Origin of the sequence: Methylobacterium sp. FF17 (genome assembly GCF_025813715.1) — a bacterium.
Classification (GTDB): Bacteria; Pseudomonadota; Alphaproteobacteria; order Rhizobiales; family Beijerinckiaceae; genus Methylobacterium; species Methylobacterium flocculans.
Map to the genome: position 1 here is coordinate 5,036,162 of NZ_CP107532.1, position 56,228 is coordinate 5,092,389.

The 56,228-nt window shown below is 68.6% G+C and carries 52 protein-coding genes, 1 tRNA gene and 1 other RNA gene; 19 read left to right on the forward strand and 35 right to left on the reverse strand.

The window, feature by feature from the left end; all coding sequences use genetic code 11:
• Positions 1–232 precede the first annotated feature (232 nt).
• Positions 233–309 (reverse strand) — tRNA-Arg (locus OF380_RS24110).
• A gap of 440 nt (positions 310–749) precedes the next feature.
• On the opposite strand from OF380_RS24110, the gene OF380_RS24115 reads away from it, so the two are divergent.
• Together OF380_RS24115 and OF380_RS24120 are read left to right on the forward strand one after the other, a co-directional pair.
• Entirely contained in the window at positions 750–1,136 is a 387-nt protein-coding gene (locus OF380_RS24115; protein ID WP_264048174.1) for a hypothetical protein, read from the forward strand.
• A gap of 41 nt (positions 1,137–1,177) precedes the next feature.
• Positions 1,178–1,852, forward strand: coding sequence for a hypothetical protein (locus OF380_RS24120; protein WP_264048175.1), 675 nt, complete (start codon positions 1,178–1,180; stop codon positions 1,850–1,852).
• A 301-nt stretch (positions 1,853–2,153) separates the two neighbouring features.
• Here the strand turns inward: OF380_RS24120 and ssrA are convergent.
• The 4 genes from ssrA to OF380_RS24140 all read right to left on the reverse strand — a co-directional run bounded on the left by ssrA (position 2,154) and on the right by OF380_RS24140 (position 4,364).
• Positions 2,154–2,521, reverse strand: a transfer-messenger RNA (tmRNA) gene (ssrA, locus tag OF380_RS24125).
• Between the two features lie 5 nt (positions 2,522–2,526).
• Positions 2,527–2,877, reverse strand: coding sequence for a hypothetical protein (locus OF380_RS24130; protein ID WP_264048176.1), 351 nt, complete (start codon positions 2,875–2,877; stop codon positions 2,527–2,529).
• On the reverse strand, positions 2,858–3,049 hold the full coding sequence (locus tag OF380_RS24135) for a hypothetical protein (protein ID WP_264048177.1): 192 nt from the start codon (positions 3,047–3,049) through the stop codon (positions 2,858–2,860). The genes OF380_RS24130 and OF380_RS24135 overlap by 20 nt, the downstream gene beginning before the upstream one ends.
• Before the next feature lie 142 nt (positions 3,050–3,191).
• Entirely contained in the window at positions 3,192–4,364 is a 1,173-nt protein-coding gene (locus OF380_RS24140) for a zinc-dependent alcohol dehydrogenase (RefSeq protein ID WP_264048178.1), read from the reverse strand.
• Positions 4,365–4,657: 293 nt separating this feature from the next.
• Between OF380_RS24140 and OF380_RS24145 the strand changes: the two genes are divergently transcribed.
• The 6 genes from OF380_RS24145 (at position 4,658) to parE (ending at position 14,822) form a co-directional block, all read left to right on the forward strand.
• On the forward strand, positions 4,658–4,864 hold the full coding sequence (locus OF380_RS24145) for a hypothetical protein (RefSeq protein ID WP_264048179.1): 207 nt from the start codon (positions 4,658–4,660) through the stop codon (positions 4,862–4,864).
• 190 nt (positions 4,865–5,054) lie between these two features.
• On the forward strand, positions 5,055–5,438 hold the full coding sequence (locus OF380_RS24150) for a response regulator (protein WP_264048180.1): 384 nt from the start codon (positions 5,055–5,057) through the stop codon (positions 5,436–5,438).
• Between the two features lie 97 nt (positions 5,439–5,535).
• Positions 5,536–7,443 (forward strand): AI-2E family transporter, encoded by a 1,908-nt coding sequence (locus tag OF380_RS24155; RefSeq protein WP_264048181.1) that lies wholly within the window; start codon positions 5,536–5,538, stop codon positions 7,441–7,443.
• 160 nt (positions 7,444–7,603) lie between these two features.
• Positions 7,604–10,408, forward strand: coding sequence for a type I DNA topoisomerase (gene topA, locus OF380_RS24160; RefSeq protein WP_264048182.1), 2,805 nt, complete (start codon positions 7,604–7,606; stop codon positions 10,406–10,408).
• A gap of 93 nt (positions 10,409–10,501) precedes the next feature.
• Positions 10,502–12,475 (forward strand): PhoX family protein, encoded by a 1,974-nt coding sequence (locus OF380_RS24165; RefSeq protein WP_264048183.1) that lies wholly within the window; start codon positions 10,502–10,504, stop codon positions 12,473–12,475.
• A gap of 295 nt (positions 12,476–12,770) precedes the next feature.
• Complete coding sequence (gene parE, locus OF380_RS24170; protein WP_264048184.1) at positions 12,771–14,822, forward strand: DNA topoisomerase IV subunit B; 2,052 nt, start codon at positions 12,771–12,773, stop codon at positions 14,820–14,822.
• Positions 14,823–15,069: 247 nt separating this feature from the next.
• On the opposite strand, the gene OF380_RS24175 is transcribed toward parE, so the two are convergent.
• Positions 15,070–15,939, reverse strand: coding sequence for an outer membrane protein (locus OF380_RS24175; protein WP_264048185.1), 870 nt, complete (start codon positions 15,937–15,939; stop codon positions 15,070–15,072).
• 565 nt (positions 15,940–16,504) lie between these two features.
• Between OF380_RS24175 and OF380_RS24180 the strand changes: the two genes are divergently transcribed.
• The gene (locus OF380_RS24180) at positions 16,505–16,717 is read left to right on the forward strand and encodes a hypothetical protein (RefSeq protein WP_264048186.1); all 213 of its coding nucleotides are present in this window, start codon (positions 16,505–16,507) and stop codon (positions 16,715–16,717) included.
• A 42-nt stretch (positions 16,718–16,759) separates the two neighbouring features.
• On the opposite strand, the gene OF380_RS24185 is transcribed toward OF380_RS24180, so the two are convergent.
• The 4 genes from OF380_RS24185 to OF380_RS24200 form a co-directional block, all read right to left on the reverse strand.
• Positions 16,760–17,485: a di-trans,poly-cis-decaprenylcistransferase gene (locus OF380_RS24185; protein WP_264048187.1), complete on the reverse strand. Its 726-nt coding sequence runs from the start codon at positions 17,483–17,485 to the stop codon at positions 16,760–16,762.
• Between the two features lie 57 nt (positions 17,486–17,542).
• On the reverse strand, positions 17,543–17,929 hold the full coding sequence (locus OF380_RS24190; RefSeq protein WP_264048188.1) for a transcriptional regulator: 387 nt from the start codon (positions 17,927–17,929) through the stop codon (positions 17,543–17,545).
• Positions 17,916–18,533 (reverse strand): hypothetical protein, encoded by a 618-nt coding sequence (locus tag OF380_RS24195; RefSeq protein WP_264048190.1) that lies wholly within the window; start codon positions 18,531–18,533, stop codon positions 17,916–17,918. The genes OF380_RS24190 and OF380_RS24195 overlap by 14 nt, the downstream gene beginning before the upstream one ends.
• A 113-nt stretch (positions 18,534–18,646) precedes the next feature.
• Positions 18,647–19,372 carry an aspartate/glutamate racemase family protein gene (locus tag OF380_RS24200; RefSeq protein WP_264048191.1) on the reverse strand — a complete coding sequence of 242 codons (726 nt, stop codon included), beginning with the start codon at positions 19,370–19,372 and terminating at the stop codon, positions 18,647–18,649.
• A 270-nt stretch (positions 19,373–19,642) separates the two neighbouring features.
• On the opposite strand from OF380_RS24200, the gene OF380_RS24205 reads away from it, so the two are divergent.
• Together OF380_RS24205 and OF380_RS24210 are read left to right on the forward strand one after the other, a co-directional pair.
• Positions 19,643–21,283, forward strand: coding sequence for a DEAD/DEAH box helicase (locus OF380_RS24205; protein ID WP_264048192.1), 1,641 nt, complete (start codon positions 19,643–19,645; stop codon positions 21,281–21,283).
• Positions 21,284–21,416: 133 nt separating this feature from the next.
• Positions 21,417–22,469: a GGDEF domain-containing protein gene (locus OF380_RS24210; protein ID WP_264048193.1), complete on the forward strand. Its 1,053-nt coding sequence runs from the start codon at positions 21,417–21,419 to the stop codon at positions 22,467–22,469.
• A gap of 32 nt (positions 22,470–22,501) precedes the next feature.
• On the opposite strand, the gene OF380_RS24215 is transcribed toward OF380_RS24210, so the two are convergent.
• The 7 genes from OF380_RS24215 to OF380_RS24245 form a co-directional block, all read right to left on the reverse strand.
• The gene (locus OF380_RS24215) at positions 22,502–22,879 is read right to left on the reverse strand and encodes a HesB/IscA family protein (protein ID WP_264048194.1); all 378 of its coding nucleotides are present in this window, start codon (positions 22,877–22,879) and stop codon (positions 22,502–22,504) included.
• A gap of 172 nt (positions 22,880–23,051) precedes the next feature.
• Positions 23,052–23,432: an SUF system Fe-S cluster assembly protein gene (locus tag OF380_RS24220; RefSeq protein ID WP_238277884.1), complete on the reverse strand. Its 381-nt coding sequence runs from the start codon at positions 23,430–23,432 to the stop codon at positions 23,052–23,054.
• Positions 23,433–23,479: 47 nt separating this feature from the next.
• A complete protein-coding gene (locus OF380_RS24225) occupies positions 23,480–24,724 on the reverse strand; it encodes a cysteine desulfurase (protein ID WP_264048195.1) in 1,245 nt (414 codons plus the stop codon).
• 71 nt (positions 24,725–24,795) lie between these two features.
• On the reverse strand, positions 24,796–26,118 hold the full coding sequence (gene sufD, locus OF380_RS24230) for a Fe-S cluster assembly protein SufD (protein WP_264048196.1): 1,323 nt from the start codon (positions 26,116–26,118) through the stop codon (positions 24,796–24,798).
• A gap of 2 nt (positions 26,119–26,120) precedes the next feature.
• Positions 26,121–26,873: a Fe-S cluster assembly ATPase SufC gene (sufC, locus tag OF380_RS24235; RefSeq protein WP_091974976.1), complete on the reverse strand. Its 753-nt coding sequence runs from the start codon at positions 26,871–26,873 to the stop codon at positions 26,121–26,123.
• 192 nt (positions 26,874–27,065) lie between these two features.
• A complete protein-coding gene (sufB, locus tag OF380_RS24240) occupies positions 27,066–28,535 on the reverse strand; it encodes a Fe-S cluster assembly protein SufB (RefSeq protein ID WP_264048198.1) in 1,470 nt (489 codons plus the stop codon).
• Between the two features lie 67 nt (positions 28,536–28,602).
• Positions 28,603–29,763 (reverse strand): cysteine desulfurase family protein, encoded by a 1,161-nt coding sequence (locus tag OF380_RS24245; RefSeq protein WP_264048199.1) that lies wholly within the window; start codon positions 29,761–29,763, stop codon positions 28,603–28,605.
• 324 nt (positions 29,764–30,087) lie between these two features.
• Between OF380_RS24245 and OF380_RS24250 the strand changes: the two genes are divergently transcribed.
• Positions 30,088–30,747 (forward strand): alpha/beta hydrolase, encoded by a 660-nt coding sequence (locus OF380_RS24250; protein ID WP_264048200.1) that lies wholly within the window; start codon positions 30,088–30,090, stop codon positions 30,745–30,747.
• A gap of 334 nt (positions 30,748–31,081) precedes the next feature.
• Here the strand turns inward: OF380_RS24250 and OF380_RS24255 are convergent, their stop codons facing one another.
• The 4 genes from OF380_RS24255 to OF380_RS24270 form a co-directional block, all read right to left on the reverse strand.
• On the reverse strand, positions 31,082–32,029 hold the full coding sequence (locus OF380_RS24255; RefSeq protein WP_264048201.1) for a PDR/VanB family oxidoreductase: 948 nt from the start codon (positions 32,027–32,029) through the stop codon (positions 31,082–31,084).
• Positions 32,030–32,032: 3 nt separating this feature from the next.
• A complete protein-coding gene (locus OF380_RS24260) occupies positions 32,033–32,602 on the reverse strand; it encodes an MOSC domain-containing protein (RefSeq protein ID WP_264048202.1) in 570 nt (189 codons plus the stop codon).
• Positions 32,599–32,997, reverse strand: coding sequence for a RidA family protein (locus OF380_RS24265; RefSeq protein ID WP_264048203.1), 399 nt, complete (start codon positions 32,995–32,997; stop codon positions 32,599–32,601). The genes OF380_RS24260 and OF380_RS24265 overlap by 4 nt, the downstream gene beginning before the upstream one ends.
• A gap of 122 nt (positions 32,998–33,119) precedes the next feature.
• On the reverse strand, positions 33,120–34,448 hold the full coding sequence (locus tag OF380_RS24270) for an MFS transporter (RefSeq protein WP_264048204.1): 1,329 nt from the start codon (positions 34,446–34,448) through the stop codon (positions 33,120–33,122).
• A 251-nt stretch (positions 34,449–34,699) separates the two neighbouring features.
• Between OF380_RS24270 and OF380_RS24275 the strand changes: the two genes are divergently transcribed.
• On the forward strand, positions 34,700–35,308 hold the full coding sequence (locus OF380_RS24275) for a helix-turn-helix domain-containing protein (protein WP_264048205.1): 609 nt from the start codon (positions 34,700–34,702) through the stop codon (positions 35,306–35,308).
• Between the two features lie 69 nt (positions 35,309–35,377).
• Here OF380_RS24275 and OF380_RS24280 read toward each other — a convergent pair whose 3' ends face one another.
• Both OF380_RS24280 and OF380_RS24285 read right to left on the reverse strand, forming a co-directional pair.
• Positions 35,378–36,544 carry a sensor histidine kinase gene (locus OF380_RS24280; RefSeq protein WP_264051473.1) on the reverse strand — a complete coding sequence of 389 codons (1,167 nt, stop codon included), beginning with the start codon at positions 36,542–36,544 and terminating at the stop codon, positions 35,378–35,380.
• Positions 36,545–36,676: 132 nt separating this feature from the next.
• Positions 36,677–37,549, reverse strand: a complete 873-nt coding sequence (locus OF380_RS24285) for a type 1 glutamine amidotransferase (RefSeq protein ID WP_264048206.1) — start codon at positions 37,547–37,549, stop codon at positions 36,677–36,679.
• Positions 37,550–37,870: 321 nt separating this feature from the next.
• Between OF380_RS24285 and OF380_RS24290 the strand changes: the two genes are divergently transcribed.
• From OF380_RS24290 to OF380_RS24305, 4 genes are all read left to right on the forward strand, one after another.
• On the forward strand, positions 37,871–38,848 hold the full coding sequence (locus OF380_RS24290; protein ID WP_264048207.1) for a sensor histidine kinase: 978 nt from the start codon (positions 37,871–37,873) through the stop codon (positions 38,846–38,848).
• A 58-nt stretch (positions 38,849–38,906) separates the two neighbouring features.
• Positions 38,907–39,542, forward strand: coding sequence for an NAD(P)-dependent oxidoreductase (locus OF380_RS24295; protein WP_264048208.1), 636 nt, complete (start codon positions 38,907–38,909; stop codon positions 39,540–39,542).
• A gap of 134 nt (positions 39,543–39,676) precedes the next feature.
• Positions 39,677–40,087, forward strand: a complete 411-nt coding sequence (locus OF380_RS24300; RefSeq protein WP_264048209.1) for a response regulator — start codon at positions 39,677–39,679, stop codon at positions 40,085–40,087.
• 313 nt (positions 40,088–40,400) lie between these two features.
• On the forward strand, positions 40,401–43,136 hold the full coding sequence (locus tag OF380_RS24305) for a PAS domain-containing protein (RefSeq protein ID WP_264048211.1): 2,736 nt from the start codon (positions 40,401–40,403) through the stop codon (positions 43,134–43,136).
• 114 nt (positions 43,137–43,250) lie between these two features.
• Here the strand turns inward: OF380_RS24305 and OF380_RS24310 are convergent, their stop codons facing one another.
• From OF380_RS24310 to OF380_RS24360, 11 genes are all read right to left on the reverse strand, one after another.
• A complete protein-coding gene (locus OF380_RS24310) occupies positions 43,251–43,451 on the reverse strand; it encodes a hypothetical protein (protein WP_264048212.1) in 201 nt (66 codons plus the stop codon).
• Between the two features lie 662 nt (positions 43,452–44,113).
• Positions 44,114–44,947, reverse strand: coding sequence for a dioxygenase family protein (locus OF380_RS24315; RefSeq protein WP_264048213.1), 834 nt, complete (start codon positions 44,945–44,947; stop codon positions 44,114–44,116).
• A gap of 480 nt (positions 44,948–45,427) precedes the next feature.
• Positions 45,428–46,141, reverse strand: a complete 714-nt coding sequence (locus tag OF380_RS24320) for a type 1 glutamine amidotransferase domain-containing protein (protein ID WP_264048214.1) — start codon at positions 46,139–46,141, stop codon at positions 45,428–45,430.
• A 109-nt stretch (positions 46,142–46,250) separates the two neighbouring features.
• Complete coding sequence (locus tag OF380_RS24325) at positions 46,251–46,853, reverse strand: TetR/AcrR family transcriptional regulator (protein WP_264048215.1); 603 nt, start codon at positions 46,851–46,853, stop codon at positions 46,251–46,253.
• A gap of 299 nt (positions 46,854–47,152) precedes the next feature.
• On the reverse strand, positions 47,153–47,437 hold the full coding sequence (locus tag OF380_RS24330) for a helix-turn-helix transcriptional regulator (protein ID WP_264048216.1): 285 nt from the start codon (positions 47,435–47,437) through the stop codon (positions 47,153–47,155).
• Between the two features lie 109 nt (positions 47,438–47,546).
• Positions 47,547–48,611 (reverse strand): NAD(P)H-dependent flavin oxidoreductase, encoded by a 1,065-nt coding sequence (locus OF380_RS24335; protein WP_318784302.1) that lies wholly within the window; start codon positions 48,609–48,611, stop codon positions 47,547–47,549.
• A 14-nt stretch (positions 48,612–48,625) separates the two neighbouring features.
• Positions 48,626–48,874, reverse strand: coding sequence for a hypothetical protein (locus OF380_RS24340; protein ID WP_264048217.1), 249 nt, complete (start codon positions 48,872–48,874; stop codon positions 48,626–48,628).
• 185 nt (positions 48,875–49,059) lie between these two features.
• A complete protein-coding gene (gene actP / locus OF380_RS24345; RefSeq protein WP_264048218.1) occupies positions 49,060–50,682 on the reverse strand; it encodes a cation/acetate symporter ActP in 1,623 nt (540 codons plus the stop codon).
• A gap of 5 nt (positions 50,683–50,687) precedes the next feature.
• Positions 50,688–50,957 carry a DUF485 domain-containing protein gene (locus OF380_RS24350; RefSeq protein WP_264048219.1) on the reverse strand — a complete coding sequence of 90 codons (270 nt, stop codon included), beginning with the start codon at positions 50,955–50,957 and terminating at the stop codon, positions 50,688–50,690.
• Positions 50,958–51,106: 149 nt separating this feature from the next.
• Entirely contained in the window at positions 51,107–51,496 is a 390-nt protein-coding gene (locus OF380_RS24355; protein WP_264048220.1) for a tautomerase family protein, read from the reverse strand.
• Between the two features lie 144 nt (positions 51,497–51,640).
• Positions 51,641–52,624: an NAD(P)H-dependent flavin oxidoreductase gene (locus OF380_RS24360; protein ID WP_264048221.1), complete on the reverse strand. Its 984-nt coding sequence runs from the start codon at positions 52,622–52,624 to the stop codon at positions 51,641–51,643.
• A 95-nt stretch (positions 52,625–52,719) separates the two neighbouring features.
• Between OF380_RS24360 and OF380_RS24365 the strand changes: the two genes are divergently transcribed.
• On the forward strand, positions 52,720–53,688 hold the full coding sequence (locus OF380_RS24365; protein ID WP_264048222.1) for a LysR family transcriptional regulator: 969 nt from the start codon (positions 52,720–52,722) through the stop codon (positions 53,686–53,688).
• Here the strand turns inward: OF380_RS24365 and OF380_RS24370 are convergent.
• A complete protein-coding gene (locus tag OF380_RS24370; protein ID WP_264048223.1) occupies positions 53,654–54,583 on the reverse strand; it encodes a LysR family transcriptional regulator in 930 nt (309 codons plus the stop codon). The two genes, OF380_RS24365 and OF380_RS24370, sit on opposite strands and share 35 nt — an antisense overlap.
• Before the next feature lie 118 nt (positions 54,584–54,701).
• Here OF380_RS24370 and OF380_RS24375 point away from each other — a divergent pair, with 118 nt between their 5' ends.
• Positions 54,702–56,207: a CoA-acylating methylmalonate-semialdehyde dehydrogenase gene (locus OF380_RS24375; RefSeq protein ID WP_264048224.1), complete on the forward strand. Its 1,506-nt coding sequence runs from the start codon at positions 54,702–54,704 to the stop codon at positions 56,205–56,207.
• Positions 56,208–56,228 lie beyond the last annotated feature (21 nt).

A 56,228-nucleotide genomic window follows, 5' to 3' on the forward strand; every position in this document is an offset into this window, starting at 1 on the left:
CTCTGGTCCCGACGCGTCCGCCGAAGGCTTCGGGGCCGATCACGTCAGGTCGGGGCCCTCGTGCTGCGCACGAACCCTCGGCCGCGCTCTCACGCGCGAGAGGCGGCGGGCGGAGCCTGCGATGTTCCGATGGGGAAGTGTTATCGCGAACAGGGCCTACGCTCGGAGCGCAAGCCAACCCATCCAAGCCGAAGGCACGGTGTGATGGGTTCGTATCGTTAAGTTAGTATGATGGCGCGCCCGAAAGGATTCGAACCTCTGACCCCCAGATTCGTAGTCTGGTGCTCTATCCAGCTGAGCTACGGGCGCCTGCGACCGGGTGGCTCGTCGTTGCCGCCCCGGTGTGAGCGGGTGTTTAGAGGCTCCTTTTTCCGCTGGCAACCCTGGCCGGACAAGTTTTTCGCTCGGGATGTCCGGGACGCCGGCGGACGCGCGGGCGGAAGCATCCGGGCAAAGCCGCCGGCCGGGGCTGCGCATGCGGCTCGGCGGGTAGGCATCGAGGAACGGTAGCCCGGAACACCGAGAGGGGAATCTCCTGCTTCATCATTGCGCCTGAAGGGATTCAAATAGTTTCCTAGGTAAAAGACCGGGAAGCTTGGCTCTGCCTCCTGATCTGTCGGGAGCAATCTTGGCTCTACGGGCGATGGTCTTCTGCGGACGGTGTTGGCATGACCCGTCCGGGAACGCTTTGCAGGGTCGCGGAATTGAGATGGACTTCCGTTCGTCTCAGATTGCCCAAGGAGAATGCCGTGAAACGGTCCCTGACCACCCTCGCCCTCCTGTCGCTCCTCGGCGCGAGCCCGGCCTTGGCCCAGACCACCGTGACCGGCACCCCCGCCCCCGACGCGAAATCCAGCGCCACGTCCGGTGGCCAGGAGGCGGTCACCCGCCCCAACACGGACAAGCCCGATGCCACACAGCCGGGCACGACCCGGGCCGCCGCGAATGCGAAGCTCGAAGAGGGCGCCAACAGCTTCACCGAGGCCCAAACCCATCACCGGCTGACGGAGGCCGGCTACAAGGACGTCAAGGGTCTGACCAAGGACGACAAGGGCATCTGGCGCGGTGACGCGGTGCTCGATGGCAAGCCGGTCAAGGTCGGCGTCGATTTCAAGGGCAACGTCGCCGCGCAGTAACGGCGCCGGCACACGAACCGTCCCAGCAACAGGAGGTTTCCATGGCACAGCAGACCATCACCGCCCTCTACGACGATTACGATGCCGCGAGCACGGCCGTCACGCAACTCGAGGCCGCGGGTATCCCGCATGCCAACATCAGCATCGTGAGCAGCAACGAGGGCGACCGGCACTCTGGTCGTCTGCAGACCACCAACGAGGTCGGTGGTACGGACCACGGTGAGACCGCCGAGAAGGCGTCCGGCGGCGCGGGAACAGGGGCCACTCTCGGGACCGTCCTGGGCGGTGCCGCCGGTCTCCTCACGGGCCTCGGCCTCCTTGCCATCCCGGGCGTCGGTCCGGTGGTGGCGGCGGGATGGCTCGTCACGACCCTGACGGGGGCCGGGATCGGCGCCGCCGCCGGCGGGCTCGCCGGTGGCTTGACCGGTGCGGGCTTGAGCGAGGCCGACGCCCACACCTACAGCGAGGGCGTGCGGCGCGGTGGTACCTTGGTGACGGTGCGGGCCGAGCAGGCTCAGGCGCCGCGCGTCATGGATATCCTGGAGGAGCACGGCTCGATCGACGTCGACGAGCGGGCTCAGAACTGGCGTGCCGAGGGTTGGACGGCTCCGCAGGCCGCCGCCGCCACCTCGCCGGACGCGATCCCGGGCAACGCCCTCGGCGGCGGCGTCGAGGGTCGCAACCGCGTGCGCGCCTACCCGAACACCCCCGTCTGATCCGTACGACGCCCGACGGGCGCGGATAAGGGGCAAGACCCCGGGGCTCGCTGGGCCCCGGGGTTTCGTGGTGCCCGTAGACGGCGGATGGAGCCTTCGCCGCGCGGGGAAAGAGGTTGGTTCGCGGGCTCGATAATTCCGAGGCACGTGCACGAACGATCCCAGCTCTCCCTGAAGCCTTCCAGGCCCCAGGCCGGGCGTTCACTGTCTCGTGTTCCGGGATGGGTCGTGCGAGCCCGCGACGGCCTGCCTCCGGAGGATGAACCTTCGACGGAGGAGAAAAGGTGGGTCCCGGAGCCGAAGCTCCGGGTTCTGTTTCGACGGTTACCCTACCGCAAGATGCTTACGCCGCGAGGCGGGCATCCATGACAACGTTATCGTTGGCATTTAGAGTTTTGGCCAAATGCTCGAAACAGGGGTTGCCTGCGTCGAACCGGTCGAGTCCTTACCGACAGCCGCATCGTCCCGCACCGAAGTGCGCGCGAACTCGCGATCCCTTTACCGCCCAGTCGATCCTATTTCGCCCCCATCAGAAGACCGCCCGCGCATGCGCCGATGGGCTTTTGGTGGAGGCGCCGGAGTACTGCCCTCCGGGTCCTGAAACGTTATTACGAACCGGTCATCAACCGCAGGACTGATATAGGCGATACCGGGGCTCGGGTCCAGCAGGCGCGTTATCCCGCCGCATCGCCTTGCGCTACATACCAGTCGGCATAAGCGGTGTTGCGGGCCATGTGCCGGTTGAGGTCGGGGGCGCCGTCTTCCCACCAGACGGGTCCGCGTTCGCCGAGCCCGTGCTTGGCGGCATCGACGGCGGCGCGGGCCTCGCGCAGCGCGACGGCATCGTCTGCGGCCTTGGCGGTCTTCACCGCGCGGCGCGCGTCCATCAGGGCGGCGACGAGAGCCTCGCGCCGGGCGGGAGCGAGATCGGGGCGGGTCCGGCGCCAGAGCCGTCCGCGTACCACGATGTAGCGGCCATCCGGCGTCGCCAGGGGCGGAGGGCGGCTATCCGACCGCGCGGCCACGACGATGGGCCTGCTCCTCGATCAGGGCTTCCACCGCCGCGATCGTGTTCTCGAGGTCGGCGACGCGCCTGAGCATGCTGTCCGGCGGAAGCATGTCGATCTTCGCCGCCTCGATGATGAGGGTGCGCTGGGCATCCTTGAGGCGTTCGAGGAGGGATTCCAAGTCTGACATGCCATGGGCTTTAGCGGATGCCCGCCCCGGCCCGCAATGCGCGCCGGGGCGTTGCCGTCAAGATATCATCCGATGCCGTCGATCGTGATCACGAAGCCGCTCGCGCGGACCCGGCACGGGAACGGGTTTTCGAGGCCCCGGCTCAGTTGGGATGAAACACCACCTTCACGCAGCCGTCCTTCTTGTCGCGGAAGGTCTTGTAGAGGTCGGGTCCGTCCGCGAGGTCGGCGGAGCGGTGGGTGATCAGCGAGGTCATGTCGAACTTGCCCGCCTGGATCAGCTTCGTCAGCGTCTCGAGGTAGCGCTTCACGTGGGTCTGGCCGCTCTTCATCGTCAGGCCCTTCTGTACGATCGAGCCCATGTTGATCGGCAGCGGGCCGCCATAGACGCCCGGAACCGAGACGATGCCGCAGGGGCGTACCGCCTTGATCGCCTCCGCAAGTACGTAGGGGCGCTCGGTCGAGGTCAGCTTCTCCTGCAGGGTGCTGAGAACCCCGGCGATGCCGTGGCCGGCGGTGGCCTCCATGCCGACGCAGTCGATGACGCCGTCGGCGCCCTCCCCCTTGCTGATCTCCTTGATGCGCTCGAACACGTCCTCCTTCATGAAGTCGATGACGTCGGTGGCACCGTATTTCCAGGCCAGCGCGATGCGCTCGGGCACCGTCTCGATGGCGATGATGCGCTCCGCACCCATGATCTTGGCCGACTGGATCGCGAACAGGCCGACGGGCCCGGCGCCCCAGACCGCGATGATCTCGCCGCCCTTGATCTCGCAATGCTCGGCGGCCTGCCAGCCGGTGGGCAGGATGTCGGTGAGGAACAGGACCGATTCGTCGTCCATGCCGTCCGGCACCTTCATCGGGGCGACGTCGGCCATCGGCACGCGTACGTACTCCGCCTGGCCGCCGGCATAGCCGCCGGTGAGGTGCGAGTAGCCGAACAGGCCGGCCGTGGTGTAGCCGAACTGGGCGGCCGCCATCGCGGCGTTGCGGTTTGAGCGCTGGCAGACCGACCAGTTGCCGAGCCGGCACTGGCGGCATTCACCGCAATTGATGTTGAAGGGTACGACGATCCGGTCGCCCTTCTTGAACTTGGTGAAGCCCGCGCCGACCTCGACGACCTCGCCCATGAACTCGTGGCCGAGCACGTCGCCGCTCTCCATGGTGGGCATCTGCCCGTCCATGAGGTGGAGGTCCGAGCCGCAGATCGCGCAGGACGTCACCTTGATGATCACGTCGCGCGCATCCTCGATCCGCGGATCGGGAACCGTGTCGCAGCGGATGTCGCCCTTGCCGTGCCAGCACAATGCTTTCATCGCGGATCTCCAACCGGCCGGCGCCGGTTCGCGGCGCGCGGGACTCGGAACGTGTGTGGGGAGGGAGGACGCCGGAACGTCGGAGGCGATGCGGGGCCTCCGGGCGGGCGTAGCGGGAACGGGCGTTGCGGGCCTCGGGAATGGCCCCTCGCCGAGAAGGTCGCCGATCCTCGACATGTTCCCTGTCGAATTCCCTGGCGAACGAGGCGCTCCGGCGAACCGGGCCCCGGAACGCCCGCCGCGTCGCGCCCGTTGGCCCTGCGATCCCCGGATGGGGGAGACGGATTCGCCGCATGCTTCTCTTCGCCCTCGCCGTCACGCTCCTGGCTACCCTCGGGTTGATCGCCGTGCGGCGGCGGCATGTGGGGCGCCTGACCTCCTTCGCGACCCTGGTGGCCGCGATCATGCTGATGATCTGGCTGCAGGATTCCGGCCTGCTTCCCGGCATGCAGGGGCCGTTGAGCGGCGAACGCGCCCGCACGAGCCTCGATGCGCCGTAACGGCCGCTGGCGTCACAGCGTCTCGCGGCTGTCGCTGCGTCGCGTCGAATGCCATGGACCGTTCCGGCGCATCGTGCGTTCACAGCACGGCCCGGGCTCGTGTCTTGCTCGGGTGCCAGCACCGCTCCCGCCCGTCCGATGATGCGACGGGCGGGAGCGGTGCTGGCGACGAGCGAGGGGTTCAGGGGTCATGGCGAAAATCCTGCTGGTGGAAGATCACGAGGAGATCTGGGACTTCCTGTCCCGCCGGCTGAAGCGGCGCGGCTACGACGTCATCCTGGCCCATGACGGCGAGTCGGGCGTACAGCAGGCGCGCACCAGCCGCCCCGACGTCATCCTCCTCGACATGAACCTGCCGATCCTAGACGGCTGGTCGGCGGCGCGCGTGCTGAAATCCGGCAGCGACACGCAGGGCATTCCGATCATCGCGCTCACCGCCCATGCCATGTCGGGCGACCGCGACAAGGCGATCCAGGCGGGCTGCGACGACTACCACCCCAAGCCCGTGGATTTCTCCAAGCTGCTGACCCAGATCAGTGCGGCGGTCGGCCCGCAGGCGCCCGCGACCGCCTGAGCGCCCCGCTCCCGCCACGACGAATCCGTCCCTGTCCGCCCGATGCGTGATCGTCGGGCGTCCGCGTCGCTCACCCTGACGAGACCCGAACAGACCGATGAGCGCCGATCCCATCACCGCCCGTCTGCTGCGGCAGGCGATGCCGGTCTTCACGACCCTGGCATCCTGCCTCCTCGTCATCACCATCGCGGCGGCGCTCTATCTCGGGCGCGACATCCTCGTGCCGGTGACGCTGGCGATCCTCCTGAGCTTCGTGCTCGTGCCGGGGGTGCGCCTCCTGCGCCGCATCCGGGTGCCGCGGGCGCTCGCCGTCCTCGTCGTGGTGCTGACGGCCTTCGGGGCGCTGACGGGGGTCGCGCTGCTGATCGCCAATGAGACGGCCCAACTCGCTTCGGACCTGCCACGCTACCAAGTGACGATGCGCGAGAAGATCGCGGCGCTCAAGGAGACGACCGCCGGCAGCGGAACCCTGTCCCGCATGGTCGACATGGTGCAGGATCTCAGCGCCGAACTGCAGCCGGAACTGAAGGCGACGCCGCCCGATGGAGCCGCCGGCACAGCCACCCATCCGCTCCACGTCCAGATCGCGGCGGCCAAGGCCGGGCTGTTCGGCACGCTCGGCACCCTCGTGGGGCCGATCCTGCATCCGCTCGCCACCACCGGCCTCATCCTCATCTTCACGATCTTCATCCTGCTCCAGCGCGAGGACCTGCGGAACCGGGCGATCCGGCTCGCCGGCACGGGCGACCTGCGGCGGACGACGGCGGCCATCGACGATGCGGTCGGGCGCCTCAGCCGGTTCTTCCTGGCGCAGCTCGGCCTCAACATCGCCTACGGCGTGGTGATTGGCCTCGGCCTGTGGTGGATCGGCGTGCCGAACCCCATCCTGTTCGGCGTGCTCGCCACGGTCTTCCGCTTCGTGCCCTACGTGGGCGCCGTGATCAGCACCGTGCTCCCGCTCATCGTGGCCGCGGCCGTGGACCCGGGCTGGACCATGGCGATCGCCGTCGCCATCCTGTTCCTCGTGGTGGAGCCCATCGCGGGCCACGTGATCGAGCCGCTGCTCTACGGCCATTCCACCGGCCTCTCGCCCATCGCGGTGATCCTGGCGGCCACCCTCTGGGCCTTCCTGTGGGGGCCGATCGGCCTCGTGCTCGCGACCCCGATCACGGTCTGCCTCGTGGTGCTGGGGCGCCACATCGAGCGGCTCTGGTACCTCGACGTCATCCTGGGCGACCGGCCGGCCCTGTCGCCGCCCGAGATCTTCTACCAGCGCATGCTGGCGAACGACCCCGCCGAGGCCATCGATCAGGGCCGCATGTTCCTCAAGGCCCGCGCCCTCGTCACCTACTACGACGAGGTGGTGCTGGCCGGCCTGCTGATGGCGCAGGAGGATCTCTCGCGGGGCACCCTCGACCGGACCCGGCAGGACGCGGTCGGCACCGCCCTGCGCACCGTCGTGTCGCGTCTCGGCGCCTTCCCGGTGCGGCGCAAGCTCGGCTCCGGCAGCGCGACGGCGGGGAATTCAGAGACGTCGGCCGCCTTCGACGCCATCGGTCCCGACCGCCAGGTCGCCGCCGTGGTGATGCGTCCGGCCGATCTCGCGCCACGCTGGCAGGCCGCCCGGCCCGTGCTCTGCGTGTCGAGCCGGGGCCCGTTCGATGAGGCGGCGACGCTGATGCTCGCCCAGATCCTCGGCCGCCACGGCCTCGCGGCGGACGTGATGTCGATGGCGGACCTGCGCCGGGGCGAGCGGCCGGCGGACCTCTCCGGCATCGCGCTGGTGTGCTTCTCCTACCTCGAGCCCGTGAGCCTCTCGCAGATCCGGCTCAACGTGCGCCAGGCGCGCCAGGCCATCCCGGGCGTCCGGGTGCTGGTCGGGTTCTGGCGCGAGCGCGACCCCGCCTCCATCGACCGCCTGCGTCGGACGCTCTCGGCCGACGTGCTCGTGACCACCTTGAACGGCGCCCTCGACGCAGCTCTGACCTTCGCCAAACGGGGGTGAGGCCGTGTCGGCGCGGGCCGGTCATTTGACATCCCTCCGGGCTTGACCCACTTCTCCCCGGCGCCGACCCCCTCTCCGGACGGGTGGCGACGCCCCCCCGCACAATCTGCGATCGGTCGTTGCTGCGGGTCAGGCTCTGACGAGAGGCTAGAATCCGCACATGAAAGTCGTCGTCGTCGAGTCGCCGGCCAAGGCCAAGACGATCAACAAGTATCTCGGCCGCGACTACGAGGTTCTCGCCTCGTTCGGCCATATCCGCGACCTGCCCGCCAAGGACGGCTCCGTCGATCCGGAGGCGGACTTCCACATGCTGTGGGAGCTCGACGACCGGGGTTCGAAGCGCGTCTCCGACATCGTCAAGGCGCTCAAGGGCGCCGACGGCCTGATCCTGGCGACCGATCCGGATCGCGAGGGCGAGGCGATCTCCTGGCACGTGGTGGAGGCGCTGACCGCGCGCCGCGCCCTCAAGGGCATGCCGGTGGAGCGCGTGACCTTCAACGCCATCACCAAGGCGGCGGTCGAGACCGCCATGCGCCAGCCCCGGCAGATCGACCAGGCCCTGGTCGACGCCTACCTCGCGCGCCGGGCGCTGGACTACCTCGTCGGCTTCAACCTCTCGCCGGTGCTGTGGCGCAAGCTTCCCGGCGCCCGCTCGGCGGGCCGCGTGCAGTCGGTGGCGCTCCGCCTCGTCTGCGAGCGCGAGCGCGAGATCGAGGTCTTCAAGCCCCGCGAGTACTGGTCCCTGGTGGCGACCCTCACGACGGAGGCCGGCGCCACCTTCGAGGCCCGGCTCACGGGCGCCGACGGCAAGCGCATCCAGCGCCTCGACGTCGGCTCCGGCGACGAGGCGGCGGCCTTCGCGCGCGACCTCGAACTCGCGACCTTCCAGGTCGGCAGCGTCGAGGCCAAGCCCGCCAAGCGCCACCCCGCACCCCCTTTCACGACCTCCACCCTGCAGCAGGAAGCATCGCGAAAACTCGGCATGGCGCCGGCCCAGACCATGCGGGCGGCCCAGAAGCTCTACGAGGGCGTCGAGATCGACGGCGAGACGGTCGGCCTCATCACCTACATGCGGACCGACGGCGTCGACATGGCGCCGGAGGCCATCGAGGATGTCCGTCGGGTCGTTGCGAAGGAGTACGGCGAGCGCTACCTGCCGGGTGCACCGCGGAAATACAGCGTCAAGGCCAAGAACGCGCAGGAGGCGCACGAGGCCGTGCGCCCCACCGACATGAGCCGGCTGCCGAAGACCGTGGCCCGCACCGTCGATGCCGAGCAGGCCAAGCTCTACGAGCTGATCTGGACGCGCACCGTGGCGAGCCAGATGGAATCGGCCGAGCTGGAGCGCACGACGGTCGACGTCGTCGCGCAGGTCGGCCCGCGCAAACTCGACCTCCGGGCGACCGGTCAGGTCGTGAAGTTCGACGGCTTCCTCACCCTCTATCAGGAGGGCAAGGACGACGAGGAGGACGAGGACGGCAAGCGCCTGCCTCCGATGACGGCCGGCGACCCGTTGAAGCGCGAGCGCATCGCCTCGACCCAGCACTTCACCGAGCCGCCGCCGCGCTATTCCGAGGCCAGCCTCGTCAAGCGCATGGAGGAGCTCGGCATCGGCCGGCCCTCCACTTACGCCGCCGTGCTGCAGACTCTGCGCGACCGCGAATACGTGCGCATCGACAAGAAGCGACTGGTGGCCGAGGACAAGGGCCGCCTCGTCACCGGCTTCCTCGAGAGCTTCTTCAAGCGCTACGTCGAATACGATTTCACCGCCGAACTCGAGACGCAGCTCGACCGGGTCTCGAATGCCGAGATCGACTGGCGCGAGGTGCTGCGCGATTTCTGGCGCGACTTCTCCGCCGCGATCTCCGGCACCAAGGAGCTGCGCGTCACCGAGGTGCTCGACGCACTCAACGACCTGCTCGGTGCCCACATCTTCCCCGAGAAGGCGGATGGATCGAATCCCCGCACCTGCCCCACCTGCGGCGCCGGTCAGCTCTCGCTCAAGCTCGGCAAGTTCGGCGCCTTCGTGGGCTGCTCGAACTATCCCGAGTGCAAGTATACCCGCCAGCTCGCGGCGACCGGCGTGGACGGCGACGGCGAGGGCTCGTCCGAGAATGGCGGACAGCCCGGCACCCGCGTGCTCGGCAACGATCCCGTTTCCGGCCTGCCCGTGACGGTGCGCGACGGTCGCTTCGGCCCCTTCGTCCAGCTTGGCGAGGCCTCCACTGAGAAGGAGGCTCCGAAGCCCAAGCGCTCGTCGATCCCGAAGGGCACCAGCCCGTCCTCGGTCGACCTGGAAATGGCGCTGAAGCTGCTCTCGCTCCCGCGCGAGGTGGCCCGTCACCCCGAGACCGGCGAGCCGATCCTGGCCAATCTCGGCCGCTTCGGGCCTTACGTGCAGCACGGCAAGATGTACGCGAATCTCGGCCGCGACGACGACGTGCTGGAGATCGGCGCCAACCGGGCCATCGACCTCATCGTGGCCAAGGAACAGGGCGGGGGCCGGCGCGGGCCGGCGGCCGATCCGGGCCGTCCCCTCGGCGAGCATCCGGAGACCGGCAAGCCCATCGTGGTGAAGTCGGGCAAGTACGGCCCCTACGTCACCGACGGCACCACCAACGCGACGCTGCCCAAGACCATGGCGGCCGAGGCGGTCGACCTCCCGCAGGCGCTCGAACTGATCGCCGCCCGCGAGGCGGCGGGCGGTGGCAAGAAGAAGGCTCCGGCGCGCAAGGCGGCGGGCGCGAAGGCGTCGCCGAAGAAGGCGGCGGCCAAGACGCCCGGCAAAGCTGCCAAGGCCGAAGCTGGGGAGGACGGGGCTGACGGCACGCCCGTGCCTAAGAAGGCTCCCCCCAAGAAGACCCCAGCGAAGAAGACCCCTGCGAAGAAGGCCTCCGCCAAGGCGGCGGCCGATGGCACCGCCGGTGCGGAGCCGGCCGCCGCCACGACGCGCAAGAAGGCGTAGCCCGGAGGGCGTCGGGGCGGGAGCCCCGTCACACCGGTGCCATGCGGGACGGGTAGCGGGTTGGGTTCGCCAACCTGCTACCGGATCCGACCCATGACCGAACCGACGCGAACCCGCTCGCAGGCGGCGGAAGCCGCCGAGGATGCCGGCTCGAACGCCAGTGCCAACCCGACCTTCGGCGACGTGGTGGCGGCGCGCTTCGACCGGCGCGACCTCCTGCGCGGGCTGCTCGGCGTCGGGGCCATCGCAGCGGTGGTGACGCCGCGCGCGCTTGCCGCCGGCTCGGCGCAGGCTGCGCAAGGCCCGGGAACCCGCTTCCCCTTCGAGGAGATCGAGGCGGGCTCGGACGCGCACCACCACGTCGCCGCCGGGCACGATGCCGACATCCTGATCCGCTGGGGCGACCCGGTCCTGCCGGGTGCCCCGGCTTTCGACCCGCGCAACCAGTCGGCGGCCGCGCAAGGCCAGCAGTTCGGCTACAACAACGACTTCGTGGGCTATTTCCCGATGCCGGGGGCAGCCGACCCGGCCTCTCACGGGCTGCTCGTGGTCAACCATGAATACACCAACGAGGAACTGATGTTCCCGGGGCTCGGCCGCCAGGACACCAAGGCGGTCTTCCAGGGCATGACCCGCGACCTCGTGGACATCGAGATGGCGGCCCATGGCGGCTCGGTCATCGAGATCCGCCGCCAGGACGGCAAGTGGGCCGTGGTGCCGGATTCGCGTTATGCCCGGCGCATCACCGCCCAGACGCCGATGACGCTGACCGGCCCGGCCGCCGGCACCGACCGGGTGAAGACCTCCGCCGATTCCACGGGCCGCGCGGCGCTCGGCATGATCAATAACTGCGCCGGTGGCACCACGCCCTGGGGGACGTGGCTGACCTGCGAGGAGAACATCAACTACTACTTCTCCGGCGCCTTGGCGAAGGACTCTCCGGAAGCCACGAACCACAAGCGCTTCAACCTGCCGGCCACCGCCTATGCCTGGGGCCGCTTCCACGAACGCTTCGACCTCGCGCGCGAGCCCAACGAGCCCAACCGCTTCGGCTGGGTGGTGGAGATCGACCCGTTCGACCCCACGAGCGTTCCCAAGAAGCGCACGGCCCTCGGCCGCTTCAAGCACGAGGGCGCCGCGGGCATCGTCGCCAAGGGCGGGCAGTACGTGATCTACCAGGGCGACGACGAGCGCTTCGACTACGTCTACAAGTTCGTCACCGCCGGCCGCGCCGACAGCGGCGACCGCGACCTCCTCGATTCCGGCACCCTGCACGTGGCCCGCTTCGACGCGGACGGGCGCGGCACCTGGATGCCGCTGGTGTTCGGGACGGCGCCCCTGACCTCCGAGAACGGCTTCCACAGCCAAGCCGACGTGGTGATCGGCGCGCGGCTGGCCGCGGATCGGCTCGGGGCCACCAAGATGGACCGGCCCGAGGATGTCGAGGCCAACGCCAAGACCGGCAAGGTCTACGTGATGCTGACCAACAACGGGAAGCGCAAGGCCGACCAGACCGACCCCGCCAACCCGCGCGCCGACAACCGCTTCGGGCACATCGTCGAACTCACCCCAGACGATGGCGACCACGCCGCCACGGGCTTCGCCTGGGAGATCCTGGTCCGCTGCGGCGATCCGGGCATCGCGGCGGTCGGCGCCACCTTCTCGTCGGCCACCACGAAGGATGGCTGGTTCGGCATGCCGGACAACTGCTCCGTCGACGGGCTCGGCCGGCTCTGGGTCGCCACGGACGGCAACGCGCCCTCGCGCACCGGGCGCAACGATGGCATCTGGGCCATGGAGACCGAAGGGGCCGGGCGCGGCACGGGCAAGCACTTCTTCCGCGTGCCCCACGGCGCCGAGATGTGCGGTCCCTACTTCACGCCCGACGACACCACCTTCTTCGTCGCCGTGCAGCACCCGGGCGAAGCCGACGAGGAGGACCCGAAGGCGGTGCCCGCCACCTTCGAGGCTCCCGCCACCCGCTGGCCGGATTTCGATCCGACGCTGCCGCCGCGCCCGGCCGTGGTGGCGATCACGAAGCGCGGGGGCGGACGCGTCGGTACCTGAGACCGCGCATCCTCGCCCGAGGAAAAGGCGAACTCCGGTCCCTTAGGCCTTCTTAACCAACCCTGTCCCATGTCATGGGGTCTGTTGCCTCGCGAGACACGGGTCTCTCGAGGTATCGGTTGGCCCGCCCTGTGCGGCACGGGGGCATGCCCCCGTGCCACGGGGTGGCGAACCCCTTTCTGTTTCCGGTTTGTTCCGGTATGGTCAGAGGATGAAGGCGAATGCTGCACGATCTCCCTCTGCGGTCCGGTCCACGAAGCCCGCGGCCGTCCCAGCCTCCGCGCGGAGCGCTCCGGTGAGCGACCCCGCGCGCGACCTCTTCGCAGGCGGCAAGGCGCCGCTCCCGAAACCGGCCGAGCGGCGCAAGCTCGACGCCGCGGTGGCGCCGCTCGCTCCTGTCCCGTCGGCGGAGGCCGGCTACGACGCGTCCGCCATCGAGGTGCTGGAGGGGCTGGAGCCGGTGCGCCGCCGCCCCGGCATGTATATCGGTGGCACCGACGAGCGCGCCCTGCACCACCTCTTCGCCGAGGTGATCGACAATTCCATGGACGAGGCGGTGGCGGGACATGCCAGCTTCATCGAGGTGGAGCTGGAGGAGAGCGGCCACCTCGTCGTCACCGATAACGGCCGCGGCATCCCCGTGGACCCGCACCCGAAATACCCGAACAAGTCGGCGCTGGAGGTCATCATGACCATCCTGCACGCGGGCGGTAAGTTCGACTCGAAGGTCTACGAGACGTCCGGAGGCCTGCACGGCGTCGGCATCTCGGTGGTCAACGCCCTCTCGGACGAACTCGAGGTCGAGGTCGCTCGGAGCCAGACGCTCTATCGCCAGACCTTTTCGCGCGGCCATGTGCAGGGCCCCCTCGAGACGGTGGGCCGGGTGCAGAACCGGCGCGGCACCCGTGTGCGCTTCCACCCCGATGCCGAGATCTTCGGGGCGCTGAAGTTCGACCCCCGCCGCCTGTTCAAGATGGCGCGTTCGAAAGCTTACCTGTTCGGCGGCGTCGAGATCCGCTGGCGCTGCGCCTCTGCCCTCCTGGAAGGCCTGGACGACGTGCCGGCCGAGACCGTGCACCGCTTCCCCGGGGGCCTGCGCGACTATCTCGCCCGCGATCTCGAGGGCAAGGAACTCGTCACCGACGCGATCTTCTCCGGCAAGATCACCAAGCCCGGCGGACATGGCTCCCTCGAATGGGCCGTGGCCTGGATGGTCACCGACGACGGCGTCTCGGCCTCCTACTGCAACACGATCCCGACCCATGAGGGCGGCACCCACGAGAGTGGCCTGCGCGTCGCCCTGCTGCGGGCCCTGCGCGAACACGCCGAGCGCGTGAACCAGGCCAAGCGCATGACGGCGGTGACCACCGACGACGTCATGGCGACCTGCGCCTCGATGCTCTCGGTGTTCATCCGCGAGCCCGAGTTCCAGGGCCAGACCAAGGACAAGCTCGCCACGGTGGAGGCCTCGCGCATCGTCGAGACGGCGATCCGCGACGCCTTCGACCATTGGCTCGCCGCCTCCCCGGCCCAGGCCAACAAGCTCCTCGACTGGGTGATCGACCGGGCCGAGGAGCGCCTGCGCCGGCGCCAGGAGAAGGAGGTCGCGCGCAAATCCGCCACCCGCAAGCTACGCCTGCCGGGCAAGCTCGCCGATTGCTCCAAGGCGGGCATGGCCGGCTCCGAGATCTTCATCGTCGAGGGCGACTCGGCCGGCGGCTCGGCGAAGCAGGCCCGCGACCGCGCCACCCAGGCCATCCTCCCCCTGCGCGGCAAGATCCTGAACGTGGCCTCGGCGAGCCGGGACAAGCTCGGTGCCAACCAGCTGATTTCGGACCTGACCCAGGCGCTCGGCTGCGGCACCGGCAACGCGTTCCGCCTGGAGGACCTTCGCTACGAGAAGGTCATCATCATGACCGACGCCGATGTCGACGGCGCCCACATCGCCTCGCTGCTGATCACGTTCTTCTACCGGCAGATGCCCAAGCTCATCGACCGGGGGCATCTCTACCTCGCGATTCCCCCACTCTATCGCCTGACCCAGGGCGCCAAGACGGCCTATGCCCGCGACGACGCCGACAAGGAGCGGGTCATCAAGACCGTGTTCAAGGGCGCCAAGGTCGAGATCGGCCGCTTCAAGGGCCTCGGCGAGATGATGCCCGCGCAGCTGAAGGAGACCACGATGGACCCGAAGAAGCGCACGCTCCTGCGGGTCGAGGTCCTGGACGAAGCTCGCGCCTCCACCGGGGATGCGGTCGAGCGGCTGATGGGCAACAAGCCGGAGGCCCGCTTCACCTTCATCTCCGAGCGCGCCGCCTTCGCGGATGGGGCGGAACTCGACATCTGATCCGGCGTCCGCTCGATCGAAGCGGACGCCGGATCAGATCAGCCCACCGTAGGGCTCAGCCGGAGTTGGTATCAGGGCCGAACGGGTCCACGCTTCCGAAACCCCGGAGGCGTGGACCCGCGCATCCGTCGATCGGTCCACGCCTGATCATAATAAGAAAAAGCCCGGCTGCGAGGCCGGGCTTTTTCAGGGTCGAGCAGGCCCTCGCGCGACCCGATGGATCGCGCGAAGTGCCGGAGCGGTCGGCTTAGTACGAGCCGAACTTGTAGTTCAGGCCGGCGCGGACGACGACGAACTCGTCGGAGCGACGGTTGTTGTAGCCCGTGGCGACGACGCCGGCGGTGTTGACGTTGAAGGTCGAGCCGGTGGCGGCCGAGTAGGCGAACACGCCGTTGTTGGCGTTGTCGCGGTCGAGGTTCACGTACAGGCCTTCGACCTTCAGGGTAACGGCCGAGGACTTGAAGAAGTTCAGGAACGAGTCGGTCGGCAGGGCGTACTCGATGCCGCCGCCGGCGGTCCAGCCGGTGCGGAAGTCGTTGCGGCTGCTGTTGGGCAGGCCGAAATCGTTGCCGCCGCCGCCGCCGTAAGCGAAGCCGCCGGTGCCGTACACGAGGGTGCGGTCGAAGGCGTAGCCGAGGCGACCACGGACGGTGCCGAAGTAGTCGAGGCCCGACAGGCCGTTCGGGTTCACGAAGGTGAGGTTGTTGACGTTGGCAGCGCCGATGAGCACGGCGTTGTTACGCTGCGAACCGAAGTCGACGTACTGGGCGTCGGCCTCGACACCGATCACGACACCGGAGCCCGGGGTGAACTGGTAGTTGTAGCCGATCTGACCACCGCCGACGAAGCCTTCGTTGCTGTCGCGGTTGTTGAAGGCGACGGCGCCGACGGCGCCGGGCGCGAACACGGGGGACGTGGCCAGCACCGTGGTGGTGCGGTTGTTGTCGCTGCCCGTGCCGAAGCCGTAGCCGGCGTTGATACCGGCGTAGAAGCCCGTCCAGGTGAAGACCGGCACCGGCACGAAGACCGGGGGAGCTGCGCGGCGCGGAAGGTCGGCGGCCGAAGCGACAGCGGTGAGGCCGGCGAGCACGGTGGAAGCGAGAATCAGTCTTTTCATTTTTACCTGGTCCTGGTTGGCGAGAGCCGGCGCGCTTGTAGTCCCTGGCCGCCGCGAGGTCTGTCGCTTTCCTGCAACAAGGCCACCTGTTAGGCCGTCAGGTCTCAAGGAAGGGTAAAGGTTAGCGGGCGGTCATCCTCGTCCTGGTGCGTCGGTGCCATCACGCACATTGACGTAAGCCTGAAGATCAGGTCGCATTTGTCTCGGGGTGAACGATTTCAAGACCTCAACGAAGGTTTTTCAGCACCTCGCCGAGCCTGCAAGATTGTACCGCGACGAGCGCGATGCGGATTTTTAATGCCTTGCCGAACCCGGGTGAACGGGTGAACGGCCGGAGGGGAAACGCGGCCTTAACTCTGATGCCGGAGGATGCGATGCGTGGTCCGCCCGGGATCGCCGCACGATGATCGCCATGCTTCCTCCCAGCCGCTTCGCCGACAGTCTCCGGGGCGTTGATCCCAAGTCCGGGGATCCCGTGTCCGGGGATCCAATGTCTGGGGATCCTCGGTTCCTTGACGGGGCTTCCGGGGCGATGCGCGACGAGCCCGCACCGCGATCGCCAGCGATGCTGCTGCCCTGGACGATCAAGATCTGCCTGACGCTCGGTCTCATCGCGGTGGGAGCGACGCATTATGTGTCCCGCGCCGTGGATGTCGGGGCGTTGCGCCAGCGGATGGCGCGCGCCGCGCCGGTCGATCCCGAGACCACGGGTTCCATCGGCGGGGCCGCCGCCCGCGTCACCCTCGATCCCTGCACGGTCTCCGGGTTCAGGCGCTGACGCGGTCCGCCCTGCGGATATCCGCGCGGTGTGCCGCGCGGCTCAGGCGGCTTCGGCCGGCGCCGTGAGGCCGCCGAAGCGGCGCTCCCGCCCCGCGAAGGCCCGGAGCGCGCCGGCGAGGTCGTCCGCATCGAAATCCGGCCAGTGCCGCTGCGTGAAGTGCAGTTCGGCATAGGCGCTCTCCCAGAGCAGGAAATCCGAGAGACGCTGCTCGCCGCTGGTGCGGATGACGAGGTCGACATCCGGGACCGCGCGGCCGCCCGGCCCGAAGCCGCCGCTGACGCGCTGCCCGAATTCGGCGGCCGAGGGGGTGCCCGGGCCCGCCAGCCCGACGGCGGCGGCCAGGATCGCGGCGCGGCCGGAGTAGTCGATGGCAACGCGCAGGTGCAGGGCGGTGGCGTCCGCCGTCAGGGCCTCGGCCCGCTCGATGGCCTCGGCGATGCCCTCGGGAAGTCGGTCGCGGCGGCCGATCACGGTGAGGCGCACCCCGGCCCGGGCGAGGCGCCCCGCCTCCTCCCGCAGGTAGGCGCGCAGCAATCCCATCAGGGCCGTGACCTCGTCCGGCGGCCGCCGCCAGTTGTCGCTGGAGAAGGCGTAGAGCGTCAGCGTGCCGACGCCCTGGCCGGGGGCCGCATCCACGACCCGCCGGATCGCCGCGATACCGGCCTTGTGGCCCAGAGGCCGGGGCAGGCCGCGCGCCGTGGCCCAGCGCCCGTTCCCATCCATGATGATACCGACGTGAATCGAATTCGGCAAAGGACTTTGCATCGTAGAGTTTCCTGGCAAATGAATGTCGGCCTTCGTGCGTCGTGCCCGAGTCGGACGTCACGCCGGCCGGGGCCGGCCGACGGGCCTTGCGTCGTCCGCATGCCCGGCCGCCTCGGCCGCGTCGCGCACCACGCCCTCCAGCACGGCGAGATAGTCGAGGAAGCGTCGACGCCCGGCCGCGGTGAGGACACAGGTGGTCTGGGGCCGGTTGCCCTCGTAGCCCTTGCGGATCTCCACGAGGCCGGCCTCCTGCAGCACCTGGAGATGCCGGCTGAGGTTGCCGTCCGTGAGGCCGCAGAGTTGTTTCAGATCGGCGAAGGCGAGCCCCTTCGGATGGGCGATCAGCGAGGTGAGAAGGCCGAGGCGGGCCTTCTCATGGATGACCCGGTCGAGCCCCTCATACGCGAAGGGCGCAGGCGTGACGGTCGCCTCAGCCTTCGGCATGGTCGGCCTCCGGCGCTGCGCGGATCACCAGGGCCATCAGGCCCTGGCCGATGGCGAAGGGCAGGCCCATCGACCAGGGCGAGAGGCTGCGGGCCTCGCTGGTAACGACCAGCACCGTCAGGCCGGCGAGGAGGTACCAGGCGCCGACCAGCGCGACTCCACGCGGCATGACACGGATACCGGCGAAGATACCGAGGCTGACCAGCACCTGCCACAGGCCGGGCAGCAGCCAGAGGCTCTCGGGGGCGACCCGCGCCAGCACCAGGGCGAGGAGCGCCCCGGAGGCCCCCGCCGGCAGGAACTGCTCCACGGCGTCGTGGATCATCGCATTGCCGAGGCCGCCCGTGTGGCGGCGGGCGCGGGCCCGCATCTCGGCGCCGATCAGGCCGACCGCGCCGCAGGCCGCGACGATCCAGCCTCCGAAGAAGGCCAGCGGCTGCGCGTCGGGCTCGGCGAGCAAGAGCGTCTGCGCCGTGGCGGTGGCGAGCGCCAGTCCGGCGGTGGCTGCGAAGGCCGCCGGCCCGTAGCCGCTGAAGGCCGTGCCGCGCGTCAGTTGCGAGCGGATGGCGACGATGTCGGCAAGCGCCCTGTCGAGATCGGTCACATCGCACCTCCCTGGCTCTGTGATGCAAAGCATACGGACTCGCAAAGTGGATGCAAGCGGTTTCTTTGCGGTGCAAAGTGGATGCGTCCGCGGCGAAGGTGCAGGATCCGGGGTCAGCCGCCCGCCAGGAGAGCCGCGAGCGCCGGGGAGAGGCCGGTGCTCTCCAGGGTGGGTGCCGCATCCACCGGCCTCCCCTCCCCGGCCGCCGCGAGCACCGCACGGGTGCCGGCTTCCACCGAGCACAGGACCGGGACGGGTACGGCGGGCTGGATGCGGTGTGCGAGTCCGGCCAGCGCTGCACCTCCGAGGATCACGACCTTCGCCCCATCCGCCTCGGCGCAGGTGCGGCAGGCGGCCGCGAGCCCCGCGAGGGCGGCGTCGGGGTCGGCGGCGATCTCACCGCCCGTCGGCGCCACCGTGCGGACGCCGGACAGGTGGGCCCCGAGGCCGAGGCCGGCAACGAACTCCGTCAGCATCGGCCCCCACAAGGCGCCGCCGGTGACGATGGCGAAGCGCCGGCCTCCGGCGGAGGCCGCACGGCAGGCGGCCTCCGCCATGCCGACGACGGGCACCGGGGAGACCTCGCGCAGGGCGGCGAGGCCTGGATCGCCGAAGCAGGCGAGATAGACCGCGTCACAGCCCGCCACGTGCCCGGCCAGGGCGTCGAGGGCCGCGTGCCCCGCGATGGCCGCGGCAGCGCGGCTGGCGATGTAGCGGGCGCCGAACCGTCCGGTCACGGGTACGAGGGTGTTTCCAGGCCCCGCGAGCGCCCGGACGTGCCCCGCCACCAGGTCGGTGACGGCCGGGGTGGTGTTCGGGTTGATGAGCAGGATGCGCAAGGCGGCTGGACCCTCGTTGCCGGACGGAGGCCCCTTCTCCCACGCAAGCTCCTCGCCAAGGCACGAACGCTTCGCCGGGCAGCGGCCTGCGGATAAGGGGCTTCGAACGGGATTCCCGCGATTGACACGGCAGCGCAAGGGCCTAAGTGTCCCCGCAACGCGTGTGCGCGGCGGGTCGTGTGTCGAAACCGCCCCTGATTCCAGCCGTCGCCGTGTCGATGTCCTCCGCGCCGGTCGGTCCATTCCCGCGCGCAACGGTTCTCATTGCATATGTCTTTTGCCGACCTCGGATTGAGCGACAAGGTCCTCCAGGCCGTCACGGCGGCCGGCTATTCCGAACCCACGCCGATCCAGGCCCAGGCCATCCCCCACGTCCTGGCACGCCGCGACGTTCTCGGCATCGCCCAGACCGGCACCGGCAAGACGGCGGCCTTCACGCTGCCGATGCTGACGCTGCTGGAGAACGGCCGCGCCCGCGCCCGCATGCCGCGCACGCTGATCCTGGAGCCGACCCGCGAACTCGCCGCGCAGGTGGTGGAGAATTTCGACCGCTACGGCATCAACCACAAGCTCAACGTCGCGCTGATCATCGGCGGCGTCTCCTTTGCCGAGCAGGACGCCAAGCTGATGCGCGGCACGGACGTGCTGATCGCGACGCCGGGTCGGCTCCTCGACCATTTCGAGCGCGGCAAGCTGCTGCTCACGGGCGTCGAACTCCTCGTCATCGACGAGGCCGACCGCATGCTCGACATGGGGTTCATCCCCGACATCGAACGCATCGTGAAGATGGTGCCCTTCACGCGCCAGACCCTGTTCTTCTCCGCCACCATGCCGCCGGAGATCGAGCGGCTGGCCGACATGTTCCTGCACACCCCTCAGCGGATCGAAGTGGCGCGCCCCGCCTCCACCGCTTCCACCATCGTGCAGAAGCTGGTGGCCACGGGGTCCGAGGGCCACGTCAAGCGCGACATCCTGCGCCGGCTGATGCGGGGCGAGGCCGACCTGAACAACGGCATCATCTTCTGCAACCGCAAGCGCGACGTCGCGCTGCTCCAGAAGTCGCTGGCGAGCCACGGGTTCAATGTGGCGGCGCTCCACGGCGACATGGACCAGCGCGCCCGCACCGTTGCGCTGGACGCCTTCCGCTCCGGCGAGGTGCCGCTGCTGGTGGCAAGCGACGTTGCGGCGCGGGGCCTCGACATTCCGGCGGTGAGCCACGTCTTCAATTTCGACGTGCCGCACCACCCGGAGGACTACGTCCACCGCATTGGACGCACGGGTCGCGCCGGCCGCGCCGGCCATGCCTTCACCCTGGTGAGCCGGGCCGACGAGCGCTCGCTCCACGCCATCGAGGCCCTGATCGGTCAGCCGATTCCGTGGGCCGAGGGCGACCTGGCCTCGGTGCCCGAATCCGCGCCGTCCGAGGACGAGGAGTCCACGCGCACCCGCTATCGCGGCAAGGCCGCCAGCGGCCGACGCCTGCGAGGGGGAGCGGGCGGCAGGGCCGAGAAGCCGAGATCCGAGCGGGCCCGCTCGGATCTGCCGAAGTCGGACGCCATCCAGGGCGCCGAGTCCGGGGCCGCCAGGGCCGAGGCGGACGCGCCCGAGGGCAAGACGGAGCGCCGGCCCGCGAAGCGGCCCGGGCGGCAGGAAGGCCGTCCCGGCAAGGTCGCGGCACGGCGCAGCGCGCCCGAGCGTGAAGTGGTGGAGGTCGAGCGCGACGGTACGTCCGCCGCCCCCGCGCCGCAGCGAGCCCCCCGGCCCGAGCGCACGGCCGAGCGTTCGCGCGACGAGCGCCGTCCGCCGTCCCGCCGCCGCAACGACGAGGACGAGGGTGATACGCCGATCGGCCTCGGCTCGCACGTGCCGGCCTTCCTGCTGCGTCCGGCCGTCGTCAAGCCGTCGAAGTAGGCACGGTCCCGCCCGCCGGGTCTCCGGTACGGAGCAACCCTTAACTGCATCTCCACGAACCGGCGTCTATCTTCCGGCGATGCGGGGACGCTCCGCCCGACGAGGTCGGGCGGATGGGACGGTTGGACGAACGATGGACGGCAATCACGGCGATCGCGACCGGAGCTTCGCGCTGGCCGAGCGCGTCAGCGCACTGATGCGGGATTACGGCCCCTCGGCCGAGCCCCGTTCCTACGCCGTCTGGTATGCTCACGTCTCCGGCGCGCAGCCTCGGATGAGCGAGGCGGTCAGGCGTCTCACGGCGGAGTCCGGGGGCCTGACGACCCAGGACGTCGACGCGCTCTACGAGGCCCATCTCGATCCGACGCGTCTCTCGGTCGCCACCGAGCAGGCCAGCCACAACGTCCTGTCGGAGATCGCGGGGGTGATGGAGGTGCTGAACCTCTCGCTCGATTCCACGGCACAGTACGACGCGTCGCTGCGCACCCTGGCGCATGACCTCGACGGGACCGCGTCGAAGCCGGCCAGCGTGCACAAGGTGGTCGCGGCCCTGGTGGCGACCACGCGGGAGGTCCGGGCCAGCAACCGCACCCTCGAGGCGCGGATGCGCGAGAGCCGCAGCGAGATCGAGGCCCTGCGCGCGACCCTCGAGGCGACGCGGCTCGAGAGCCTCACCGACCCGCTCACCGGATTGTCGAACCGCAAGCATTTTGAGGACAGCCTGTGTCGGCTGGTGCAGGACGCATCCGCAGCCGAGCCTGCCTGCCTGATCGTGATCGACGTCGATTCGTTCAAACGGTTCAACGACGTCTACGGCCATATCACCGGCGATCAGGTCCTGCGCCTGGTGGCGGGCGTCATGCGCGAGCAGATCAAGCCCCGCACCGTCCTGGCCCGGTTCGGGGGCGAGGAATTCGCCATGCTGCTGCCGAACACTGGCCGGGCGGCGGCTTGCGCCATCGCCGAAGCGGTTCGCACCAGCGTAATGGCCCGAGACCTCGTGAAGCGCTCCACCGGCGAATCGCTTGGCAAGATCACGATTTCCCTCGGGGTGGCGATGCACCGGCCGGGGGATACGGCGGTCTCGCTCCTGGAACGCGCCGACCAGTGCATGTTCAAGGCCAAACGCGACGGCCGAAACCGTACGGTCGCCGAGGCCGAGGAGCCCCTCCCGAACGTCGCCTGACGTTCGGGCGCGACCGCGCGGAGCCTTTTGCGTCAGGCGCCCGCGTGCACCATCTCCGGGTTCACCGGAGTGATCGCCACGGATTCCCCACAGCCGCAGGCGGAGGTCTGGTTCGGGTTGTTGAACACGAACTGCGACGACAGCTTGCTGGTCTGGAAATCCATCTGCGTGCCGAGCAGGAACAGCAGCGCCTTCGGGTCCACGAAGACGGTGACGCCGCGATCCTCGACCCGGTCCTCGCCGGGCTTCTGCGCCTCGGCATATTCCATGGTGTAGGACATGCCGGCGCAGCCGCCGTTCTTCACGCCGACCCGCAGGCCTGCGATGGGCCGATCGGCATCCGCGATGATCGCCTTGATGCGCTCCGCCGCCGCGTCGGTCAGCGACAGAACCTTGAACTTCGATGCCATGAGGTCTCTCCGACGGCCGGGTTCAAGGCCCGGGCAGGTGAGGATGATGGGACCTGCTTAAGATAAGGATCGCAGGGGCCGCGGTCCATCCATGGACCGTGCATGGATAGCCGTCGTCGACGCGGGCCAGTCCCGGTGCGTCGGGATCGCGCCAGCGCGGGCCGACAGTCCGCTACCACATGTCCAGGGCGACGCGGGCCTCGTCGGACATGCGGCTCTGGTCCCACGGCGGGTCGAACACCATGGTGACGGCGCAGGACTGCACGCCCGGCACGGCGGCCACCGCCGTCTCGACCCAACCCGGCATCTCGCCGGCCACGGGGCAACCCGGCGCGGTCAGCGTCATGTCGATGGCGACCTTGCGGTCGTCGGCGATGTCGACCTTGTAGATCAGGCCGAGCTCATAGATGTCGGCCGGAATCTCGGGGTCGTAGACGCTCTTCAGGGCGACCACGATGTCGTCGGTCAGGCGGTCGAGCTCCTCGGGCGGGATCGCCGAGTCGCTCGCGATGGTGGGGGTGTTGGCCCCACCCGTGATGGCTGCGTCGCTCATGGGTCTGTCCTCGTCTCGGCCGCGATCTCCGCGCCGTGGAATAAGCGTCAGGCGAACATCATCTCGGCCTTGGCTAGGGCCTCGGCGAGGACGTCCACCTCCTGGGTCGTATTATACAGGCCGAAGGAGGCGCGACAGGTGGAGGTTGCGCCGAAGCGGGTGAGGAGCGGCATCGCGCAATGCGTCCCCGCCCGGATCGCGACGCCGTAGCGATCGATCACGGTGGCGATGTCGTGGGCATGCGCCCCCTTCATCTCGAAGGCGATGACGCCGCCCTTGCCCTTGGCGGTGCCGATCATGCGCAGCGAATTCATCGCGCCGAGGCGCTCCTGGGCATAGGCGAGGAGCGACGCTTCATGCGCCGCGATCCGGTCGCGCCCGACCCCCATCATGAATTCGAGGGCCGCACCGAGGCCCACCGCCTCGATGATCGCCGGTGTGCCGGCCTCGAAGCGGTGCGGCGGGTCGTTGTAGGTGATGCTGTCCTGGCTGACCGTGCGGATCATCTCGCCGCCACCCTGATATGGGGGGAGCCGCTCCAGCCATTCCCGCTTGCCGTAGAGGACGCCGATCCCGGTCGGACCGTAGACCTTGTGGCCGGTGAAGACGAAGAAGTCGCAATCGAGCGCCTTCACGTCGATGGGCCCATGCACCGCACTCTGCGCCCCGTCGAGGAGCACCGGCACGCCGTGCGCATGGGCGATCCGCACGATTTCGGCCGCCGGCGTCACCGTGCCGAGCACGTTCGACATGTGGGTGATCGCCACCATCTTCGTGCGCGGCGTGAACAGCTTCTCGTACTCCTCGACGAGGAAGTTGCCGGCGTCATCCACGGGCGCCCACTTGATCACCGCACCGCGCCGCTCGCGCAGGAAATGCCAGGGCACGATGTTGGAATGGTGCTCCATGATCGAGAGGATGATCTCGTCCCCCTCCCCGATCTGGCCGAGCAGGCCCATGGAGGAAGCCACGAGGTTGTAGGCCTCGGTGGCGTTGCGGGTGAAGATGATCTCGTCGGTGGAGTCGGCGTTGAGGAATTGCCGCGTGGTCTCACGCGCGCCCTCGAAGCCTTCCGTGGCGGCGTTCGCCATGAAGTGCAGTCCGCGATGGACGTTGGCGTAGCCCGTCTCCATGCAGTTCACCATGGCGTCGATGACCGCACGCGGCTTCTGCGACGAGGCCGCGTTGTCGAGATAGACCAGCGGCTTGCCGTAGACCTTCTGCGACAGGATCGGGAACTCGGCTCGGATCGCCTGGACGTCGTAGGGGGTGTTCAGGACGGGTGCGTTCATGGCGATACCTGTTGGGTGTCGGACGTGCGCGACCCTCCCCCTCTGCGGGGAAGGGTCTCGGCAGGGTGCGTTCAGGCTCGCGCCTTCAGCCACGCCTCGATGGTGCCGATCAGCGCCTCACGGGCGCCCTCGTGGCTCACCGACTCGATCGCCGCCCCAAGGAAGGCCTGCACCAGCAGGCTCTCGGCTTCCGCCTTCGGCAGGCCGCGCTGCATCAGGTAGAACAGCAGATCCTCGTCCAACGCGCCGCAGGTGGCGCCGTGGCCGCAGGCGACGTCGTCGGCGAAGATCTCCAGCTCGGGCTTGTTCATCATCTGGCCGGCATCGGACAGGATGAGGCAGGCCGACATCATCTTGCCGTCGGTCTGCTGGGCGGCCTGCTGGACGATGATCTTGCCCTGGAACACACCGGTCGCCTCACCGTCCACCACGGTCTTGAACAGCTCGCGGCTGACCCCGCCGGTGGCGGCGTGGTCGGCGAGGAACGTGGTATCGGCGAGCTGCTTGCCGTTCAGCATGGCCGCGCCGTTCACCACCGCGCGGCCGTCGGCGCCGGCGAAGTTCAGGTAGACCTGATGGCGCGAGAGGACGGCGCCGACGACCACGTTGACGGTCTCCACCGACGCAGCGGCGCCGAGCTTCACCGATAGGGTCGACAGGGCCACGGCCTCGCGCCCTTCCGCGTTCAGGCGGGCGTGCCGGAAGGTGGCATTGTCCGCCACCGTCACGTCGAGGGCGTCGTTGGGCTGGTAGGCGATGCCGTCCGGTCCCTCGTGGCTCTCGAGCACGGTGATTTCCGCGCCCTCCCCCAGCGTCACCAGTCCGCGGGTCGCGGTGGAATAGGCCTCCGTGCCCGTGCCGATGAAGCGCAGGTGCAGCGGGGTCTCGACCTTGGCGCCGGCCTCAACCGCGATCAGGACGCCGTCCGCCAGGAAGGCGGTGTTGAGCTGGTAGATCGCGTTCTCGGCGGCCTGACGTACGGGCGTCAGCCGGTCCAGGAGCGCGTGGCCCTCGGTGAGCGCCTGAGTCAGCGGGGTCACGGTGACGCCAGCCGGGATACGACCGAGGTCGGATTCGTCTTCGATCAGGTGGCCGTTGACGAAGGTGAGGCGCACGGCCTCGATGCCAGCAAAGCCTTTCGCCTCTTCAACCGCCGCCTTGGCGGTGCCAGCGGATGGCATCTCGGCCGGATGGGCAGCATCGCGAAATGCCGAGCGCAGGTCGGTGTACTTGAACGCCTCGACGCGGCGGGTCGGCAGGCCGACCGCCTCGAAGTAGCGGAAGGCCTCCTCTCGGGCGATGGACACGCCCGTAGGGTACTTCATCTTCGTGGCTTCGAAGAGCTTGGAGAGCCCGGTCTCGGCCGCGGTGCGGAGCGGGGTGATGTCGGCCATGATCAGGCGGCCTCGCCCGTGCGGTACTCGGCGTAGCCCGAGGCTTCCAATGCCTTGGCGAGGTCCTTGTCGCCCGACTTCACGATCTGGCCCTGCGACATGACGTGAACCACGTCCGGCACGATATAGTCGAGCAGGCGCTGGTAGTGGGTGATGACGAGGAAGGAGCGCCCTTGGGCGCGGAGCGCGTTCACGCCGCCGGAGACGATGCGCAGGGCGTCGATGTCGAGGCCGGAATCGGTCTCGTCGAGAACGCAGAACTTCGGCTCCAGGAGCGCCATCTGGAGGATCTCCATGCGCTTCTTCTCGCCGCCGGAGAACCCGACGTTGAGGGCGCGCTTGAGCATCTCCTTGTTGATCTCGAGCTTCTCGGCCGCGCCGTTCACCTTGCGGATGAAATCGGGCGTGGAGAGCTCGCCCTCGCCGCGCGCCCGGCGCTGAGCGTTCAGCGTCGCCTTGAGGAAGGTCATGGTGCCGACACCCGGGATCTCCAGCGGGTACTGGAAGGCCAGGAACACGCCGGACGCGGCGCGCTCGTCGGGGCTCATCTCCAGGATGTTGACGCCGTCGAGCAGGATCTCGCCGTCGAGGACCTCGTAGTCCTCCTTGCCGGCGATGACGTAGGACAGGGTCGACTTGCCCGAGCCGTTCGGCCCCATGATGGCGGCGACTTCGCCGTCGTTCACAGTGAGGTTGAGGCCGTTGAGGATCTGCTTGTCCTCGATGGCGACGGTGAGGTTCTTGATTTCGATCATTGCAGCAAAGTCCGTTCTAAAACTTGAAACGCGGAGCGACCCTCTCTCCTCTGCAGGGGAGGGTGCCTGCGGAGCAGGCGAGCCGGGACGAAGTCCCGCATCAGGGGGCGACCTCCTCGGATCGCGCGCTCCCCTGATCCGACCCGCTTCGCGGGCCACCTTCTCCCACAGGGGGAGAAGGGAAAAACCGCCCTACCCCACCGAGCCTTCGAGGCTGATCGAGATCAGCTTCTGGGCCTCGACGGCGAACTCCATCGGCAGCTGCTGCAGCACGTCGCGGACGAAGCCGTTGACGATGAGCGCGGTCGCCTCCTCGTTGGAGAGGCCGCGCTGCTGGCAGTAGAACATCTGGTCTTCGGAGATCTTCGAGGTGGTGGCCTCGTGCTCGAACTGGGCGGAGGCATTCTTCGACTCGATGTACGGCACGGTGTGCGCGCCGCACTGGTCGCCGATGAGGAGCGAGTCGCAGTTTGTGAAGTTGCGCGCGCCCGTCGCCTTGCGGTGCGCCGAGACGAGGCCCCGGTAGGTGTTCTGCGAGCGCCCGGCCGAGATGCCCTTCGAGATGATCCGGCTGGTGGTGTTCTTGCCGAGATGGATCATCTTGGTGCCGGAATCGACCTGCTGCATGCCGTTCGACACCGCGATCGAGTAGAACTCGCCGCGGGAATTGTCGCCGCGCAGGATGCAGGATGGATACTTCCAAGTGATCGCCGAGCCGGTCTCGACCTGCGTCCACGAGATCTTCGAGTTCACGCCTCGGCAATCGCCACGCTTGGTCACGAAGTTGTAGATGCCGCCCTTGCCCTCGTTGTCGCCGGGGTACCAGTTCTGGACCGTCGAGTACTTGATCTCGGCGTCATCCAGGGCGACGAGCTCGACCACGGCGGCGTGGAGCTGGTTGTCGTCGCGCTTCGGGGCGGTGCAGCCTTCGAGGTACGAGACGTATGATCCCTTGTCCGCGATGATCAGCGTGCGCTCGAACTGACCGGTGTCGCGCTCATTGATGCGGAAGTAGGTCGACAGCTCCATCGGGCAGCGCACGCCCGGCGGGATGTAGACGAACGAACCATCGGAGAAGACCGCCGAGTTCAGGGTCGCGAAGAAGTTATCGGTCACGGGCACGACCGAGCCGAGGTACTTCTTCACGAGGTCCGGATACTCGCGGATGGCCTCCGAGATCGGCATGAAGATCACGCCGGCCTTCGACAGTTCCGCCTTGAAGGTGGTGGCCACCGAGACCGAGTCGAACACCGCGTCGACGGCGACCCGACGCTCGGGGGCGATGCCCTCCAGCACCTCGACCTCGCGGAGCGGGATGCCGAGCTTCTCGTAGGTCTTCAGGATCTCCGGATCGATCTCGTCCAGGGACATCGCCGCCGGGCGCTTCGGGGCCGCGTAGTAGTAGATGTCCTTGTAATCGACCTTGTCGTAGGAGACCCGGGCCCAGTCGGGCTCCTGCATGGTCTGCCAGCGCTTGTACGCGTCGAGGCGCCAGGCCAGCATCCACTCGGGCTCCTCCTTCTTGGCGGAGATGAAGCGGATCACGTCCTCGGAGATGCCCTTGGCGGACTTCTCCATCTCGATGGTGGTCTCGAAGCCGTACTTGTACTGGTCGAGGTCGATCGAACGGACCCGGTCGATGGTTTCCTGCACTGCAGGCATTAGGCGTCTCCTGACATGCCCGGCGTCAAGGGCCGGGTGTTGGTGAGATGGCTTGGGAATTCGGCGCTCACGCCGCGCGCCCCTGCCGTCGATATAGGGTCTCCAGCACGCGTTCGCAGGCGGCCAGACAGCGCGCCACGTCGCTTTCCGTGCTGTTCCACCCGAGGCTCACGCGCAGCGCCCCTGCGGCCAGCGCAGGGGACACCGCCATGGCCGCGAGCACGGGTGAGCGCGCGACCTTGCCGGAGGCGCAGGCCGACCCCGACGAGAGCGCGAGCCCGGCGAGATCCAGCGCCATCAGCGCCGTCGGAGCGTCCAGCCCCGGCACGGCGAAGCACAGGGTGTTGGGCAGGCGCGGAGCGCCCGCGCCGAACACCGTGAGGTCGGGCGCGCGGGCGCGCAGGCCCAACGCGATGCGGTCGCGCATGGGGGCGAGGCGGGCCGCCTCGGCGGGCTCGGCCAGCTCCGCCGCCACCCCGAGCCCGACGATCCCGGGCAGGTTCTCGGTGCCGCCGCGCAGGCGCCCCTCCTGGCTGCCGCCGCGCAGCAGGGGCTCGCTCAGGCCGACCCCCTCCGCCAGCACCAGGGCGCCGATCCCCTTCGGCGCGCCGAACTTGTGGCCCGACAGGGTCAGGGCATCGAGCCCGAGGCCCGCGCAATCGAGGGGGATCTTGCCCACCGCCTGGACGGCATCGGAATGCACCAGGGCCCGCCCATGCGCCCGGGCCAGGGCCACGATGGCGCCGAGCGGCTGGATCACCCCGGTCTCGTTGTTGGCCGCCTGGACCGAGATCAGCACACCCGTCTCGGCGTGGCGCGCCAGCAGGGCCGCAAGGACGCCGAGATCGACAAGCCCGGCCGTGTCGACCGGGATCAGGTCGACCGCATCCGCCGGGAAGCGGTGCCCGGCCGCGATGCACGGATGCTCGGTGGCGCTCATCAGGAGGCGCGTCGGTGCGGGTTGTCCCGCCCGCGTCAGGGCGCCGGACAGGACTGCGTTCGCCGCCTCGGTTCCCCCGCTGGTGAAGACCACGCGGCCCGTGCCCGCCCCGACCCGGCGCGCCACGGCGTCGCGCGCCGCCTCCAGGGCCGCCCGGGCCGCGCGCCCTTCCCCGTGGATCGAGGAGGGGTTGCCGACCAGGGTGAGCGCCTGCGCCACGGCCGCCGCCACCTCGGGCCGAACCGGCGAGGTCGCGTTGTGGTCGAGATAGACGCGGGGCGAAGTCATCCGGGAAAAACCACTGGCGGCGTCAAGGGCGGAAGCGACAAATCCTTGCTTTTGCCCCCCACGATCATGTTAAGGCCCGGGCACGATACGTGTTCCGGTCGCCCATCGCGGGGAACGCGCCGATCCGAAGCAGGCTCGAACGACGCTTGTTTAGAATGATTCTAGTCAGCTAGAATTATTCTAAGAGCGCTTTTAAGTTCGTCGCCGGCCGAGTCAAGGCAGGCCTCGCGGCTTTGCCCCGGCATCGGATGCGCGCGTTCCCGGCGTTTGGCGCGACCCTCGTGACGGGCCCGGCGGGCTCGCCGCTCAGGAGTTTTGATTCCGATGCCCGAGGTCATTTTCACCGGTCCGGCCGGCCGTCTCGAAGGGCGCTATCAGGCCCCCAAGAAGAAGGGCGCGCCCATCGCCATCGTGCTGCATCCGCATCCCCAGTTCGGGGGCACGATGAACAACCAGATCGTGTACAACCTGTTCTACACCTTCGCCAATCGCGGCTTCGCGGCCCTGCGCTTCAACTTCCGCGGCGTCGGCCGCAGCCAGGGCGCCTTCGACCACGGCACCGGCGAACTTTCCGACGCCGCCTCGGCCCTCGACTGGGTGCAGTCGGTCAACCCCGAGGCCCGTGCCTGCTGGATCGCCGGTGTCTCGTTCGGCTCGTGGATCGGCATGCAGCTGCTGATGCGCCGCCCCGAGATCGAGGGCTTCATCTCGATCGCCGCCATGGCCAACCGCTACGACTTCACCTTCCTGGCCCCTTGCCCCTCCTCGGGCCTGTTCGTGCACGGCTCCGAGGACCGGGTCGCCCCGGCCCGCGAGGTGATGCCGGTGATCGAGAAGGTGAAGACCCAGAAGGGCGTCATCATCGAGCACCAGATGGTCGAGGGCGCCAATCACTTCTTCGACGGCAAGGTCGACGAACTGACCCAGACCGTCGACACCTACCTCGACAAGCGCCTCGGCCCGAAGGACGAGCCGAAGGCCTGAGACGGCCTCCGTCGCCGAGGTCGTGCACGAAGGTCGTGACGGAATCCCCCGAGAGCGACGCGCCGCACAGACCCTGTCCGGGCCGGGCGGCGCCCTCCCCTTCACCGATGCGGAACGAAGTTCGGTGACGGGGATGCCGATCCGCTTCCGGACGGCGGATTGAAGGAAGTCGACGCTCACCACGCGGGTGGCGCAGGACGACCCTGTGCCGACAGCGAGCGTCGTCCCCGTGGTGGGGGACCCTGCGCATCAAACCTCGATGAGACGTTCGCCACATCGACGGCGGCGTCTGCAATCCCGCAACCCCGATGCCAGCCGCCTGGCGTCGGATGGCTCAGAGGTCGAGGGTCACGCACCCCCGAGCGCGCGAGACGCACGGGGTCATCCGATCCTGGCGCTTCGCGACCGAAAGCACCGCATCGCGGTGGATCACCGCGCCGTCGCGGTAGCCGCACTCGCAGGCCCCGCAGACTCCGAGCTCGCACGAGGAAGGCTGGGAGACGCCGTACTCCCGCAGGACGTCGAGGAGCGAACGGTCCGCCGGCACGGGGAGCACGGCGCCGGTGGATGCGATGCGTGCCTCGAACGCCTCGGGTACGAAGGTCTCGTCCGAGACGGCGCCGAAGTGCTCGACATGAACCTGCTCGGACGGCCAGCCCTTCGCGTCGAGGGCAGCCTGGACCGCCTCGGTGAGACGCCGCGGGCCGCAGGCGTAGACGTGGGTGTCCACAGTCGAATCGTGCAGGAGCGCGGCATCGAAGCGCCGGCCTTCGTCGGAGAACCAGGCCTGCAGGCGATCGCCGCAGACGGCACGGACCTCCGCGAGGAGGGGCGCTTCGGCCGCGGAGCGCGCGCAGACGTGCAGCGCGAAGTCGGCCTCGTCCGCCGCGAGCGTCCGGGCCATGGCGAGGAGCGGCGTCACGCCGATCCCGCCCGCCACGAGGACGTGCCGCCGTGCGGCGGGTGCGAGGGGAAAGTTGTTGCGGGGCGCGGAGATATCGACCGCCGAACCAACGGCCAGGTTTCCGTGCACCCAGGCCGAACCCCCGCGTCCCGCATCCTCGCGCTTGATCGCGATCTCGTAGCGACCGCGATCGGTAGGGTCGCCGCAGAGCGAGTACTGGCGCACGCGTCCATCCGGAAGCCGAAGGTCGACATGGGCGCCGGCCGTCCAGGACGGGAGTTCCGGCCGTCGCGGATGAACCAGGGTGAGATGCAGCACGTCGGGCGTCGTTGCCACCGCCGCCGCGACCTGCAGCTTCATGACCAGGCGTGCGCTCACGAGCTAGTCCACCATCTCGATCGTATCGCCGACGCGGATGATGCCGCCGCGCTCGATCCCGCAGTTCAGGCCCGAGCGGTTGTAGAGCGGCAGGTAGACCGGCTGGCCCAGCAGTTCCTCGAGATACTTGCAGGGGAAGTTCAGCCGTCCGCCGCGCAGGATCACCTCGCCCACCCGAAAGCGTCGACCCACGAGGTGGTTGAGCGGAACGCCGCGGACCGTGAGGTTGCGGCGGTGGTCGATGGGCGCGATCTGGATGGGGCCGCCCTGGAGCGGCGGATCGTTCCGGTTGATCGCGTCCAGCGCCTCCTGCTCGATCAGGGTCACCTCACGGGTGTCGGGCTTGGGCGAATAGGTGCCCGACCCGAGATAGTAGCGGTCGCCCTCGATGCCGCGCCCGGCGACGCACCGGGCCTCGGTGCGTTCCTCCATCTCGTAGCTCGCCGCCGAAGCCGTATGGATGTTGAGCAGCGCGCCCCGCCATCCCGTCGCGCCGCCCGGAACGCCGACCGCGATCGAACCGGCGGGATGGGCGAAGGCCTCGACCATGCGCGGTGGCGATGCGTCCGTCATCGCGCGGTCTCCGGCCGTGTCGCGAGGGCGATGGCTTCGATCTCGACCAGGGCGTCACGGGGCAGCCGGGCGACCTCGATCGTCGAGCGCGCCGGGGCCTCGCCGGGGAAGTGCTCCGCGTAGACCGCGTTCATGGCGCTGAAGTCGTTCATGTCCTTCAGGAACACGGTCGTCTTGGCCACGCTCCCCAGGCTCGCGCCGCCCGCTTCGAGAACCGCCGCGAGGTTGGCCAGCGAGGCCCGGGTCTGCGCCGCGATGCCGTCGGGAAATCCGCCCGTCTCCGGGTCGATCGGGAGTTGCCCGGAGGCGAAGACCAGATCGCCGACGCGGGTCGCCTGGGCGTAGGGACCGGCGGCCGGAGCAGCCTTGTCCGTCTTGATGATCGTCCTGTTCATCCATCCTCCTCGGAGCCGGCAGGGCTCCCGAACGCGTCTACGATACTAGAGAATTTTCCACTGTGAAGGAGCCGAGAGCGGCGATTCTTACCCACGGCTTCAGAAAGCGCCGATCCCGTCGCTCAATCGATCTGCCGCCGCGCGGTTTCGGGCGACAGGAACGCGGCGGTCAGCGTCACGCAGGCGAGCACGATCAGGTAGATCGAGATCGGCCAGGTCGCGCCGCTGCTCCAGGTCAGCAGGGCGGCGGCGATGAGCGGCGTGAAGCCACCGCTCAGGGCCGCCCCGACCTGGAAGCCGAGCGACGCGCCGCTGTAGCGCAGGCGCGCATCGAACAGCTCCGACATCCAGGCTGCGCCCGTTCCGAACATGATGCCCTGGCCGAAGCTCAGCGCCACCGCGACGGTGAGCGTGATGATGGTCGGGTCGCGGGTGTCGAGAAGCTGGAACAGCGGGAAGGCGAAGACGATGGAGAACAGGCAGGCGGCCACGAACAGCGTACGGCGCCCGTAGCGGTCCGAGAGCCACCCGAAGACCGGGATCGTGAAGAGTTCGATGATCGCCGCGATCAGGATGCCGTTGAGGATGACGCTGCGCGGCAGGCCGAGTTGCCCCGTCACGTAGGAGATCGAGAACACCGTGACGATGCTGACATAGGCGATCTCCGACACCTTCAGCCCGACGGCCTTCAGGAAGGTGCGGGGATGCTCGGTGAGGATCTCGACGACCGGGATCTTGGCGAAGGCGGCCCGCTGCTTCACGCGCTGGAAGGAGGGTGTCTCGTGCAGGCGCAGCCGTATGAAGAGCCCGACCCCGACGAGGACGGCACTGGCCAGGAACGGCAGGCGCCAGCCCCAGGCCAGGAACTCGGCCTCCGGCATGAGCCCGGCCAGTGCGAAGGCCCCGATGGAGAGGATGACGCCGAGCGGATATCCGAGCTGGACGATGCTCCCGAAGAAGCCCCGTCGATGGGCCGGCACGCTCTCGACCACCATCAGGACCGCGCCGCCCCACTCCCCGCCGATGCCGATGCCCTGGACCAGCCGCAGGGTGACGAGCAGGATCGGCGCCCAGACGCCGATCTGGGAATAGGTCGGCAGGCAGCCGATCAGGAAGGTGCCGAGGCCCATGATGATGATCGTCAGGGACAGCATGGCCTTGCGGCCGATCTTGTCGCCGAAATGACCGAAGACGACGCCGCCCAGGGGGCGTGCCAGGAAGCCGACCGCGTAGGAGCCGAAGGCGGCGATCGTCCCGACGACGGGGTCGATGCTCGGGAAGAACAGCTTGTTGAACACCAGGGCACTGGCCGTGCCGTAGATCAGGAAGTCGTACCACTCCACCGTGGTGCCGATCACGCTCGACCAGACGATCTGTCGTCGGTCCGCGAGCGACACCTCATTCCGGTCGAGACCGGCCTCGACCTCCACCGCGATCGCCGCACTGGCCATGATGTTCAGCCCTCCACCAATCTGGAGAAATTTCCACTGATGTGGAGGCAATCGGCGTGCCAGATGCGGGATCGCTCTTCCGACGCGCCGAGGGCGTGCAACGTCGGGCGCGGCGGCACGCCCCGCGCCGCGCGGGCCGGGACGCGGCGGATGGAGCGCGTGCAAACCGCGGCACGATCCCCTATTCAGGGGCAACGCTGACCCGCACGGCCATGCTGCCGGTCTACCGGGGGATGGGAGTGGATGACGGCATGTCGGTGAGGGAGATGGTCGTCCCGGCGCAGATCGCGGCGGAGGCAAGTTCTCAGCTCTACGTGTCCGAGGAGATCCGCCGCCGCCGCAGGGAGCTCCACCTGTCCCTGGAGGCGCTGGCGACGCGATCGGGCGTGAGCCGCTCGATGATCTCGAAGATCGAGCGTGCCGAGGCGGTGCCGTCGACCGTCGTGCTCTCGCGCTTGGCCGAGGCGCTCGGGGTGACCTTCTCGCGCCTGATGTCGCCCGCGACCGAACTCGAGGTCCTGCTGATCCCCGCGCGCCGCCAACCCATCCTTCGGGACGAAGAATCGGGCTACCTGCGGCGATGCCTCTCGCCGGTGCTACCGGGCCGGGGCATCGACCTGGTGCTCAACACCCTGCCGCCCGGCGCCAGCACGGGCGAGTTCACCGCTCATCGCCCCGGCGTCTCGGAATACATCTACATCCTACGCGGCCGCCTGCGCGCCGTGATCGGCGACCGGACCGTTATCGCGGAGACGGGGGACAGCCTGTACTTCGAGGCCGATGCCGGGCACGCCTTCACCAATCTCGGGACGGAACCCTGCGAGTACATCCTGGTGATCGATCCGTCCCGCGCGCGGTAGCGAGGCGGTGCCCGCATCCCCGTGCCGGACCGGGCTGTTCGATCGCGGGCACAGGACCGGATCACACCGTCAGAGGGGCATCGGGAAGCATGTGATGGTCCGGGTGCCACGCTCCGGCGTGCCGCGCGCCACCCGTCCGCCGAGCTGCAGCGCGAACCCCTCCACGAGGGTGAGACCGAGGCCGCCCTCGCGCGGCGGTCCCAGCCCCTTCCCGTCGTCCTCGACCGTGAGGCATATCTCGCCGAGGTCCGGATGCTGCTCGATGACGACGCGGATCCGGCCCGTGCCGTCCTCGTCGAAGGCGTATTTCAGCGCGTTGGTGACGAGTTCGTTGACGATGAGCCCGGCCGGCACCGCCCGGTCCAGGGGCAACGTCGCGTTGCCGTCCACGACCTCGATGGTCACGCCGTCCCGGCCCGGATCGATGTTGGCGCACAGGGCCCGGACATAACCACCGAACTCGACCTCGGCCCCGCCCTCGCGCATCGAGAGCTGGTCGTGCGCCAGCGCGATGGCGTGCACCCGGTCCATCACCGTGCCGAAGCGCTCGCGCACGTCCGGCGCCTCCACGTAGCGCCGCTGGAGCGTGAGGAAGGACAGGATGACCTGAAAGTTGTTCTTCACGCGATGCTGGAGCTCGCGCAGGAGCATCTCGGCGCGCTCGGCGGCCCGCGCGTTCTCCGCGAGGACCTCCGTGGTCCTGTCCTGCGCTTCCTGGCGCTGCATGGCCATGCCGAGCAGGTTGGCGAACGCGGTCAGGAAGCCGATGTCGGCCTCGTCGAACGTCCGGGGCTGGTCGGCATCGACCTCGAACACACCCCAGACGCGGCCATCGAACATGATCGGCACGTTGACGACCGAGATGATCCCATGATCGCGCAGTGTCGGCGAATAGCGGAAGTCCGGGTCGTTCGGCAGGTCCTCGATGACGACCGGAGAGGCGGTCTGCAGAGTGCGGCCGGGGGGTGAAGCGCGGTCGATGGCCAGCGAGACCTGTCCGACCACGCCCGGCTTCCAGCCGACCCCCGCCTCGACCAGGAGGTCGCCCGGGTCGGTACGGTAGCGCATGATCTTGATGCGCCGGACCTGGAACGCCCGGGACATCAGGGCGGTGGCGTGCTGCATCAGCCGTTCCCGCGACAGGGGCTCGGAGGCGATCCTGGCGAAGGCGCCCATGATGCGCTGGCGATCCAGGACGCTTTCCAGGCGCGCCTCGGGTGTCATGTCGTTCGGCATGCTCACGGCGGCGCCCGAGGTTGAGGATGGCCACCCCGCACCCCGGCGAGGATGATGCACCCTGCCCGAGCCCGGGAATCCCGGCACTCACATCGAGCAATCCGACCCGTGCCCGCCCGGGACCCTCCGGCGTCAGCGCCGCCCGTTATGGCGCGGGATGGCCAGCGCCTCGATGAAGTTGACGATCTCCCTCTGGCGATGGGCTTCGTCCGTGACCTGGTCGTCGAGCCCGAGCCGCCACGCGAGGTCGCGCCTCCCGGGCTCGCTGTGGAGGGCCTCGACGAGGTCGGCCTGATCCTCGACCTCGCGCCGGGAGCGTGCCAGGCCGCTCTCCACCAGATCGTCGGCTTGGCGGCGCAGCGCTCCGGTCACCTCGTCGAGGCCGATCTCGGGGTGGTATTGGACGCCCCAGAACGTGCCGCCGTCGTGCCGGATCTCCGCCGCCTGCACCACCGTGGCCCGGTTGGACGCGAGCAATGTGGCGCTGTCCGGAAGGCTCTCGACCTCGTCGGTATGGATGCTGGGCGCGTCGTAGGCGGCGGGCCGCCCCCTGAGCAGGGGGTGGGACCTGCCGTCTCCGGTCGGGACGATGCGACGGGCGAACCCGGCCTCGGGCCCGTTCCGGTTCCGCCGGACCGTGCCGCCGGCGGCGACGGTGGCGAGCTGCAGGCCGGCGCAGGATCCGAGCGAAGGCGTCTCCGAGGCGAACAGCGCGCGCATGAAGGCCAGGGAGCGCCGGACCTCCGGCGTGTCCTCGTACAGGGACAGGGGCGATCCGGACAGGAAGACCCCATCGTACCCGGCCAGGGTCTCGCCCGCCGGAAGCCCGCCATCGGCGTCGGCCGGGGTGATGCGGTGGCACGTGCAGCCGGGCGCGAGACGCTCCAGGATCTCGACATAGGTCTCGCCGGATGAGCGCCCGACACTCTCTCTTCGGGTCTCGCGGGCGTCCGGTGGTTCGGTCTCCGCGACGAGGAAACGCAGCCGTGATGTCGATGCCTGCAAGGGATCCGTACTCCGGGGACCTTGTCCCGGGGACCCGAACCGGTGGCGACGGCACTCGTTCCGCACCCGGCGAACCTGCCGCAGGGCGCTTCGGCCGCGTTCGGAGTGTTCCGCTGCGCAATCCCGGAAGCCGCTGAGCGACAGACGCAGGCAGGACCTCGCCGACCGGGACCAGACCATCGTCGTGGAGCGTGCCGGGAAGGTCGCCCCACGTTGGGAAGGACCGACGCCGATCCGGGGGAGCAAACCGTGGCCATGGGATTTGTACCCCCGGGCGCCGCGGCCTTCGCCGTCGAAGCCCGGGACCACCCCAGGGAATGCATGTCCGAGACCCATGACCCGAACGGCTACGTGTGGACGCTCGCGAGCTTCACCGACACCATCCACCGCGGCGGGGTCGCCCTCTGGGCCTGGTCGCCGACGCGTCGGCTGGCCCAGCTCGATGGGCTCTGCCAGGAGTTCTGGGAGACATCCGATTCCATCGTCCCCATCGACGACCTCTTCGCCCGCGTGAACCCTGAGGACCGTCACACGATGATGCTCGATTGGGCGGCGAGCGAGACCGAGCCGCAGCCCTACAGCTTCGACTTCCGCATCGGTGCCGGCCCAGCTGCGCGCTGGGTCTCGGCCCGTGGTGTGGGCGGGGAGGCCGGCAAGGTCGGCGATTGGGTCCAGGCCATCTTCCTCGACGTCACCCGACAGAAGCGCGCCGAGGAAGCGGAGCGGCTCCTGACCGCCGAGCTCGCCCACCGCGTCTCGAACATGTTCACCGTCGCCCGTTCGCTCACGGCGATCGTCGCCCGCGGCGCCACCTCGACCCCAGACTTCGCCGAGGACCTCTCCAAGCGCTTCGGCGTCCTGCACGAGGCGACCGCCCTGGCGACGCGGGCGCAGATCGGGGACCAGGGCATCGTCCGGCTGCGGACCCTCGCCGAGCGGATCCTGTCCCCTTACCTGAATGGCGGCAACATCGGGATCGACATCGATGACGCCGCCGTGGCGGCCCCCGGCACGGTCAACGACTACGCCATGATCCTGCACGAGCTCGCCACCAACTCGGCCAAGTACGGCGCCCTGTCCGGCGGGGGAACCCTGACGGTGACGGGTCGCGTCACCGGCGACGCCCTGACGCTGGCCTGGGTCGAGGAATCCGCGCCCTCCGGGGCGGTCGCATCCGATGGCGGCGGTTTCGGGTCTCGCTTGCTGCGGCAGACCATCGAGCGAAGCCTCGGCGGCAGCTTCGTGCGCGAGATCGGCGGAACGGGCCTGCGCTTCGAGATGCGCGTGCCGGCTGCCTGAACCTTCTCCCGCGACGAATATCCGTCTCGGCCACCCCCCCATCTCCAGGAAAACCGACATGGCCCACGTCCTCGTCATCGGCGCCAGCCAGGGCATCGGCCTGGAGACCGTGAAGGCGGCCCTGGCGGCCGGCCACCGCGTGCGGGCCTTCGCGCGATCCGCCGCGGATATGCCGCTGTCGGGCGAGGGCCTGGAACGCTTCCCCGGCGATGCGGTGGACGCCGGCGACGTGGCCTCCGCCCTGGAGGGGATCGACGTCGTGGTGCAGGCGCTGGGCGTTCCGGCGAAGAACCTGCTCGGACCGGTGACCCTGTTCTCGGACGCGACCAACGTGCTGGTGCCGGCCATGGAGAAAGCCGGAATCCGGCGCATCCTCGCCGTCACGGGCTTCGGTACGGGTGACAGCCGCGATGCCATCGGCCTGCTCCAGCGCGTGCCCTTCCGCCTCGTCCTGGGGCGGGCCTACGACGACAAGGACGCCCAGGAGATGCGCATCCGCAGGAGCGGTCTGGACTGGACCTTCGTCCGGCCCGGCGTCCTGACGCCCGGCCCGGCAACGGGACGCTACAAGGTCCTGACGGAGCCCTCCTCCTGGCGGAACGGCCTGATCTCACGGGCGAACGTGGCGCACTTCATTGTCGGCGAGATCGACACGCCGGGCCATGTCGGAAAGGCGGTCGTGCTCGTCGGATAGGTCCCAATGTCGGCTCGGTGTGCCCATCCGCGACCCGGAGCGGGGAACGTACGCTGGCGTCCGATACCGCTCTGGGCTCCGAAAGAAACCTTTGTTGCGCGGCAACCTCTCGTCCGGGCGCGCCTTTGGTTCATATGACTTTGCCTTCCTCGTCCGACGCTCCCTGTGCCCTCGTCGTCGACGACGATGCCCTGATCCTCATGGACGCGACCAGCATCCTCGAGGACGCCGGGTTCGAGGTCCTGGAAGCCATGAATGTCACCCAGGCGATGACGGTGCTGGGTGAGCATCACGACAGGGTGGATCTGCTGTTCACCGACGTGCAGATGCCGGGGGACGGGGATGGGTTCGACCTCGCGCGTCGCACGGCCGAGAAGTGGCCCCACATCGCCATCGTCGTCGCTTCGGGTCACGTCAAGCCGGGAGACGACGACCTGCCCGAGGGGGCGACGTTCATCGACAAGCCGTTCAGCTCGAATCTGATCCGCCATCACGTCCGGATCACGATGCCCGCGGAAAAACATCCCGGGCCGCTCCGGAAGTAGGCTCCGGCGCCGTGGTCCGAACCGGATCGGACGAAGACCAGCGAACCGCCGACCGTACCTTCGACGCGCGGTCGCCGCGGCACGATCGAGATGGCGGTACGCTTCGAGCCTCCCCGCGATGTCGTGCTCCGGTTCGACCTCGCCGGGACGGGCCTGGGTGCCTCTCGCGCCGCGCCGTTGACAGGGCGCGGGGCGGCCCGTCTTAGTCCCCCCGCGACGATGGATCGAACCGTATTCGGAAGTCGTCGGGACACCCCGTTCCGGTGGCGGCGTCCGAATGCGGACGATGAGAAGAAAACGGACGGCACGGGGCATGGTCGACCGAAGCGTTGGGATCGAGGCGCGCAGGCATGCCGCGCTGGCCGGCTACGACATCCTCGACACGCCCGCCGAGGCCGAGTTCGACGATCTCGTGAAGGTGGCGTCCGAGGTCTGCGGCATGCCCGTCTCGCTGATCTCGCTCCTCGATGGCGAGCGCCAGTGGTTCAAGGCCGAACTCGGCTTCGACCAGAGCGAGACGCCCCTGTCCCAATCGATCTGCGCCCTCACGGTCCGACAGGATGACGTGTTCGAGATCGAGGATCTGACGCGTGACCCGCGGACCTCGGCAAATCCGCTCGTCACGGGTGGGCCCGAGGTTCGGTTCTACGCGGGCGCCCCGCTCAGGACCGCCGATGGCGTCGCTCTCGGTGCGTTGTGTGTCCTCGACACCAAGCCGAACAAGCTGACGACGTCGCAGGCCTTCGTGCTGCGCACGCTCGCGCACCAGGTCGTGACGACCCTGGAGCTGCGACGCTCCATGCGCCTGCGACGGGAGGAGGACCGGCGTAACAAGGCCATCCTGGAAAGCGCCATCGACTACGCCATCGTCTCCATGGACCTGAAGGGCCTCGTGACGAGCTGGTCCCCGGGGGCTGAACGGATCCTCGGCTGGTCCGAGGCCGAAATGCGAGGCCGGCCGGCGGGGGTGTTCTTCACCGAGGAGGACGTGGCCGAGGGCATCCCCGAGAAGGAGATGGGTGCGGCCCTTCTGCACGGGCGCGGCGCCGACGAGCGCTGGCACCTGCGCAGGGACGGGACCCTGTTCTGGGCCAACGGCGAGATGATGCCGCTGATGGACGAGGGCGGCCGGCACGAGGGCTTCCTGAAGATCCTGCGGGATCGTACGGCCGAGCGGAACGCTGCCGCCAAGGAGCAGGCGGATGCCGCGTTCATGCGCGGCGTTCTCGCCTCCTCGGCCGACTGCATCAAGGTGCTCGACCCCGACGCCCGGCTGACCTTCATGAACGAGGGCGGCCTCGCCGTGATGGAGGCCGACGCCTTCAGCCAGGTCGAGGGCCGCGACTGGACCGGGTTCTGGCAGGGACAGGCGCAGGCGGACGCCAGGGCGGCGTTCTGGACGGCCCTGTCGGGGGGCACGGGGCATTTCCAGGGACCCGCCGAAACCCTCAAGGGTACGCCGAAGTGGTGGGACGTGCAGGTCACGCCGATCCGGGGGGCTGACGGTCGGCCCGAGCGCCTGTTGGCAGTCTCGCGCGATATCACCCGGCAAAGGGCCTCCGAGCAGTCGATCGCGGAGAGCGAGCGGCGCTGGGGCCGCCTGTTCGAAGGCATGCAGGAGGGCTTCTTCAGCGGCAAGATTCTTCGCGATGCTTCTGGGCAGGCAACGGATTATCGGTTCATCGAGATCAACCCGGCCTTCGCGGCGCAATCCGGACTGCCCGTCGAGACGGTGGGACGCACCGTGCGGGAGGTCATCCCGGGTATTCCCGACTGGCTGATCGAGACCTACGCCCGGGTGGTCGATACCGGCACCCCGGAGGTGTTCGACATCGCGGTGCCCGAGCTCGCGCGCGTGTTCGAAGTCCGCGCCTATCGCGAGACGGAGGACCGCTTCGCCGCGATGTTCATCGACGTCTCCGAGCGCAAGCAGGCCGAGGCCAGGCGGACCGCCCTCGCGGAGCTCGGCGACCGCCTGCGCAACACGGACGACAAGGCCGAGATCGCACGGGTGGCGGCCGGGATCCTCGGCCGGACGCTGGGCCTGTCCCATGCCGGTTACGGGGCCGTGGACCACGACCGGGAAACCATCGCCGTCGGGGAGGGCTGGACCGCCCTCGGGTTGACCAGCATCGGCGGGGTGCACGGGTTCCGGGATTACGGCACTTACATCGACAACCTCAAGGCCGGTCAGGCCGTGGTCATCGACGACGTCGCCAGGGATCCCCGCACGGCGGCTGACGCGGATGCGCTCTCGGCCATCCACGTGCAGGCGCTCCTGAACCTGCCGCTGATGGAGCACGGCCGGTTCGTCGCCCTGCTGTTCGCCCTGAAGGTCGAGCCGTATGCCTGGACGCCGGAGGAGATCAGTTTCGCCAATAACATCGCGGACCGGACTCGGGCCGCGCTCGCCCGGATCGAGGCCGAGGAGCGGCAGCGCACGCTCAACCTCGAACTCGGCCACCGCATGAAGAATATGCTGGCCATGGTCCAGGCCATCGCCACGCAGACCATGCGCAATGCCACCGATCTCGACACGGCCAAGGACGTGCTGGCCGGGCGCCTCATCGCCCTCGGGAAATCCCATGACCTGCTTCTCGGCGGCTCCATCGGTTCGGCCCCCATCGGGACCGTTGTCGAGGGCGCCCTGAGGAGCCACGAGGACAACCCGGGCCGCTTCGTCGTGGAAGGGCCGACCTTCACCGTCGGCGCCAAGGCGGCGATGTCGCTGTCGCTGATGCTGCATGAGCTCGCGACCAACGCGGCGAAATATGGCGCGCTCTCGACGGCCGAGGGCAAGGTATCGGTGACCTGGGAGGTCCGTGACGAGGGCGGCGAACTTCGCTGCGCCCTGCGCTGGTCGGAAGAAGGCGGGCCCATCGTGGTCCCCCCGACGCGCACCGGCTTCGGGTCGCGCCTCATCGGCCGCGGACTGGCCGGCAGCTTCGGCGGGGAGGTCGACCTGACCTACCCGATCACCGGCGTCGTCTGCACCATCGATGCGCCGCTCGGCGGCCTGCAGGCCGAGGACGCACCGCCGGCCCACTAGAGCCCTTCCCAGTCGCGTTGCGATGAGGGTCAGCCCTGAATCTCGCTGCCGATGCGCCTTCCTGTTCCGAGCCGGTATCCGCTTCGGCGAAGAGCGCGCCCGGCAGGGGTAAGCCTACTGGACGTCGTCCCCGGGTGGCGCGTCGAGCCGGCGCAACAGAGCGCAGAGGTCATCGGAGGGCGGCACCGACGGCATGGCGTCGTACATCGCGCGCAGGGTCCGCCCGAGATGGCGCTCGGTGGCGTTGCGGGTCGTCGTATGAAGCCAATTGCTTTCGAAACGGGGCACGGCATCCTCGCCTTCGGCGTCCGACATGGGGTGTCCCGGCGATCGTGCCTGCTCCGGGACTGCGATCGGCCAGGTCCGTCGGAGCCGAGGCCGGCATGCGCAAAGTCCGTTGGTGTCCCATGGTTCCGGAAATATCCGCGATGCCCGCCGCCGCGCGCGTGGGCGCTGGTGCGGAACGGCGAGAAGGGGCGGTCGAGCGTCCTTCCGTTCGCGTCCGCGCCTGAGCCATTCGCGTCCTGCTGCCCTGATCGTCGCCGAACCGCAGTTCCGGCTCCTCGGCGCAGATTGCGGCGAGGAAGTCGATGAACCGTCGCACGCGGACGGGCATGCGCCGTCCGGCAGCGGTGACCGCGTTGATGGGAAAAGACGGGGGCGCATACGCGTTCGGAACCTGGACGACTGCGCCCGAGGCCATCTCACGCGTGAACAGCCAACTTGTGGATCGGCGTCGCATCATGACCCTGGCAGAGGTGTTCCTAACGCCTTAATAGGACGAGTAAATCTAGGTTTTTCGTGGGGTCACGATCGGCGCCGATCGTGACCCTCCCTCCAAGAAATTTTTGGCGTCATTCGCAATGACTTAAGCAGAGTTTCGGGAGGGATCAGGCTTCAATGCCGATCCACATCCTGGCCGCCGCCATGATCCCCGCCTGACGGGCTCGTACGGAAGCAACGAAGCAGGGGCTCGCTCAGGCTTGCCGTTGAGCCGACAAGGGCACGCCCGGCACGATGATCGCCGGCTCATTCGAACGGCGCGGTCCAGGCGGCGGACCTGGAGGCGGGCTGCCGGGACGAGCCACGTCGGGACCTCCGGACAGGACCACGCCCTGGCGATCCACACCCACGATCAAGGTGGCCGCGTAATGATCGGCGGCCTCCTTCACGTCACAGAACGCCAGACGGCCCGGGTCCATTCGCGCAAGCATATCCGTGCTGTTATACGTATCGCGGGCCTGCGATCGACCGCGATAGGCCGAAACGTTGGAGAATAGGTACTCGCTCAACGCGTCTGGGAAATAGGTCTGGCCCATGAGTACGTTGCGGTCATCCAAGAACACCTTGAAATGGATGTGCGGCGTGCGTCCGGGATAGTAGGCAGGGTAAACCGTGCGGAACACGACCTGCCCGATTGCATCCGTCACTTGCGTGCCGCGCAAGAACGTCCCGGCCGACCCGGATCCGCCGGGTCCTCCCGTATAACCCGAGTACTCGCCATCGGCACCGGCACTCCAGATGTCCACCCGCGATCCGCCGAGAGGTGTGCAGGGCCCGGCTTCGAGTATGATCATGCGAAGCACCAATGGGACCCCTGGACGTCCTTCCGTCACGTCTGACCGCACGAGATGCGGATCGAAGTAGAAGGGCCCCTCGACCGATTGCGGGGTCAGAATGCATGATCGCCCTGAAGGTGCGAGACCCGCTCCCGCCGCGCCGCCGCCGATCACGGCGAAGGGCAGGACGACGGCGGCACCGAGCGCCCGGCGTCGGTTCAGGTGGGAATCAGGCTTGAGTGCATCGTCCATATCTTCAATCTAGACGAGAAATGCACGAAATCATGGCGTGCACGGCCACCCTCAGGACACGCGGTGCGTTCGACCCAGGATCCTCGGGGGATCGGGGACCGTCGGTGCCTCCCTGACGGAACCGCGTCGATTGCCGCGCTTGCATCCAAATCCGGGGTTGGTCGCGGCGACCGCCTGCCGCGGCGCGCGGGAGAGGAGGACCGAACGTCCCGCGCAGTCCAGCGATTGGCAATGTGGATCGGCGTCAAATCATGACCCGAGCAGAACGGAGCAGGATCGGTCGGCTGCCGAGATATCCTCGGGCAATCCCTCCCCGTACTCCACCGCGTCGGGATCGACTTCGTTGATCCGCCTGCCGGGCGGGGCCCAGCGCGGCGTCACGCTGGAGCCCGGCCCTTGTGTGTTCCGCCGACGCGTCGGCCCTCGCTGTCGAGGCCGGCCGAAACCGAGCCGCCGTTCACGGGGACGGACGGTTCGGCCTCAGCCGGCGCTTGCAGGGGCTGGGTTTGCTGCCAACCGTTCCGTGATCACCAACAGAGCCTTGGCGGCCGGGCCGGAGGAGGCTGGGTTCTGCCCGGTGATCAGGAGGCCGTCCTCTACGACATAGGGCTGCCAGTCGGAGACCTTGCTGTAGTCGCCGCCGAGCCGCCGCAACTCGTCCTCCACGAGGAACGGCACCACCTGCGTGAGCTGGACGCCATCCTCCTCGGAGTTCGTGAAGCCCGTCACCTTCCGGTCGCGGACGAGCGGAGCGCCGTCCTCGGCCGTGACGTGCCGCAGGACGCCCGGCGCGTGGCAGACGAGGGCGACGGGCTTGCCGGCTGCAAGCGTCGTCTCGATGATCCGCCGGGAGGCGGCATCCTCCGCCAGATCCCAGAGCGGACCGTGACCGCCCGGGTAGAACACCGCGTCGAATCCGTCCTGCGTCACGGTATCGAGCGGCACCGTCCGGGCAAGGGCGGCCGTCGCCTCGGTATCGGCCTCGAGGCGGTGCGTCGCCTCGGTCTGGTTCGCCGGCTCGTTGCTCTTGGGATCGAGGGGTGGCTGGCCACCCTTCGGCGAGGCCAGCACGATCTCCGCGCCCGCATCCTTGAAGACGTAGTAGGGAGCGGCGAGCTCTTCCAACCAGAAGCCGGTCTTGCGGCCGGTATTCCCGAGCTGGTCGTGCGAGGTCAGAACAATGAGGATCTTCATGTCGGTGGCTCCTGGTGATGCGGTCCTGAGGGGATCCGACTGGCTGGACCATCTTTGAGTAGACCAGTCGGCTTGAAAGCTGGCGCGATGGAGAGCGGACACGCTTCCGTCAGTCCTCGGGACACCCGAGGATGCGCCGCGTCGTGGCCATCGCCGCCTGGAACGGCGCGTCCGTGCGGTTGATCTTCGCCATGAGGCTCGCGCCGAGCCAGACGTGATACAGTGTCTCGGCAGTGATAGGCGGCTCGTCCGCGACCTTCAGCGAACCCTCGGTGATGCCCGCCGCGATGGCGGCCGACAGCCGGGCGAGGATCCCCGCTGTCCCGCTCTTGAGCGCGAGACGCATGGGTTCGGAGAGGTCGGAGACCTCTGCCGCAAGCTTCACCGCGAGGCACTTGCGCTGATAGTCGATGCTCCCCTGCGTCGCTTGCCACTTGCCCCAGTAGTTCATCAGGCGCTCGGCATGGGTCAGGCCGGGCTCCGCGAGAGTGGCGTCGATATCGGCGAGGTAATCCGCGAAGTAGTCCGCCAGCAGCGCCTCGCCGAAGGCCTCCTTCGAGCCGAAGTAATGGTAGAACGACCCCTTCGGCACCCCGGCCGAAGCCAGGATCTCGTTGAGGCCGACGCCGGAGAACCCCTTGGCACCCACGATGCGGTGGGCGGTGTCGAGGATGCCTTGTCGGACGTCGGTGTTGCCGTTGACCTGTGCCATGACCCGGATATAACCCTGATTAGACCGGTCGTCTAGAGACGTCGCGACATTTTTCGGAGCAGGCCGGCACTCTGAGTCGGGCAACGTCAGGCCGGCAGGAGGCCGGGAATGCCGTCGCTCTCGATCTTCGCTGGCCGGCATCCCGTGGCCCGGAGCCGAAGTCCGGGAATCGTCGGTTGTGTGATGATGGCGGAACGAGCGAAAGGCGCTGGGGCGCTCAATTCAGTCGGCGAGGTTACGACCTCTGCCGCAGGCAAATGGTATCCGACGTTGCCGAAACAACGACCTCCCCTCCCCGATCATGCCGCATGATCCGTCTGGGGAGATTTGAGCATCACCCTGCCGTCGATCAGGAAATCGGCTCCCGCCGCTTCCAGCGACTTGGCGAGAACATGCAATGTCAATTTCTGTGGCGAGCGGCCGGATTCGATGCGGGTCACGGTCGCGCGACTGACACCGGCAGCTTCGCTCAATTGAACGACGGTGAGGTTCAGAAGCTTCCGTGCACGCAGGATCTGGGACGGTGTCGGCAGCATGCGGTCTACGAGCCATGGGTTGCGGTAGCGAGCAGTCGAATTGCTCATGACAAGGGTGGTTTACTGCTCGGTATTCGAATTTCATCACGACATAGATAGTATCTGAGTCGTGTCTGCGTGTGCGGTCAGGCTACGGACGTTCCGTTGAACCTGTGTTTCACGCCCCTCGAACGTCCTGAACGAGCCGGGCGATGAGCGCGGCCGCCGGCATTTCCCGAGCCAGGGGGGCACCTTGCCCGGCCCAATGTGCCGCGGCGGCATCGCTCCCCCGGCTCGCAGCGGCTGCGTGGAGGATTTTCGCGGCATCGTACGCGAGCGGGTAGGCACAGGCCGGCGGACAGCCGGGGGCGATGCCGTGGAGGATCAGGCGGTTGGTGAGACCGCGCGCAGGGCGGCCGGAGATCGCCGTGGTCAGGCGGGTATCATAGGCTCGGTCACTCCGGAGCGCGGCGCGGTAGGCTTCGTTGGCCGCGCTTTCCGGGCACAGGATGAACGCCGTGCCCAGCTGCGCACCCGCAGCGCCCAGTTCGAGTGCCGCGCGGATCCCCCGCCCGTCCATGATCCCACCGGCGGCGACCACCGGCAGGCCGGTCCGCCGCACCAGCAGGCTGACGAGGACGGCGGTGCTCAAGCCCGGGTCATGGGCTTCGGTGTCGAACGTGCCGCGATGCCCACCAGCCTCGATGCCCTGGGCGATGACGATGTCGATGCCGGCGGCCTCGATCAGGGCGGCCTCATCGGGATTGGTCGCGGAGGCCATGGTCCGGATGCCGGCCTCGCGCAAGGCGGACAGGCGGCTCGAATGCGGAAGTCCGAAATGGAAGCTCACCACCGGTGGCCGGGTCTCCAGCAGCAGCGCGAAGGCTTCCTCGTCGTCGAGGTGGCTCTTGTAGATCTCGTTGAGGGTTTCCGGAACGGCGGCATCGAATTCCGCGAACAGAGGCGCGAGGTGCGCGAGCCAGGCGGCTTCGCCCGCCGGATCGCGCCTGGCGGCCGGATGGCAGAAGACGTTGACGTTGAACGGTCTGTCGGTCCGGGCGCGGGTCTCCTCGATCATCCGTCGCGCCTGGCTCACCGTGCTGGCCCCGATGCCGATCGAGCCCAGACCGCCGGCGTCGGAGACGGACGCCGCCAACTCCGGCGTGGAGACGCCGGCCATCGGGGCCTGCACGATCGGGTGAACCACCCCGAGCAGATCGATTAGGCGCGCCATCTGAGACATGTGGTCCAATCCTTTCAGCGACGGGATCGCTCGTCGCCGATCCCTGAATCGAGGGAATCGAACGTCACCGTGACGTCGGACCAGTCCGAGGCGCGGCCGCAGGCCGTCACCGTCGTTCGCATAAGCCGTGGTGCGAGGCCTTCGCCCAGGGGTGGCTCCGCGTCGTAGTCGATCGTGTCCTCGTCGAGCGCAGCGACGATCTCGCGGACCCGCGCCGCGACGGCATGCGCGCCGACCGACTTCGCGAACAGCGTGAAGATCATGGCCGCATCCCTGGCGTGGCCCCATCGCGGCGCAGGCAACCGAGTGGGCTGGCATGTAGTCGACCGAGGCGGTCAGGTATAATGGTTCCTACAGATGCCCCCCATCGGAAATCCGGATGCCTTGGCCACGGGATCGTGCCGACCACGGCGGATCCCGTGGTCGGCACCTGCAGGCGGTCGGCGGATCAGGCGGCCTGCTGCTGGAGGTCGAAGCGTTCGCGGTCGTTGGCGGCCTGAGCGCTCCTGTCGAGACGGGAGACAAGCCAGCAGGTCGCGAAGGCCAGCGGCAGTGTCACCAGCGTCGGCGGGTCCATGGAGAACAGGGGCGCCGGATTGCCCAGCACCTTCACCCAGACCGCCGGTCCGACCAAGGTCAGTCCAAGGGCACTCAGGAGCCCGACGGTACCGCCGGCCACGGCGCCGGCCGTCGTCAGTCCACGCCAGTAGAGCGCTAACAGGAGGACCGGGAACGTCGAGGAGCAGGCCACCGCGAACGCGAGGCTGACCATGTAGGCGACGTTCTGACCCTTGAAGGCGATGCCGAGGCCGATGGCGACCAGACCGAGCACGAAGGTCGCGATGCGTGAGATGCGCACCTCGCTCTTCTCGTCGAGGCGCCCGCGGCGGATGACGCCGGCGTAGAGATCATGGCTGACCGCCGAGGCGCCGGCCAGCGTCAGGCCGGAGACCACCGCCAGGATCGTCGCGAAGGCCACCGCCGAGATGAACCCCATCATCGCGTTGCCGCCCACCGCATGGCTGAGGTGGATCGCCGCCATGTTGCCACCGCCCCGCAGCGCGCCGCCCACATCGATGTAGGCCGGGTTGCCGGCGGTCATGACGAGCGCGCCGAAGCCGAGGACGAAGACCAGGGCGTAGAAGTAGTTCATGAACGTCGCCGCCCAGAACACCGATACGCGCGCCGCCCGGGCATCCGGCACGGTGAAGAAGCGCATCAGGATGTGCGGCAACCCGGCGGTCCCCAGCATCAGGGCGAGGCCCAGCGACAGCGCCGAGAGCGGGTCCTTGGGGGCGGCCTGCGGCGCCAGGATCGCGGTGCCCTTGGGATGGACCGCGGTCGCCTGCGCCAGCAAGGCCCCGAAGTCGAAGCTGTAGGCGGCCAGCACCAGGACCACGATCAGCGTCGCGCCGGCGAGGAGCAGGCCGGCCTTGATGATCTGCACCCAGGTGGTGGCGACCATGCCACCGAACATGACGTAGCAGACCATCAGCACGCCGACGAGGAACTCCGCGTAGAGGTAGTCCAGGCCGAACAGCAGCTGGATCAACTGACCGGCACCGACCATCTGGGCGATCAGGTAGAAGGCCACCACGACGAGCGAGGCGCAGGCTGCGAAGATCCGGATCGGGCGTTCGCTGAGCCGCGAGCAGACCACGTCCGTGAAGGTGTAGCGTCCGAGCTTGCGCAGGCGCTCGGCCAGCAGGAACACCACGATCGGCATGCCGGTGGTGTAGCCGATGGCGTAGATCAGCCCATCGAAGCCGGAGGAGAAGACCAGGGCCGTGAGCCCCAGGAAGGCGCCGGCCGACATCGCGTCGCCGGCGATGGCGAGGCCGTTCTGAAATCCCGTGATGTTTCCGCCGGCCGCGTAGAAGTCGTCGGTCGACTTGGTGCGCTGGGCCGCCTTCCACGTGATCCAGAGGGTCAGCAGGGCGAAGGCGAGAAAAAGCCCGATCGCCGTGAGGTTGAGACCGGAGTTCCCGCCCGCCGCCGCCAAGGCCGGCGTGGCCAGCCCAAGGGCCGCGGCGCTGAGGGCGGCGCGGGCCGCGTGTTGATGCACGGACATGGCGCTCACTTCCCTGACAGGCGCGCGTCGGCGCGGTTGACGGCCAGCACGTAGATGCCCGTCAACACGACGCCGAGGACGATGACGAACAGGCCATAGGCGAATGCCCAGGTGACGGTGCCGCCGGACAGGACCGGTTTGGCCAGCAGCGCGGGCGCGAACGCCCCCATCGCCACGAAACCGAAATAGGCCGCCATCAGAATGACGGTGAGAGTCACGCCCAGATGAACGTTCTGCGTATCGGGCGCGCGCAGCGGTGGTTTGCCCGGTTCCATGATGGTCTGCCTCCGATGATCCGATGATGGAGACCGCAAAGGCACGTCATGCGCCAACTGCTGCCCGATACAGTGCCTCAAGATATTTTATATTTGAATATTCGGCAGACTTCCTGCAGATAGATTTTATCTTCTGCTTGCAGAGGGATTTAGAGTTCGCCGGTCAGGAACTGCGCCCGGCCGTGGCCGAACGACCAGTCGTCGTCGGTATTGCTGATCATGGATACCACCACGTCGGTGGGCGGAATCCCGCACTTTTCCTGCAGGGACTGACAGAGGAGCCGGTAAAAGGCTTCCTTCATCTCGCGGCTGCGAGGCCTGGTCGTCACCTGCAGGACCACGCGCTTGTCCGTCCGCGGGATGCCGAGGCCCGTGTCCTCGACCACTAAGTGCGCGGGCGGATGCTCGTGCACGATCTGGTAGCGGTCGCCGGGCGGCACCTCGAAGGCCTCCAGCATGGCCTGGTGGGCCGCGTCGAGCAGCGTCTGCAGCTCGGCGGGGCTGCGGCCCTGGACCAGATCGAAACGTAGCAGGGGCATGGTTCACCTCGTTGCGTGGGAGGATGTCAGACCAGGCCTCGATGAGCCCACCCCATCGAGGTCCGACCGCGCGACGGCGCGGTGGCGGCCGTCCGCCGGACCTCGACGGGCCCGACCAGCGGTTCGGGTCCGTGAGACACGGTATCAGGCGGCGATCAGGGCGCGGGAGACCGATGCGAGCTGCGCCTCGGTCTCGGCGGCCAGGCGCTCGACGAGCGCACCCGCCGGCGGCAGGTCCCGGACGAGGCCGATCGCCTCGCCGACGGTGACGTTCGAGATGTCGTGGTCGCCGCTCCGGTCCGCAGCCTCGACCTTCTCGCGCTCCTCGGCCGCCAGACCGCGCAACTCCTCCTCGCGGCCGTGCCAGGTCTCGATGAAGCGATTGCGCATCAACCGGCCGGTGTACTCGGCCGGCCAGGCACGATTGCGCACGATATCATAGACCGACGTCCGCACCGTCTCGTCGCCGGTCGCGGCGAGGATACGCGCCTTGGCGGAGGGGTGGATCAAGGCTTCCTGCGTGGCCCAGAACCGGGTTCCGAGCAGCGCGCCGTCCGCCCCGAGCATCAGCGCCGCCGCGATGCCGCGTCCATCGGCGATGCCGCCGGCCGCGAGCACCAGAACCTCCGGGCGCTCCCGTGCGACCATGTCCGCCACGCTCGGGACGAGGGTGACGGTGCCACGCGTCGTGAGGCCGTGACCGCCGGCATCCGTGCCCTGGGCCACCAGGACGTCGGCGCCGGCATCGAGTGCGCGACGGGCATGCTCCAGGTTATGCACCTGACAGATCATCGGGACGCCGGCTGCCCGGATCTTCGCCGCGAAGGGTGCGGGATCGGCGAAGGACAGCATCATCGCCGCGGGCCGGTGCGCCAGCGCCATGTCCAGCAGCACGGGATCCTTTGCCATCGACCAGGTGATGAACCCGCAACCGACGCGCTGATTACCCGCCTTGGCGAACTCGCTCTCGAGAAGCTCACGGTTGCCGTAGCCGCCGCCGATGAGTCCGAGGCCGCCGGCGGCACTGACCGCGGCGGCGAGGGCGCCACCCGAAGCCGGGTCCATGGGGGCGAGAACGATGGGATGACGGATCCCGAACGCCTCGGTCAGACGGGTTCGCAGTGCCATGATTGCCTCCGGCGCCCGTCGGGCTCTTCTGCCGACTCGGTCCTGGGGAAAATTATGTAGCCGAGCGTAGATTTCAGGAATAATGATTCCTTCAGATGGCACCCATCGCGGATCGAGATGTCATGAATAGTGCAGACCTGATGTTTTTCGCGGCTGTCGCTGAAGCAGGCGGGATCGGTCGAGCCGCGACTGTGCTGAACACGGTGCAATCCAACGTCACCGGGCGCATCCGCGCGTTGGAGCAGGCCCTGCGCACCCCCCTGTTCTACCGCGGCACGCGGGGGGTCACGCTGACCAGGGCCGGTGAGCGCCTGCTTCCCTACGCGACACAGGTGGCCCGTCTGTTGGCCGACGCCGAGCAGGCCGTCCTGTCCGACGAGACCCCGCGCGGATCGCTGCGCCTGGGCTCGATGGAAACCACGGCGGCGCTCCGGCTGCCCCGTCTGCTGACGACCTATACCGGCAAGTATCCGGAGGTGGATATCGAGTTGGAACTCGGGCCGACCAAGTCGCTCATCGCCGCGGTGCTGGACCGGAAGATCGAAGCCGCGTTCGTCTCCGGGCCGATCAGCCAGGACGACCTGACCGCCGTCCCGGTGCTGGACGAGGAACTCGTGCTCGTCGCCGGCACGAAGCTCCGCAGTCACGACGAGGTCGTGGCCATGCTGGCGAGCAAGCAGGAAGCCCGTGTGCTGGTGTTCAAGACCGGCTGTTCCTACCGCCTGCGGCTGGAAGGGTTCCTCGGCGCCCATGGTCTGGTGCACGTTCGCCGGATGGAGTTCGGGACCCTGGACGGGATCATCGGCTGCGTCGAGGCGGGCATGGGCATCTCGTTGCTGCCACGGGTGGTCGCCGAACCGATGCAGCGCAGCGGGCGGGTCTCGATCCATGCCCTTCCGGATGGGGCGGGCATCGCACAGACGTTGATCGTCTATCGCCGGGACAGTTTGCTGACCGCCGCGTTCGAACGCTTCCTGGACTGCACCTATGAGCTCTTCGATCTCCTGCCGAAGGAGGGCCTTGAACTCGCTACGCTCCGGACTGGCCTTCAGGTCGCGGAATAGTCCCTGCTCCCCGGGGGAGGAAGCGTCGTCTCTCTTCGCGGACGCGTTGCAGGATGAAATCGCGGCAGGCCGCGACGCGGCGGACCTCGTGGCTCTCGGGATGTGAGAGCAGCCAGTAGGTTCGCTGGAACACGATGGACGGCAGCACGCGGACGAGGTCGGGGCACTCGGACACGGCGAAGTCGTGGAGGATGCCGATCCCGGCCCCGGCGCGAACCGCCTCCAGTTGACCGATGGCACCGGCGCAGCGGAACACGCTCCGTGCCCGGCCTTGCAGGAAGGCCATGTAATCGAGGGCCGACGCATAGGCGTAGTCGTCCACGCCGATGACGGCGGCATGGCCAGCGAGATCGTCCTCGTTCGCCACCGGTCCTGCGCGCTCGAGATAAGTCCGCGCCGCATAGAGTCCGAGCGTGTAGTCCGTGAGCTTCGAAAGTGTGAGGCGCCCATGTGCCGGTCGGTCGAGACCGATCGCGAGATCGGCCTCCCGTCTCGACAACGAGAACGAGCGGGGCAGCGGGACGAGCTCGATCACCAGGTTCGTGTATCGCGTCGCCAGCAGGCCGAGCTCGCGCGCCAGGAACAGGTTGCCCAAACCGTCCGGCACGCCGATGCGAACGGTCCCGCTCGGCTCGGCTTCCGTCGCGCGGAGCCGTGCCGCAGCCGCCAGGATCTCCGCCTCGACCCGCTCGGCCGTGGGGACCAGGTGCTCGCCGGCATCGGTCAGCGCCGAACCGTTGGGTCGCCGGTGAAACAGCGGGGTGCCGAGCGCACTCTCCAAGGCCTCGATGCGGCGCGCCACAGTCGCGTGATTGAGGCCGAGCTTGCGGCTCGCCTCCAGCATCTGGCCCTGCCGGGCGACCGCGAGGAAGACCTGCAGGTGGTCCCAGTTCATGGACATTATTTTGCGCACATCGGTTTGGCGTAGACCGCTATTGAACAGCAAAAAATGTAGGGTGAAAAGGTCCGACCACACCGGCGGTGATACGCGCCGCCCATCACGGGAGGATCAAATGGCTCAGGTTCATTCCATCGAGCACTTCGTCGGCGGTGCCCGCGTCCAAGGCCGTTCAGGCCGCACCGCGCCGGTCTTCAACCCCGCGACCGGCGAGCAGACCGGGACCGTCGCGTTGGCGAGCCGCGACGAGGTGGACGCCGCCGTCGCCAGCGCCCGCGCGGCCTTCCCCCGCTGGGCGGCGACGACCCCGCTGCGCCGCGCCCGCATCCTCAACACCTTCCTCGGCATCCTCCAGGACCGTATCGGTGAGATGGCCGCCGTGATCACCGCCGAGCACGGCAAGGTGCTCTCCGATGCAGCCGGAGAGATCCAGCGCGGCATCGAGGTCGTCGAGTTCGCCACCGGCATCCCGCAGCTCCTCAAGGGCGAGGTCACGGAGAATGTGGGCACCCGCGTCGACAGCCATTCCCTGCGCCAGCCGCTGGGCGTGGTGGCTGGCATCACGCCGTTCAACTTCCCCGCCATGGTGCCGATGTGGATGTTTCCCGTCGCGCTCGCCTGCGGCAACTGCTTCATCCTGAAGCCCTCCGAGCGCGACCCCTCGACGGCCCTGCTGATCGCGGCGTGGCTGAAGGAAGCCGGGCTGCCCGACGGCGTGTTCCAGGTCGTGCAGGGCGACAAGGAGGCGGTGGACGCCCTCCTGCACCATCCCGACATCGCGGCGGTGAGCTTCGTCGGCTCGACCCCGATCGCCCGGTATATCTACGCGACCGCCACCGCCAACGGAAAGCGTGCGCAGGCGCTGGGGGGCGCCAAGAACCACATGATCGTCATGCCCGACGCCGACATGGATCAGGCGGTGGACGCGCTGATGGGGGCGGCCTACGGCTCGGCCGGCGAGCGCTGCATGGCGATCTCGGTGGTCGTGCCGGTGGGCGAGGCCACCGCCGACGCCCTGGTCGCCAAGCTGATCCCGAAGGTGCGCGCCCTCAAGGTCGGCCCCGGCACCGACCCGGAGGCCGAGATGGGCCCCCTCGTCACCAAGGTCCACCGCGACAAGGTCAGCGGCTACATCGATGCGGGCGTGGCCGAGGGCGCCGCGTTGCTGGTGGACGGGCGCGGCCTCAAGCTCCAGGGCTACGAGAACGGCTACTTCCTCGGCGGCTCGCTGTTCGACCGGGTCACGCCGGAGATGTCGATCTACAAGGAGGAGATCTTCGGGCCCGTGCTCGCGGTCACGCGGGCGCCCGACTACGCCACGGCCGCCCGGCTCATCAACGCGCACGAGTTCGGCAACGGCACCGCGATCTTCACCCGCGACGGCGATGCGGCCCGCGAGTTCGCGCACGGGATCGAGGTCGGCATGGTGGGCATCAACGTGCCGATCCCGGTGCCGATGGCGTTCCACTCCTTCGGCGGCTGGAAGGCCTCGCTGTTCGGCGACCACCACATGCACGGCCCCGAGGGCGTGCGCTTCTACACCCGCCTCAAGACCATCACCACCCGCTGGCCCACCGGCATCCGCGCCGGCGCCGACTTCGTCATGCCGACCATGGAATAGGCCCGCACGATCACCGATCGG

What these genes read in the sequence shown, in the direction of transcription:
- OF380_RS24120 (WP_264048175.1), top strand. Translation starts at nt 1,178, where the DNA reads ATGGCACAGCAGACCATCACCGCCCTCTACGACGATTACGATGCCGCG.
- OF380_RS24135 (WP_264048177.1), bottom strand. Translation starts at nt 3,049, where the DNA reads ATGTCAGACTTGGAATCCCTCCTCGAACGCCTCAAGGATGCCCAGCGC.
- OF380_RS24140 (WP_264048178.1), bottom strand. Translation starts at nt 4,364, where the DNA reads ATGAAAGCATTGTGCTGGCACGGCAAGGGCGACATCCGCTGCGACACG.
- OF380_RS24145 (WP_264048179.1), top strand. Translation starts at nt 4,658, where the DNA reads ATGCTTCTCTTCGCCCTCGCCGTCACGCTCCTGGCTACCCTCGGGTTG.
- OF380_RS24150 (WP_264048180.1), top strand. Translation starts at nt 5,055, where the DNA reads ATGGCGAAAATCCTGCTGGTGGAAGATCACGAGGAGATCTGGGACTTC.
- OF380_RS24155 (WP_264048181.1), top strand. Translation starts at nt 5,536, where the DNA reads ATGAGCGCCGATCCCATCACCGCCCGTCTGCTGCGGCAGGCGATGCCG.
- topA (WP_264048182.1), top strand. Translation starts at nt 7,604, where the DNA reads ATGAAAGTCGTCGTCGTCGAGTCGCCGGCCAAGGCCAAGACGATCAAC.
- OF380_RS24165 (WP_264048183.1), top strand. Translation starts at nt 10,502, where the DNA reads ATGACCGAACCGACGCGAACCCGCTCGCAGGCGGCGGAAGCCGCCGAG.
- OF380_RS24175 (WP_264048185.1), bottom strand. Translation starts at nt 15,939, where the DNA reads ATGAAAAGACTGATTCTCGCTTCCACCGTGCTCGCCGGCCTCACCGCT.
- OF380_RS24180 (WP_264048186.1), top strand. Translation starts at nt 16,505, where the DNA reads ATGCTGCTGCCCTGGACGATCAAGATCTGCCTGACGCTCGGTCTCATC.
- OF380_RS24185 (WP_264048187.1), bottom strand. Translation starts at nt 17,485, where the DNA reads ATGCAAAGTCCTTTGCCGAATTCGATTCACGTCGGTATCATCATGGAT.
- OF380_RS24190 (WP_264048188.1), bottom strand. Translation starts at nt 17,929, where the DNA reads ATGCCGAAGGCTGAGGCGACCGTCACGCCTGCGCCCTTCGCGTATGAG.
- OF380_RS24205 (WP_264048192.1), top strand. Translation starts at nt 19,643, where the DNA reads ATGTCTTTTGCCGACCTCGGATTGAGCGACAAGGTCCTCCAGGCCGTC.
- OF380_RS24210 (WP_264048193.1), top strand. Translation starts at nt 21,417, where the DNA reads ATGGACGGCAATCACGGCGATCGCGACCGGAGCTTCGCGCTGGCCGAG.
- OF380_RS24215 (WP_264048194.1), bottom strand. Translation starts at nt 22,879, where the DNA reads ATGGCATCGAAGTTCAAGGTTCTGTCGCTGACCGACGCGGCGGCGGAG.
- OF380_RS24220 (WP_238277884.1), bottom strand. Translation starts at nt 23,432, where the DNA reads ATGAGCGACGCAGCCATCACGGGTGGGGCCAACACCCCCACCATCGCG.
- OF380_RS24225 (WP_264048195.1), bottom strand. Translation starts at nt 24,724, where the DNA reads ATGAACGCACCCGTCCTGAACACCCCCTACGACGTCCAGGCGATCCGA.
- sufD (WP_264048196.1), bottom strand. Translation starts at nt 26,118, where the DNA reads ATGGCCGACATCACCCCGCTCCGCACCGCGGCCGAGACCGGGCTCTCC.
- sufC (WP_091974976.1), bottom strand. Translation starts at nt 26,873, where the DNA reads ATGATCGAAATCAAGAACCTCACCGTCGCCATCGAGGACAAGCAGATC.
- sufB (WP_264048198.1), bottom strand. Translation starts at nt 28,535, where the DNA reads ATGCCTGCAGTGCAGGAAACCATCGACCGGGTCCGTTCGATCGACCTC.
- OF380_RS24245 (WP_264048199.1), bottom strand. Translation starts at nt 29,763, where the DNA reads ATGACTTCGCCCCGCGTCTATCTCGACCACAACGCGACCTCGCCGGTT.
- OF380_RS24250 (WP_264048200.1), top strand. Translation starts at nt 30,088, where the DNA reads ATGCCCGAGGTCATTTTCACCGGTCCGGCCGGCCGTCTCGAAGGGCGC.
- OF380_RS24260 (WP_264048202.1), bottom strand. Translation starts at nt 32,602, where the DNA reads ATGACGGACGCATCGCCACCGCGCATGGTCGAGGCCTTCGCCCATCCC.
- OF380_RS24265 (WP_264048203.1), bottom strand. Translation starts at nt 32,997, where the DNA reads ATGAACAGGACGATCATCAAGACGGACAAGGCTGCTCCGGCCGCCGGT.
- OF380_RS24270 (WP_264048204.1), bottom strand. Translation starts at nt 34,448, where the DNA reads ATGGCCAGTGCGGCGATCGCGGTGGAGGTCGAGGCCGGTCTCGACCGG.
- OF380_RS24275 (WP_264048205.1), top strand. Translation starts at nt 34,700, where the DNA reads ATGTCGGTGAGGGAGATGGTCGTCCCGGCGCAGATCGCGGCGGAGGCA.
- OF380_RS24280 (WP_264051473.1), bottom strand. Translation starts at nt 36,544, where the DNA reads ATGCCGAACGACATGACACCCGAGGCGCGCCTGGAAAGCGTCCTGGAT.
- OF380_RS24290 (WP_264048207.1), top strand. Translation starts at nt 37,871, where the DNA reads ATGTCCGAGACCCATGACCCGAACGGCTACGTGTGGACGCTCGCGAGC.
- OF380_RS24295 (WP_264048208.1), top strand. Translation starts at nt 38,907, where the DNA reads ATGGCCCACGTCCTCGTCATCGGCGCCAGCCAGGGCATCGGCCTGGAG.
- OF380_RS24300 (WP_264048209.1), top strand. Translation starts at nt 39,677, where the DNA reads ATGACTTTGCCTTCCTCGTCCGACGCTCCCTGTGCCCTCGTCGTCGAC.
- OF380_RS24305 (WP_264048211.1), top strand. Translation starts at nt 40,401, where the DNA reads ATGGTCGACCGAAGCGTTGGGATCGAGGCGCGCAGGCATGCCGCGCTG.
- OF380_RS24310 (WP_264048212.1), bottom strand. Translation starts at nt 43,451, where the DNA reads ATGTCGGACGCCGAAGGCGAGGATGCCGTGCCCCGTTTCGAAAGCAAT.
- OF380_RS24315 (WP_264048213.1), bottom strand. Translation starts at nt 44,947, where the DNA reads ATGGACGATGCACTCAAGCCTGATTCCCACCTGAACCGACGCCGGGCG.
- OF380_RS24320 (WP_264048214.1), bottom strand. Translation starts at nt 46,141, where the DNA reads ATGAAGATCCTCATTGTTCTGACCTCGCACGACCAGCTCGGGAATACC.
- OF380_RS24325 (WP_264048215.1), bottom strand. Translation starts at nt 46,853, where the DNA reads ATGGCACAGGTCAACGGCAACACCGACGTCCGACAAGGCATCCTCGAC.
- OF380_RS24330 (WP_264048216.1), bottom strand. Translation starts at nt 47,437, where the DNA reads ATGAGCAATTCGACTGCTCGCTACCGCAACCCATGGCTCGTAGACCGC.
- OF380_RS24335 (WP_318784302.1), bottom strand. Translation starts at nt 48,611, where the DNA reads ATGTCTCAGATGGCGCGCCTAATCGATCTGCTCGGGGTGGTTCACCCG.
- OF380_RS24340 (WP_264048217.1), bottom strand. Translation starts at nt 48,874, where the DNA reads ATGATCTTCACGCTGTTCGCGAAGTCGGTCGGCGCGCATGCCGTCGCG.
- actP (WP_264048218.1), bottom strand. Translation starts at nt 50,682, where the DNA reads ATGTCCGTGCATCAACACGCGGCCCGCGCCGCCCTCAGCGCCGCGGCC.
- OF380_RS24350 (WP_264048219.1), bottom strand. Translation starts at nt 50,957, where the DNA reads ATGGAACCGGGCAAACCACCGCTGCGCGCGCCCGATACGCAGAACGTT.
- OF380_RS24355 (WP_264048220.1), bottom strand. Translation starts at nt 51,496, where the DNA reads ATGCCCCTGCTACGTTTCGATCTGGTCCAGGGCCGCAGCCCCGCCGAG.
- OF380_RS24360 (WP_264048221.1), bottom strand. Translation starts at nt 52,624, where the DNA reads ATGGCACTGCGAACCCGTCTGACCGAGGCGTTCGGGATCCGTCATCCC.
- OF380_RS24365 (WP_264048222.1), top strand. Translation starts at nt 52,720, where the DNA reads ATGGCACCCATCGCGGATCGAGATGTCATGAATAGTGCAGACCTGATG.
- OF380_RS24370 (WP_264048223.1), bottom strand. Translation starts at nt 54,583, where the DNA reads ATGAACTGGGACCACCTGCAGGTCTTCCTCGCGGTCGCCCGGCAGGGC.
- OF380_RS24375 (WP_264048224.1), top strand. Translation starts at nt 54,702, where the DNA reads ATGGCTCAGGTTCATTCCATCGAGCACTTCGTCGGCGGTGCCCGCGTC.